The sequence below is a fragment of the Enterococcus sp. AZ101 genome (assembly GCF_050499005.1).
In the GTDB taxonomy this organism is placed as follows: domain Bacteria; phylum Bacillota; class Bacilli; order Lactobacillales; family Enterococcaceae; genus Enterococcus_L; species Enterococcus_L ureilyticus.
This window is the reverse complement of sequence record NZ_JBMHEZ010000002.1, coordinates 1-57,671: the sequence shown is the minus strand read 5'-3', so window position 1 is coordinate 57,671 and position 57,671 is coordinate 1. Positions and strand designations below refer to the sequence as shown.

Annotated in this window: 49 protein-coding genes, 4 tRNA genes, 1 pseudogene, 1 riboswitch and 2 other annotated features; of the genes and pseudogenes, 12 read left to right on the top strand and 42 right to left on the bottom strand. The window is 36.4% G+C overall.

The features are described 5' to 3' along the window. Nucleotide 1 precedes the first annotated feature (1 nt). From amaP to IGJ50_RS09580, 3 genes are all read right to left on the bottom strand, one after another. A complete protein-coding gene (gene amaP / locus IGJ50_RS09590) occupies nucleotides 2-565 on the bottom strand; it encodes an alkaline shock response membrane anchor protein AmaP (protein WP_429950128.1) in 564 nt (187 codons plus the stop codon). A gap of 249 nt (nucleotides 566-814) precedes the next feature. Further along, nucleotides 815-2,461, bottom strand: coding sequence for a peptide ABC transporter substrate-binding protein (locus tag IGJ50_RS09585; RefSeq protein ID WP_429950126.1), 1,647 nt, complete (start codon nucleotides 2,459-2,461; stop codon nucleotides 815-817). Between the two features lie 35 nt (nucleotides 2,462-2,496). Continuing rightward, nucleotides 2,497-3,219 carry a gamma-glutamyl-gamma-aminobutyrate hydrolase family protein gene (locus IGJ50_RS09580; RefSeq protein WP_429950124.1) on the bottom strand — a complete coding sequence of 241 codons (723 nt, stop codon included), beginning with the start codon at nucleotides 3,217-3,219 and terminating at the stop codon, nucleotides 2,497-2,499. 254 nt (nucleotides 3,220-3,473) lie between these two features. Further along, nucleotides 3,474-3,703, top strand: a binding site (T-box leader). Nucleotides 3,704-4,253: 550 nt separating this feature from the next. On the opposite strand from IGJ50_RS09580, the gene IGJ50_RS09575 reads away from it, so the two are divergent. The 3 genes from IGJ50_RS09575 to IGJ50_RS09565 all read left to right on the top strand — a co-directional run bounded on the left by IGJ50_RS09575 (nucleotide 4,254) and on the right by IGJ50_RS09565 (nucleotide 6,493). Continuing rightward, complete coding sequence (locus IGJ50_RS09575; RefSeq protein ID WP_069638880.1) at nucleotides 4,254-4,895, top strand: amino acid ABC transporter permease; 642 nt, start codon at nucleotides 4,254-4,256, stop codon at nucleotides 4,893-4,895. Between the two features lie 130 nt (nucleotides 4,896-5,025). Next, nucleotides 5,026-5,661: an amino acid ABC transporter ATP-binding protein gene (locus tag IGJ50_RS09570; protein ID WP_069638879.1), complete on the top strand. Its 636-nt coding sequence runs from the start codon at nucleotides 5,026-5,028 to the stop codon at nucleotides 5,659-5,661. A gap of 13 nt (nucleotides 5,662-5,674) precedes the next feature. Beyond that, nucleotides 5,675-6,493: an amino acid ABC transporter substrate-binding protein gene (locus tag IGJ50_RS09565; protein ID WP_069638878.1), complete on the top strand. Its 819-nt coding sequence runs from the start codon at nucleotides 5,675-5,677 to the stop codon at nucleotides 6,491-6,493. Between the two features lie 140 nt (nucleotides 6,494-6,633). On the opposite strand, the gene wrbA is transcribed toward IGJ50_RS09565, so the two are convergent. The 10 genes from wrbA to IGJ50_RS09515 all read right to left on the bottom strand — a co-directional run bounded on the left by wrbA (nucleotide 6,634) and on the right by IGJ50_RS09515 (nucleotide 20,482). Further along, a complete protein-coding gene (wrbA, locus tag IGJ50_RS09560; protein WP_069638877.1) occupies nucleotides 6,634-7,239 on the bottom strand; it encodes an NAD(P)H:quinone oxidoreductase type IV in 606 nt (201 codons plus the stop codon). A gap of 175 nt (nucleotides 7,240-7,414) precedes the next feature. Further along, nucleotides 7,415-7,732, bottom strand: coding sequence for a rhodanese-like domain-containing protein (locus tag IGJ50_RS09555; protein ID WP_429950121.1), 318 nt, complete (start codon nucleotides 7,730-7,732; stop codon nucleotides 7,415-7,417). 275 nt (nucleotides 7,733-8,007) lie between these two features. Then, entirely contained in the window at nucleotides 8,008-8,331 is a 324-nt protein-coding gene (locus tag IGJ50_RS09550; protein WP_069638875.1) for a hypothetical protein, read from the bottom strand. A 24-nt stretch (nucleotides 8,332-8,355) separates the two neighbouring features. Further along, nucleotides 8,356-9,012 (bottom strand): hypothetical protein, encoded by a 657-nt coding sequence (locus IGJ50_RS09545; protein WP_429950119.1) that lies wholly within the window; start codon nucleotides 9,010-9,012, stop codon nucleotides 8,356-8,358. A gap of 64 nt (nucleotides 9,013-9,076) precedes the next feature. After that, entirely contained in the window at nucleotides 9,077-9,616 is a 540-nt protein-coding gene (locus IGJ50_RS09540) for a hypothetical protein (protein WP_429950117.1), read from the bottom strand. Nucleotides 9,617-9,626: 10 nt separating this feature from the next. Beyond that, nucleotides 9,627-12,272 (bottom strand): fibronectin type III domain-containing protein, encoded by a 2,646-nt coding sequence (locus tag IGJ50_RS09535; RefSeq protein WP_429950115.1) that lies wholly within the window; start codon nucleotides 12,270-12,272, stop codon nucleotides 9,627-9,629. Between the two features lie 374 nt (nucleotides 12,273-12,646). Then, complete coding sequence (abc-f, locus tag IGJ50_RS09530; RefSeq protein ID WP_429950113.1) at nucleotides 12,647-14,251, bottom strand: ribosomal protection-like ABC-F family protein; 1,605 nt, start codon at nucleotides 14,249-14,251, stop codon at nucleotides 12,647-12,649. A 429-nt stretch (nucleotides 14,252-14,680) separates the two neighbouring features. Next, a complete protein-coding gene (gene fosX, locus IGJ50_RS09525) occupies nucleotides 14,681-15,070 on the bottom strand; it encodes a FosX/FosE/FosI family fosfomycin resistance hydrolase (protein ID WP_069638971.1) in 390 nt (129 codons plus the stop codon). A gap of 162 nt (nucleotides 15,071-15,232) precedes the next feature. Continuing rightward, nucleotides 15,233-17,746 (bottom strand): leucine--tRNA ligase, encoded by a 2,514-nt coding sequence (leuS, locus tag IGJ50_RS09520; protein WP_429950111.1) that lies wholly within the window; start codon nucleotides 17,744-17,746, stop codon nucleotides 15,233-15,235. Nucleotides 17,747-18,067: 321 nt separating this feature from the next. Continuing rightward, nucleotides 18,068-18,344 (bottom strand) — a binding site (T-box leader). A gap of 47 nt (nucleotides 18,345-18,391) precedes the next feature. After that, entirely contained in the window at nucleotides 18,392-20,482 is a 2,091-nt protein-coding gene (locus IGJ50_RS09515; protein ID WP_429950109.1) for a LysM peptidoglycan-binding domain-containing protein, read from the bottom strand. A gap of 296 nt (nucleotides 20,483-20,778) precedes the next feature. Here IGJ50_RS09515 and IGJ50_RS09510 point away from each other — a divergent pair, with 296 nt between their 5' ends. The 5 genes from IGJ50_RS09510 to IGJ50_RS09490 all read left to right on the top strand — a co-directional run bounded on the left by IGJ50_RS09510 (nucleotide 20,779) and on the right by IGJ50_RS09490 (nucleotide 24,807). Beyond that, on the top strand, nucleotides 20,779-21,435 hold the full coding sequence (locus IGJ50_RS09510) for a DUF1700 domain-containing protein (protein WP_429950107.1): 657 nt from the start codon (nucleotides 20,779-20,781) through the stop codon (nucleotides 21,433-21,435). A 1-nt stretch (nucleotide 21,436) separates the two neighbouring features. Beyond that, nucleotides 21,437-22,468 carry a DUF4097 family beta strand repeat-containing protein gene (locus IGJ50_RS09505; protein WP_429950105.1) on the top strand — a complete coding sequence of 344 codons (1,032 nt, stop codon included), beginning with the start codon at nucleotides 21,437-21,439 and terminating at the stop codon, nucleotides 22,466-22,468. A gap of 142 nt (nucleotides 22,469-22,610) precedes the next feature. Continuing rightward, entirely contained in the window at nucleotides 22,611-23,261 is a 651-nt protein-coding gene (locus IGJ50_RS09500; RefSeq protein ID WP_069638866.1) for a phosphatase PAP2 family protein, read from the top strand. Nucleotides 23,262-23,275: 14 nt separating this feature from the next. Beyond that, complete coding sequence (locus IGJ50_RS09495) at nucleotides 23,276-24,244, top strand: TIGR01212 family radical SAM protein (RefSeq protein ID WP_069638865.1); 969 nt, start codon at nucleotides 23,276-23,278, stop codon at nucleotides 24,242-24,244. Then, nucleotides 24,244-24,807, top strand: coding sequence for a class I SAM-dependent methyltransferase (locus IGJ50_RS09490; protein WP_069638864.1), 564 nt, complete (start codon nucleotides 24,244-24,246; stop codon nucleotides 24,805-24,807). Before IGJ50_RS09495 ends, IGJ50_RS09490 begins: the two co-directional genes overlap by 1 nt. Nucleotides 24,808-25,443: 636 nt before the next feature. Here IGJ50_RS09490 and IGJ50_RS09485 read toward each other — a convergent pair. Together IGJ50_RS09485 and IGJ50_RS09480 are read right to left on the bottom strand one after the other, a co-directional pair. Beyond that, nucleotides 25,444-27,213 (bottom strand): ABC transporter ATP-binding protein, encoded by a 1,770-nt coding sequence (locus tag IGJ50_RS09485; protein ID WP_429950102.1) that lies wholly within the window; start codon nucleotides 27,211-27,213, stop codon nucleotides 25,444-25,446. Further along, the gene (locus IGJ50_RS09480) at nucleotides 27,206-28,927 is read right to left on the bottom strand and encodes an ABC transporter ATP-binding protein (RefSeq protein WP_429950100.1); all 1,722 of its coding nucleotides are present in this window, start codon (nucleotides 28,925-28,927) and stop codon (nucleotides 27,206-27,208) included. Before IGJ50_RS09480 ends, IGJ50_RS09485 begins: the two co-directional genes overlap by 8 nt. Before the next feature lie 218 nt (nucleotides 28,928-29,145). Here IGJ50_RS09480 and IGJ50_RS09475 point away from each other — a divergent pair, with 218 nt between their 5' ends. After that, nucleotides 29,146-29,793, top strand: coding sequence for a TetR family transcriptional regulator (locus IGJ50_RS09475; protein ID WP_429950098.1), 648 nt, complete (start codon nucleotides 29,146-29,148; stop codon nucleotides 29,791-29,793). A gap of 176 nt (nucleotides 29,794-29,969) precedes the next feature. Here IGJ50_RS09475 and IGJ50_RS09470 read toward each other — a convergent pair whose 3' ends face one another. From IGJ50_RS09470 to IGJ50_RS09415, 12 genes are all read right to left on the bottom strand, one after another. Then, nucleotides 29,970-30,758: an alpha/beta hydrolase gene (locus IGJ50_RS09470; protein ID WP_429950096.1), complete on the bottom strand. Its 789-nt coding sequence runs from the start codon at nucleotides 30,756-30,758 to the stop codon at nucleotides 29,970-29,972. 251 nt (nucleotides 30,759-31,009) lie between these two features. Continuing rightward, nucleotides 31,010-31,642: a LysE family translocator gene (locus IGJ50_RS09465; protein WP_429950094.1), complete on the bottom strand. Its 633-nt coding sequence runs from the start codon at nucleotides 31,640-31,642 to the stop codon at nucleotides 31,010-31,012. Nucleotides 31,643-31,792: 150 nt separating this feature from the next. After that, complete coding sequence (locus IGJ50_RS09460) at nucleotides 31,793-33,253, bottom strand: MDR family MFS transporter (RefSeq protein WP_429950092.1); 1,461 nt, start codon at nucleotides 33,251-33,253, stop codon at nucleotides 31,793-31,795. A gap of 697 nt (nucleotides 33,254-33,950) precedes the next feature. After that, nucleotides 33,951-35,138: a methionine adenosyltransferase gene (gene metK / locus IGJ50_RS09455; RefSeq protein WP_069638857.1), complete on the bottom strand. Its 1,188-nt coding sequence runs from the start codon at nucleotides 35,136-35,138 to the stop codon at nucleotides 33,951-33,953. After that, a riboswitch (SMK box riboswitch) is annotated at nucleotides 35,136-35,275 on the bottom strand. It overlaps the preceding gene by 3 nt. Nucleotides 35,276-35,425: 150 nt before the next feature. Further along, on the bottom strand, nucleotides 35,426-36,127 hold the full coding sequence (gene lepB, locus IGJ50_RS09450; protein ID WP_429950089.1) for a signal peptidase I: 702 nt from the start codon (nucleotides 36,125-36,127) through the stop codon (nucleotides 35,426-35,428). Between the two features lie 12 nt (nucleotides 36,128-36,139). Then, on the bottom strand, nucleotides 36,140-36,802 hold the full coding sequence (locus IGJ50_RS09445; protein WP_069638856.1) for a hypothetical protein: 663 nt from the start codon (nucleotides 36,800-36,802) through the stop codon (nucleotides 36,140-36,142). Nucleotides 36,803-36,851: 49 nt separating this feature from the next. After that, a complete protein-coding gene (locus tag IGJ50_RS09440) occupies nucleotides 36,852-37,922 on the bottom strand; it encodes a DUF916 and DUF3324 domain-containing protein (protein WP_069638855.1) in 1,071 nt (356 codons plus the stop codon). 116 nt (nucleotides 37,923-38,038) lie between these two features. After that, complete coding sequence (locus IGJ50_RS09435) at nucleotides 38,039-38,824, bottom strand: WxL domain-containing protein (protein ID WP_429950087.1); 786 nt, start codon at nucleotides 38,822-38,824, stop codon at nucleotides 38,039-38,041. A gap of 49 nt (nucleotides 38,825-38,873) precedes the next feature. Further along, nucleotides 38,874-39,683, bottom strand: coding sequence for a WxL domain-containing protein (locus IGJ50_RS09430; protein WP_429950085.1), 810 nt, complete (start codon nucleotides 39,681-39,683; stop codon nucleotides 38,874-38,876). Next, nucleotides 39,680-40,030 carry an LPXTG cell wall anchor domain-containing protein gene (locus IGJ50_RS09425; RefSeq protein WP_069638852.1) on the bottom strand — a complete coding sequence of 117 codons (351 nt, stop codon included), beginning with the start codon at nucleotides 40,028-40,030 and terminating at the stop codon, nucleotides 39,680-39,682. The genes IGJ50_RS09430 and IGJ50_RS09425 overlap by 4 nt, the downstream gene beginning before the upstream one ends. Nucleotides 40,031-40,052: 22 nt before the next feature. Further along, the gene (locus IGJ50_RS09420; RefSeq protein ID WP_429950083.1) at nucleotides 40,053-43,409 is read right to left on the bottom strand and encodes a pectate lyase-like adhesive domain-containing protein; all 3,357 of its coding nucleotides are present in this window, start codon (nucleotides 43,407-43,409) and stop codon (nucleotides 40,053-40,055) included. A 338-nt stretch (nucleotides 43,410-43,747) separates the two neighbouring features. Next, a complete protein-coding gene (locus tag IGJ50_RS09415; protein WP_069638850.1) occupies nucleotides 43,748-44,440 on the bottom strand; it encodes a winged helix-turn-helix domain-containing protein in 693 nt (230 codons plus the stop codon). 338 nt (nucleotides 44,441-44,778) lie between these two features. Between IGJ50_RS09415 and IGJ50_RS09410 the strand changes: the two genes are divergently transcribed. Then, nucleotides 44,779-45,117: a hypothetical protein gene (locus tag IGJ50_RS09410; RefSeq protein WP_207120277.1), complete on the top strand. Its 339-nt coding sequence runs from the start codon at nucleotides 44,779-44,781 to the stop codon at nucleotides 45,115-45,117. A 152-nt stretch (nucleotides 45,118-45,269) separates the two neighbouring features. Here IGJ50_RS09410 and IGJ50_RS09405 read toward each other — a convergent pair whose 3' ends face one another. Further along, nucleotides 45,270-45,701: a hypothetical protein gene (locus tag IGJ50_RS09405; RefSeq protein WP_069638848.1), complete on the bottom strand. Its 432-nt coding sequence runs from the start codon at nucleotides 45,699-45,701 to the stop codon at nucleotides 45,270-45,272. A 449-nt stretch (nucleotides 45,702-46,150) separates the two neighbouring features. Here IGJ50_RS09405 and IGJ50_RS09400 point away from each other — a divergent pair, with 449 nt between their 5' ends. Together IGJ50_RS09400 and IGJ50_RS09395 are read left to right on the top strand one after the other, a co-directional pair. After that, nucleotides 46,151-46,591: a MerR family transcriptional regulator gene (locus tag IGJ50_RS09400; protein WP_069638847.1), complete on the top strand. Its 441-nt coding sequence runs from the start codon at nucleotides 46,151-46,153 to the stop codon at nucleotides 46,589-46,591. 18 nt (nucleotides 46,592-46,609) lie between these two features. Then, complete coding sequence (locus IGJ50_RS09395; RefSeq protein WP_069638846.1) at nucleotides 46,610-47,185, top strand: NAD(P)H-dependent oxidoreductase; 576 nt, start codon at nucleotides 46,610-46,612, stop codon at nucleotides 47,183-47,185. 206 nt (nucleotides 47,186-47,391) lie between these two features. Here IGJ50_RS09395 and IGJ50_RS09390 read toward each other — a convergent pair whose 3' ends face one another. The 14 genes and pseudogenes from IGJ50_RS09390 to IGJ50_RS09325 all read right to left on the bottom strand — a co-directional run bounded on the left by IGJ50_RS09390 (nucleotide 47,392) and on the right by IGJ50_RS09325 (nucleotide 57,655). Beyond that, nucleotides 47,392-47,691 (bottom strand): hypothetical protein, encoded by a 300-nt coding sequence (locus IGJ50_RS09390; protein ID WP_429950079.1) that lies wholly within the window; start codon nucleotides 47,689-47,691, stop codon nucleotides 47,392-47,394. A gap of 23 nt (nucleotides 47,692-47,714) precedes the next feature. Further along, entirely contained in the window at nucleotides 47,715-48,236 is a 522-nt protein-coding gene (locus IGJ50_RS09385) for a GrpB family protein (protein WP_429950077.1), read from the bottom strand. Between the two features lie 81 nt (nucleotides 48,237-48,317). Beyond that, nucleotides 48,318-49,955 (bottom strand): annotated as a pseudogene (locus tag IGJ50_RS09380) (peptide ABC transporter substrate-binding protein). Continuing rightward, nucleotides 49,939-50,295 carry a cupin domain-containing protein gene (locus IGJ50_RS09375; protein ID WP_069638842.1) on the bottom strand — a complete coding sequence of 119 codons (357 nt, stop codon included), beginning with the start codon at nucleotides 50,293-50,295 and terminating at the stop codon, nucleotides 49,939-49,941. Before IGJ50_RS09375 ends, IGJ50_RS09380 begins: the two are co-directional and overlap by 17 nt. 161 nt (nucleotides 50,296-50,456) lie before the next feature. Continuing rightward, nucleotides 50,457-50,939, bottom strand: a complete 483-nt coding sequence (locus IGJ50_RS09370) for a nucleoside deaminase (protein ID WP_207120280.1) — start codon at nucleotides 50,937-50,939, stop codon at nucleotides 50,457-50,459. A gap of 24 nt (nucleotides 50,940-50,963) precedes the next feature. Further along, a complete protein-coding gene (locus IGJ50_RS09365) occupies nucleotides 50,964-51,725 on the bottom strand; it encodes a tyrosine-protein phosphatase (protein WP_429950075.1) in 762 nt (253 codons plus the stop codon). A 127-nt stretch (nucleotides 51,726-51,852) separates the two neighbouring features. Next, the gene (locus IGJ50_RS09360) at nucleotides 51,853-52,665 is read right to left on the bottom strand and encodes a histidine phosphatase family protein (protein WP_207120282.1); all 813 of its coding nucleotides are present in this window, start codon (nucleotides 52,663-52,665) and stop codon (nucleotides 51,853-51,855) included. A 15-nt stretch (nucleotides 52,666-52,680) separates the two neighbouring features. Further along, nucleotides 52,681-54,114 (bottom strand): 6-phospho-beta-glucosidase, encoded by a 1,434-nt coding sequence (locus tag IGJ50_RS09355; protein ID WP_429950073.1) that lies wholly within the window; start codon nucleotides 54,112-54,114, stop codon nucleotides 52,681-52,683. A gap of 79 nt (nucleotides 54,115-54,193) precedes the next feature. Then, complete coding sequence (locus tag IGJ50_RS09350; protein ID WP_069640451.1) at nucleotides 54,194-56,095, bottom strand: beta-glucoside-specific PTS transporter subunit IIABC; 1,902 nt, start codon at nucleotides 56,093-56,095, stop codon at nucleotides 54,194-54,196. A gap of 144 nt (nucleotides 56,096-56,239) precedes the next feature. After that, a complete protein-coding gene (licT, locus tag IGJ50_RS09345; RefSeq protein WP_069640452.1) occupies nucleotides 56,240-57,082 on the bottom strand; it encodes a BglG family transcription antiterminator LicT in 843 nt (280 codons plus the stop codon). Between the two features lie 243 nt (nucleotides 57,083-57,325). Continuing rightward, nucleotides 57,326-57,397, bottom strand: a tRNA-Glu gene (locus IGJ50_RS09340). Between the two features lie 12 nt (nucleotides 57,398-57,409). Beyond that, nucleotides 57,410-57,483: transfer RNA gene (locus IGJ50_RS09335), tRNA-Ile, on the bottom strand. Nucleotides 57,484-57,494: 11 nt separating this feature from the next. Continuing rightward, nucleotides 57,495-57,565, bottom strand: a tRNA-Gly gene (locus IGJ50_RS09330). 17 nt (nucleotides 57,566-57,582) lie between these two features. Then, nucleotides 57,583-57,655, bottom strand: a tRNA-Phe gene (locus IGJ50_RS09325). Nucleotides 57,656-57,671: the final 16 nt, after the last annotated feature.

Below are 57,671 nucleotides of genomic sequence, written 5' to 3'. Positions count from 1 at the left end.
TTCAAACCACACGGGATTCTTTTTTACTAATCGGCAACAACGAAGCTCCTGTTTTTTTCTTTTTGAAAATTACCTTCGTCTTATTCGTTTCGATTCTTGCCATCTGTTGTAAAGCTTGTGGAATTTGTTCTTGGATTTTTTTGCCTTTGCTTAGCAATTCTTTTTGATTCTCATCTGCGACTATTACTTCTACATTCGCCAGTTGCTTTTTCGTTAGCCTAACTTTCACTTGTGCGTTATCGGCATTTACGATCCCATTTAATGCAGACTTAGCAATAGACTCCAACGTATGCAGTGGTAAATTGATTTGCCCCATATCTTTTTTTATGTGCACTTCTTTTTTAGTGATTGGTTTAAAAATCACCATTAAAAACGCTAAGGCTAATACCGCTAAGAGGGTAAAAAGAACAACTTGGTAAAAATAAAAGAGCCACTCTCCTTCAAATAGCAAGTTCTCAAAAAAGGTACTCACAACGCCTAAGTTTTCCACTTGGGAATACAAACCCACGATACCAAAAATACCTGCTATTAGTAATAAAGAAATAAGACCTTTAAGCACTCGCATAGAATTTCCCCTCCAACATTGTTTTTTCTTTTTCAAATAATTTTTCTTATTTCTATATTTTATGTTAAACGCATTATTCAACAATTACAAAAGATACGCATACTTCTTATCACTATTCTCATTTGATTGAAACTGTTTTTCCTGACTAAAGATTGCTATATCAGTATTTCTCGCAAATATTTTCACAATAAAAAAAGTTGAATACCAAGATGAGAAAATTGGCATTCAACTGATTCGTATTCTTTTAAGTTATTCTACATAGGCCAAACGATATGAAACTGTTCGTCCAAATGGAAAGACTTGTAGTTCTTTTAATCGATCCGCTTTAAGGTAACCAATCGCACCTTGATATAGAGGCAATACAGCGGCGTCTTTTTCAATCAATGTTTCTTCTAATTCTTTCAACTTATCCCAACGTTTTTCTGGATCGTTGGCTAAAGTAATTCTGGCATCATTCAATCCTTTATCATATTCGGGATTGTCGTAACCCGATGTATTCAAACCGCTCTTAGAATCATAGAATTCTAAGAAGTTGATCGGATCCGCATAATCTGGTGTCCATGTACCGAAAACTAGATCAAAATTACTAGCTGTTTGTAAGTCCAAACGATTTTGTAATGGAACTGATTTCAATGTAATTTTTAATCCAGGTAGATTTTGTTGTAATTGCCCTTGGACATACTCAATTGTCTTCTTTGCAAGCGCGGAATCAGCTGAAAGTAATTCTAATTCGATTTCTTCTTTCCCTAATTCTTTCTTAGCGGTTTCCCAGCTTTTTTGAGCAGATTTTAAATCAAACGGAAGAAAATCACCATTTTCTTTACGAAAATCTTCGCCGGTTTCAGGATTTTTTGCAAAATCCTTTGGTACAAAACCATTGATTGCCGTCGAACCATCTCCTAGAATATCTTTAGCGAAAGTCTCTTTATCGATTGCTTGCAGAATCGCTTTGCGAACATTTATATTGCCTGTTACTTCTCGTTTATGATTTGGACTTAAATAACCAACCATTGCTTTAGGCACAAAATTAGCTTGTGGTGAGTCTTTGTATTGTAGGGCATAGGTATCCGCTAATACAGTATAATCCAAATCTCCTGCATCAAAAAGATTCGTCCCTGTCCCAATTTCTTTCACCACTTGAACATCGATCGTCTCTAATTTAACATTTTCCTGATCCCAGTAATCCTTATTTTTCTCTAATTTCCAGTTTTCTGTATTACCGTCCCAACCTGAAATCACAAATGGGCCATTTCCAACAAAGTTGTCTGCTGACGTGCCATAAGCTTCGCCTTTTTCTTTGACAAATTTTTCATTTTTAGGCATAAATGGTGTGCCCACCAATACTTGTGCTAAATAGGGAATTGGGTATTCAAGTGTCATTTCTAAGGTTTGATCATCCAGTGCTTTGACCCCAAGTTCATCTAATTGGGCTTGTCCCTCACGAATTTTTCGACCATTTTTGAAAATATCCATTTGGTTACTGCTGCTTGAACCAAAGCTTGGATCTACAACATTTTTAAAGGACGCCACAAAATCCCCTGCTACAACTGGATCACCGTTGCTCCATTTTGTTTCTTTTAATTTAAACGTATAAACAAGTCCATCATCACTAACAGTTGGCTCGCTAGCGGCCACTGCCAGTTCTGGATCATGATTTTTATCCATCCGATAAAGTCCTTCTAAAACTTGACCTATCATATCAGAACTGTAGACATCCGTATAATGCGCACTATCTAATGTTGATAATTCTCCACCAGAGGCCACTTTGATTACTTGTGTCTGAGTTGTTTTACCACCATCCGGTTTTTCGCCAGATGAACTTGTCCCTTTACCTCCACCGCAAGCAGTCAACAATAAACTCGCTGCTAATACAAAAACACCAAACTTTTTCTTCATTATCAAAATCCTCCTCTTTTTAAAAACTAGATACTTTATAATTTTTTAACCACATAGTGAAAAACAGCCATTTCTTTTTCTAAATGATCATAAGCAAAATCAGGATGCCACTGTACACCTAAAAAGACTATACTTGGATCGTTACTTTCCACACCTTCAATGATCCCATCTTCACTAAACGCTGTAACCTTTAGTTTTTCTGCTAATTCTTTTACCGCTTGAAAATGGAATGAGTTAACAGCCGTTTTTTTTCCATAAATTTCACGTAAAATACTCTTGTCTTCTGTGTGAATCTGATGTGTTGGAATTTCTCTAGATACCGGTACTTGCATATGAGCAATGTTCATATCACTAAAATGACTGATATTCTGATATAAACTACCGCCAAGCGCTACATTAACCAGTTGGAGACCACGACAAACGGCAAAAATCGGTTTCTTTTGTGCAATAGCTTCTTTAATCAAAGCTAACTCAAAGCGATCTCTGTCTTCAGATAATGACGCTTCTTCAACTTGGATTGGTTCGCCATATAATCCTGGTGAAACATTTTGTCCCCCAGCCAAAATCAACTTATCGATCTGTTTGATATAATCCTTAGCTAAGTCAGGAGAACCCACTGGCAGAACCAGCGGTAAACCTCCAGCATTTTGAACTGCTTTAATATAACCACAAGGAGTGTAACTAATTGGTAAATGATACAACCGCGCTCCTGCATCTTCAATTTCATTCGCTGCAATTCCAATAATTGGCCGCCTCAATCGACACCACTCCTTTTTACTTTCCGATAATAATTGTACATAGTTTATCAGATATATATATGAAAGGATAGTACAAATAGAAAAGGTGCGATAGTTTTTGGCTATCACAATTTACTTACTTTTTAATAGGAAATAACTATTTCTATTTTACCTCAATTTTCCTTAATCGGTTACTTTTATGCTTAAATTAAGCTATTTTCTGAATTTTCTAAACAAAGAGTTGTTGACAAGTGGAAAAACTGATGGTAAAGTAATAAAAAACAAAGAACAGAAGAGTACCTTTATTTTTTATTGAAGAGAGTCTTTGCTTGGTGGAAAAAGACAAAAAGATAAAGCGAAACACATCTGGGAGTTAACTTTTTGAACAACTAAGTAGGAAAGTTCGGGAATGCCCGTTACAGCATTGGAAGTCTATGACTTCATGAGGTTATCGTTGTGAGGCGATAATAAAAAAAGGTGGAACCACGAATTTTGCGTCCTTTGGCTTTATTGCCAAAGGATTTTTTTTTACAATTCATCACGTCACTTCGTTTCGATCTCATCAAGTTCTAAGAGCTAAAGCTCTAAGAATTAGAGGACTGCGTCTGGCTTTGTCAGAGTAAATGATGAATAGTACTTGGTGACCAACAAGGGAGCAGTTTCCTTACTAGTAAATCTCCAAACAGCTTACATCTGACATAAATAAATTGTAAAAAAATATCCATCAACCATTCTAACAAAACCAACACACACAAACAGAACAAGTAATCACTGATCATTTCCTGACAGAGACTTTTTTATTTTGCTGAGAGAAAAAGCTGGAAACCTTTGATGAACACATCTGTTTTAGTCAACTTCTGAATCAAGTAGGAATTTGCGGTCTTCTCCGTTATCAGAAAAAATCTTTAGTTAAACTAAAGATTTTATGAGGTTAGTACTGTGAGGTAGTAACAAATTGAGGTGGAACCACGATTATTTCGTCCTCTTGGCTGATTTTGCCAGGAGGGCTTTTTGTTTACTCTTAAAAAAAAAATTAAAAAACGGGAGGAAAAATTATGAACTACATTTTAGAAATCATGCCGGCTTTATTAGACGGTGCACTTATGACATTAAAAGTATTTATTTTTACACTACTGGGGTCGATTCCACTTGGGATCTTAGTTGCGTTTGGCTTACAGACAAATTTTAAACCCTTGAATTTTCTAATCAATATTTACATTTGGCTAATGCGGGGAACACCATTATTATTGCAACTTATCTTTGTTTTTTATGGTCTCCCATTGATTGGGATTGTCTTTGAACGATATGATGCTGCGTTGTTCGCTTTTATTTTAAATTATGCAGCTTATTTTGCAGAAATTTTTCGTGGTGGGATTCAATCGATTCCTGAAGGACAATATGAGGCTGCTAAGGTACTGCGTTTAACTAGCTTTCAAACAGTCACAAGAATTATCTTACCTCAAGTCATCAAAGTCGTATTGCCTTCCATCGGCAATGAAGTAATCAATTTAGTAAAAGATACCTCATTGATTTATGTCCTTGGTTTAGGAGACTTACTACGCGCTGGAAAAATTGCGATGAGCCGTGATGTAAGCCTGTTGCCTTTAGTTTTAGTGGGGATTATTTATTTGTTACTAACTGCAATCTTAACACTTGCATCGAAAAAACTTGAAAAACATTATCAGTATTATAAATAAGTAATCCCATTCGGGTTATCATTTCAGGAAAAAATAGAAATAGCATCTGACAAAAGATCAATTCATTTACTCTATTTTTTTGACAGGCCTGAACAAATATTTTCAGTATTTACTATTAGGAGGTAATAACATGCTACTTATTAAAAACTTAACCAAAAGTTTCGATGGTCGTCGAATCATTGACCAATTAAATTTAGAAATCAAAGATGGTGAAATTCTAACGATCGTTGGTCCTTCCGGAGGTGGAAAAACAACTCTACTACGTTGTTTAGCTGGTTTGGAGACAATTGATTCGGGTGAACTGACGATGGACGGTGTGCCTTTTAATCCTGTGGAAATGGATAATGCAGATCAAGTCGTCGGTATTGTCTTCCAAGATTTCCAATTATTCCCTCATCTTTCAGTTTTAGACAATATAACTTTAGCACCGATCCTTTCTTTGAAACAATCAAAAGAGGCTAGTGAATCTGAAGCAATCGATTTACTGACAAAATTTGGTCTCAGCGGAAAAGAACGCTTATATCCTTATCAATTATCTGGCGGTCAAAAACAACGAGTGGCTCTCGCACGTGCCCTAGCAATGAAGCCTAAAGTGTTAGGTTATGACGAACCAACGAGTGCGCTTGATCCTGAACTTCGCCAACAAGTTGAAGAAGTCATCTTAACCCTCAAGGCACAAGGGATGACCCAAATCGTTGTAACTCATGATATGAATTTTGCTGAAAATATTGCTGATAACTTATTGACAGTCACACCTGTTCAATAGAAAGGACATTTATATGAAGAAAAAAAGCTATTTATTCTTTCTCATGACAATTTTATTTGCTGTCTTATCTGTAGCTGGTTGTGGTAGAAAAAAAACAGATACAGATCAATGGACGCGCATCAATGATGAAAAAAGAGTGATTGTCGGATTGGATGATTCTTTTGTGCCAATGGGTTTTCAAAACAAATCTGGCGAAATCATCGGCTTTGATATTGATCTAGCCCGTGCAGTTTTTGATTTATATGATATCACCGTTGATTTTCAGCCGATTGATTGGTCAATGAAAGAAAACGAATTACAGAATCAAACGATTGATTTGATTTGGAATGGTTACTCTAAAAGTGCTGAACGAGAAGAAAAAGTCCTTTTTAGTGATGAATACATGAAAAATGAACAAGTTGTTGTCGCTTTAAAGAAGAACAATATCAATCATTTTTCTGATATGAAAGGCAAAATTTTAGGTGCTCAAAATGGCTCTTCTGGTATCAATAGCTTTGAAGAGCAGCCGACTATTCTAAAAAATCTAGTTAAAGATCAGACCGCGATTTTGTACGATGGCTTCAACGAAGCTTTCATGGACTTAAAATCTGGACGAATCGATGGGTTATTGATCGATCGGGTTTATGCAAACTATTATCTTTCTCATGAAGATAATTTAGCCGACTATTCTATTGTCAGTGGTGATTTTGAAAGTGAGGCATTTGCTGTCGGTTTGAGAAAATCTGACAAAAAATTAGCTGAGAAAATCAATGCCGGTTTTGAAAAGCTTCGAGAATCGGGAGAATTAGCTAGAATCTCAACGAAATGGTTTGGCGAAGATGTTACAAAATAGACTACTTTAAACAAACACCCCTCAAGAGAGCTCGGCTCCCTTGAGGGGTGTTTGTTCTTGTGTTCATCACGTCATTTTTCTAATCAAAACACATACTTATAAAAACATCAAACACTAGGATAGTTATTAATCGCTGCTTCCTACCCTAAAAATTTAGTTGTCACATCCACCAAACGTTTTGTTTGATCTTGAATCGCTGCTTTCACTTCATCTGCTTTCAACATATTTCCTTCGCCATCAATTGAAGCACTCGTTCCATAAGGATTACCGCCTGCTGCAAAAGTTGATGGATTAACGTATCCTGCTGGCACGATAATTGCGCCCCAATGTTGCATAACAGTATAGATTCCTTGAATTACTTGTTCTTGTCCACCATTTGGATTTTGTGCAGAAGAGAAAGCTGTTACAAATTTATTTGCTAATTTACCTTGCGCCCAAAGTCCACCTTGTAAATCAAAAAATTGTTTTAATTGGCTAGCCATTACACCAAAACGAGATGGTGAAGAGAAGATATAAGCATCTGCCCATAGTAAATCATCACTTGTCACTTCTGGGATATCGGTACTAGCGTCTACATTTTTACGCCATAATGGATTTGAGTCAATCGCTACATCTGGTGCCAATTCGTGGACTTTTCTCAAACGAACTTCAGCCCCATTTGCTTCTGCTGCTTCTTTTGCCCATTTTACCATTTGTGTTCCTGTTCCTGTTGAGCTGTAATAGGCGATCAATAATTTTGTTGTCATGATATTTTCCTCCAATAACTGTTGTTTTCTTGTCTACATTTATATACTAACAAAAAGTAAGTGAACTTACAAGTGTTTTTACTTACTAAAAATAAGTTTATTCAAAAATTCTCATTTTAAGCTTATTTTCTATAAAAAAAGGCCGTAATAAGTATCATACTTATCACGACTTTTCTTATCTATAGCTCTTTTCTTGCCCTTCTCCGTCCCAAACTGACATTCCTTCTGAAACAGAAACAACATTATAACCATAATTTTCGAGAAAAGAACAGGCATGCTCTGAGCGAATACCATGTTGACAAATAACATAATGCGGCTGCTCTCGATCAATTTCTGACATTGCTTCTGGTAAAGTAGATAATGGATAGTTCTTCGCTGTAAGAATGTGCCCTTTAGCAAATTCCTCTACTTCGCGAACATCGATGATCGAAACTGGCTCCTTGACCGTTAACTCGATTAGTTCCTTTAATTCCTTGATCGATACTCTTTTCATCTAGTTGTTATGCCTCCTGCAGGTTTTCATATCATTCGATTAACTTATCACCGAATTCGTCTCATTAGCAGTATACCACTGTTTGTTCATACAACAACCCTTGACTTGACATTTCTATGAGTTCGATTAAAAATATAAGATATTTGCTGCAATTTTTTTATACCACCAAAATGTCTGTTTTCCAGAATGATCGAATACTTCGTTTCCTTCATTCTTCATCACTCTCTTTTATAAAGAAAATAGAAACAAAACGTTGATCGTCTTGTTTCCGTTTTTCACGAATATTTATTTCTATGTGCTTTCCATCTGAGGAGCAGTATATAAATCAACAGCAACAATATCCCTATTGGGGTAAGTGTGTCAATAATACTACCATTATTTGGAAATTTTCTTAATGTTATGTGGGATTGCTTAGGTTTTGCTAAGTTGGTATTCGGTTTTCCGGTTGGTTCTTTTGGTGCCTGTTCATTTACTGTCTTGCCGCCGATTTGTCCATTAATCTCTACCTCAGCAGTGTCCGCGTATGCAGCTTTTTGATAAAAGCCAATACAGCCGAGTAAAAGAATAAATGTGATGATGTGACAATTAAATTGTTTCATTGCTTATCACAGCCTTTTGTGAAATTATGGCGTTACACCAATTGTTGTACCATCTTTTTGAATCGATGTGAATTTTAATGTTAGCGTATAGTTTTCTGCTGTAGCTTTTTCATTGGCATCGGCTGGTAAGTTGGCAACCGTCGTACCTGTATAATAAAACGTTGCAGCATTAGCATACGCTGAAGCAGCATCTGTATCAATATTTAAACGACCATCTTTATTTGCCAATGTCATCCAAGTAGATGTACTTGTTAAATCAACTAACGCATTGCCATTGACTAATTTAGTCGCTGCTGGTGTGGTAGCGAGACCATTTCCTTTGGCATTGATTGTCAAGGTATCAACATATGTTGGTGTACCGTCCATTTTATTCAAAGTCACAGCTACACCACGACCTGAATTGTTCACAATACTGTAATCAGCTGATTCAATATTTTTATGGGCACTTGCTGTTGTTGTATGGAATGCCGTTGCAGTATCCACAGTAACATTGATCCACTCATCAGACCCTTCTGGAATTGTTGCATCTGGATCTGTATTATCTAATTTACCGATTGTTCCGTTGATGATCACATCTGCAGAATTTTCTCCATCGACTGTTTGAGCTGAAGCAAATTGTGTTAGTCCTGATACACTTAGGCCTAACATCATTGTAGTAAGTAAAATATTTGTTTTTTTCATATCGTTTCTCCTTCTTATGTGTAAGATGATTTATTTTTAACAGAAAATCTGTCAAATAACTATGTTAGTTGTTGATCTGAATCGTAATTCCTGCCTGAACTTGCCCACGTTTTTTATTTGTTTTCGCATCGTAAATATCAAATGTGGCAGTTGCAGGATGCTTTCCTTTAGGAAGTTGTTGCTCTAGCTTTGCTCCATTTATTTCATAACCTGGCTGAATTGCACCAGAGGAATAAACTTGTTCATTGTTGCTGTCTAAACGAATCACTACATTGATAGGATAGCCATTTTCGACTGGATTTTGAATATAAAGACTCCCTTCACTATCACTAGTCTCAAATACGGCTTCCGATTTGATAACCATATTAAATTTGCTTGCATCAACTGCTTTTTGTTCAGCTGCTTTGAGCTCTTTGTCACTCATTTTTTTAGCGTCTTTTGTCTCGGGCAGATAGTCCCCAGAAACAACCTGAACAGGTTCGGTTTTAGTCGAATAATAATAGTATATACCACCTGCCGCTATTGCAAATAAGAGCAGCAATAGTAGAAGTAATAGTCGTTTCTTTTTCTTTTTTTCTTCATTTGTTTGCGTTGATTTGTTCATAGATTCCCTCTCATTCTTCATTCTTTTCAACTTTGAACGTCATTTTATAAGTAGGAAATAGTACTGATCCAGTTGGATTGAAATATTTTCCTGCTAGCGTAAGATTCTTTTGCTCATTCGTATTTAAAATCCCTAGAGACAATGGAACACTTGATAGTCCATTCGTCAGAAATAAAGGATTCGACTGATCATGATCAACAAGTAGCTGCAAGGCTAATGCATCTTGTCCTTGATTCCCTGAAAGATGATTCAGCAGTAGTAATTGATTAGCATCTGCATTTTCTTTCGTTAGATTTGTTAACGATATTTTTGTTGCTACATTCCCATTATTAATAATTGGATAATCAGCTGAGGTTAGCTGTCCTTCTTTGGCCGTTCCAATGTCTTGGTTCTTCGTTTGAAAGGCCATCTCAATAGGAACTTGCACATTGATGATCTCAGTCACTGTTTGAAATTCTGTCAAAGGTGACATGGCCAAAATAACTTCTTCTCCATAAACTCCTGCAACTTTCACCCGAACGTAATAAGTCGCTTCCCCATCAAGTCCTTTTAGTTTTGTACTAAAATTTTGATTCTTGTCTCCTGAAAGATCTGCAACTTGAGCATCAGTCTCATTTGCTGGAAAGGTCTTATTTTTACTGTATTCTACTGTAACTTGATTATACTTACTGCCAAAATAAGCTTGTTGATCAGGTATTGCGGCAGCTTCTCCATTTGAATAATCTGTCCATTTTCCTGTATCACTTGCTAGTTCACCGCTGATGATTGCTGTAGTAGTAGTGACATTAGCTGTTATGTTACTTAATTGAGGTTTGGTAGCAAATAATTCAGCCTCAGAAAATTCACTTTCTCCTGCTTGATTGGTAACGACCATTTGAGCCCAATAAAGTGTATTAGGATTTAAGCCATCAACAATGACACTGTAGTAGGACTTAAGTGCTGTATTTATTTGACCATCAAACGAGTCCAATGTAACAATCTGTCTTGCATTTCTTAGATCATTTGCATCTTCTTCATCAGAAAATATAAAGAACTTCACCTCTGTCGCCGGGCTCCCATTATTCACTGAATTTCCCGATAACGAAACAGATGTGTCTTCTGGATCATGTGTAAATAATCCTAATTGATCTGGAACATCGATAAACTCACTAAAGACCATTTTCTGTGAATTTTTTAACGCAAGTAATTCAGGAGCAGTAAACGGATCACTTGAGCTTGATGCATTCGCAAAGTTCGCCCCTTGAACAGTTAGATCTGATGCTTCTTTCATTATTTCTTGCGTAGGTGTACTACTTGTTTTATTTGAAAACGTCTCTATCTTTTGTAAATAATTACTTGCAAAAGATAGATTAACGCCGTTAGAGACACCATTTAGCCCTAGTGTTCCTGGACTTGTTCCTGCAAATGAAACTCTTTTTGATTTGTTCATATTGATTACAAATTGACTAGATGACGCAGTCGAGAAAATCGTTCCACTAGCAACATCGACTGAAACATCTGCAGCAGCTCCAATCGTCATACCACCTTTTGCCGTATAAAGATTAATTGGTTCTGGTAGCTTAAAATCAACTTGAGACTGTTCTTGAAAATCAAATGTGACTGGTTGTGTTTGAGCTGATGCGAAAAATTGATTTCTTGAGCCACCAGTTGCAAGCGTGACTTTATCCAAATTGAATACAGCATTTTTCTCAACAATGTAACTTGGTGCTAATGTTCCATAGGTCATATTGCTATTTGTCTGTATATCAAGTCTTGCATTTTCCCTTACCGCAATTTGAGATTTTCCTGCATAAGGATTGGCTAGATAAGTACTCGTTGACCAGATAAAAGCTAGGGTTTGATTAGAAGAATGTTTAATAGATGTATAACCATTTTGAATTTCTACGGAATTGACTTCTGCCCACTCTTGAGAATAGCCACCTGTTCCTCTTTGATCAATTGTATTTTGACCTCTCATAATCACCGAGCCGTTTACGTTATGTATCATTTGTCCATTATTTGAATAATAATCGACACCGTCAAAAATAAAGGTCATATTTATTGCGGAACCGCCTGATAAGAAACCATAGTATCCAACAGCTCCAGTGCCATCACTATTTCCAAATTGTGTATTTCGAATCTCTACTACTGCATCTTTCTGATTGATATACAACCCTCTATCAGAATAGCCTTCTTTATCGTATGTAATAATGTGGTTCGCACCATCGATGATCATATTGGTTCTGAGCTGATAGGCTCCTTTTCCAAGATCAATATCATTTGTTAAACGCAAATTTAACTTTTGGCTATCTTTTAAGTATTCCGTCAAAGTAGCTGCTGAGTCAACTAACCAAAAACCATCATCTGCTTGTGTCGGTGTCGCTCTCAATATGTTTTTATTATTTATTTCATCTCCATTATCATCAGAAGAATATTTTATATCATTACTATCTGTTATTTTTTCATCTTCCTCTATTTCTTCTTCAGACGTTTCTTGCGTTACGGATGAATCAGTAGTTGATGCTTCTGTCGAATCCAAAACACCCTCTTCAGACGTTTCAGTTGTCGTTTGCATTTCTTCGTCTAATTGTTCTATTTCTATAGCATAGGACCAATCAATCGGAAAAAGCATTAAAATAATCATACTGATAAAAATTAAACGAAAATTTTTTTTCATGACCGTCCTCCCTTACTTTTTAATAGAACTTAAATAATAATCTTTATTACTTATATTATTGTATTGTAATTCTAGTGTAATTTCAATTTAATAACACATGTTTTTTCATTTCTTTTATTTAATATTTGTTTTTTAGTAACATTTTATTTACTTTGTATATATTTAACAGCTTTTTTCTATATTTTTTTAACGTTCACAAATATTAAGTTTTTTTAAAGTTCTTCAAATTTTATATTTTTTTCTACGTTTTTATGGCTTTTACCTATTTAATAATCGTCATCATTCTTTCTAATTTGTCCATTAGAAAGTAAAAAAAGATAGAAAAATAGCGCTAAAACAACACGTGTTTTCTATTTTTCTACCTATATAAATATTTAATTAGACATCAGTATTTCCAAATAAGGTCCTGTCTTTTTCTTGATTTTTTGATGTTCAACAATTAAAAATGTGTCAAACATTTTTTGTAAAAAGAATCGATCATGAGATACGACAAGCATCGTCCCTTTAAACTCTTCTAATATTTCCTCTATCTCTTCTCTTGTTTCGATATCCAAGTGATTGGTTGGTTCATCTAGTAGTAAAAAGTTCACTTCATTTTGCATCAGTTTTGCTAATTCTAAGCGAATTTTTTCGCCACCACTTAAAAAACGCACTTGCTTCATCACATCATCACTAAAGAACGAATACTTCGCTAATATGCGACGACTTTCTTGTTCAGCAAGTGAGCAAGCTTGACTAAATGATTGTAAAACTGTTTGCTTAGGGTTTCCATACTCAATCACTTGAGGAAGATAGCCCACTTGAATATTCGTACCTTGCTTGATTTGTCCACCATCTAATGGCTCCACTTCTAAAGCAAGTTTTAGTAAGGTACTTTTACCAGCACCATTTTCGCCTATGACTGCTGAATGATCTTGCCAAAATAACGAGAACTCTACCTTATCAAACACGATTCGATCTGCATAAGCTTTACTCACTTCCTTGAATTGAAGTACCTCTTTACCTGAACGATGTGTTTCTTTAAATTTCTTCCCTAATTTTTTTCTCCCTTCTTCTCTGGGTTTCGGGACTTTTCGAATCTTTTCTAACCGTTTTTCAAGTTGTTTTGCTTTTTTGAAGAATTTTTCATTATCCCCTTCATGTCCCCACTGTCGAAAACGACGAATCGCTAATTTAATTTTTTGAATTTCCTTTTGTTGTTCCGCAAAATCTTTTCTTAATTTTTCTAATTGCTCTTCTTTTTGTCTTTTATAGGCTGAATAATTCCCTTTATATTCTTGTAAGCGTCCATCTTCTAGTTCTACAATTTTGTCGATTGTATGATCTAAAAATAAACGGTCATGAGAAACAATTAAATAAGCTGTTTTTTCATGTCTTAAGTAGCCTTCAAGCCAAGTGATTCGTTTAGTATCTAAATGATTCGTTGGCTCATCTAATAAGATTAGATCATTTTCTTGGAGTAAAATTCTCGCTAAAGCGACAATCGTTTGCTCTCCACCGCTTAATTCGGATAGTTTTTTTGTTAACAAGTAATTGATCATCAAACCATTACTGATCATCTCTAATTTATTTTCCATTTCATAACCGCCAGCTTGCTGGAACTCTTCTTGCTTTTGTCCATAGTGAGCTAATGTTTTTTCTAAATTGCATTCTGATGCAGTCATTTGTTCTTCCAAACGTGTCAATTGTTTCTGAATGGCATTCAAAATTGTGAACGTTTCTAAAAGATAGTCTCTTACTCGTTGCTCACTGGCTTCTGGCATTTGTTCTAGATATCCAATACGTCCATTCTTTTTGCAACTGATAGTTCCCGATTCTACCCCTTCAAGCCCAGTAATTATTTTTAAAATCGTTGATTTTCCTGAGCCATTGGTTCCGATCAGTCCAATTTTTTCACCTTTGTTGATTTGTAAATTTAATTCTTCAAATAGCGGTATTGTTCCATAATTCTTAGTTATTTTTTGTAATTGTACTAACATCTCTTCCTCTTTCTGCCATTCAGACAGATCAACAGTAATAAAAAGTACCATTTATTTTAGCGTACACAAAAAAGCTGAACAACGTTCTTCGTTCAACCTTCATTATTTACTCTGGCTAAGCTATCCATATTCTTGTTGTCTCCTACAAGTGAAATATTTTAGCGTTTTTCTTGTTATTTTATGACTAGATATTTTAAGCAAATAAGTCTGAATGGTCTGTTTTATTTAATTTCCCAACCCTTTTTGGACACAGTTGTCCCTTGAGTTAAAAAATTGGAAATAATCACATGACAAAAAGCTAAATACGCTATTATAAATGAAAAGCTTACTGTTATTTTTGGCATGCTGACCATTGTACTTATTCACCACCTTCGTCATTTCTTGCTTACCATTGTATCATGATGTTTTCATTTGTGCAAAATGAGTTTTTTATCCTAGTTGCTGGTAACATTCTAAGCGTTCCTCTAGTGTTCCTGTATGCAATTCAAATAAATGATTGTCAAAGTCGTAAAAATAAAGAGATCTTGCTTCACCAACAACTCGTGAGCGTCCAGGTTTGATTTCTAATTTTATGGCCTTTATTCTTTCTAAATACCTGTCATATTCACTTTCTTCAATCTTAAAAGCAATATGATTGTAGGTTTTTGTAGGTAAAGATTCTCCTTGCATGATTGCAATCCAAAGCTCGTTATTAATCAAGAAAAATTTTTCTTGCGCCACTGAGAATGTATCCATTCCACTATTATAGACTTCCTTTGCATCAAATATTGTTTCAAAAAATAAACTAGCTTTTATCAAATCATGAACAATAAATGTCATATGACTAATCACGATCTTTCCTCCTATCTAGATGCGTATAGTAAACGAGCGCGAGACAAAACTAAAAGTCAGTTTTGTTTCGCGCTCAAAATTTGAATAGACGACAAGATAAAAGCAGCTTCTTCGGAAATAAATGCTTTTGTCTCAGTCTGTTTTACTTTTCTAGTTTGCGACAATATTCACCAATTTATCAGGTACAACAATTACTTTACGAACTGTTTTCCCTTCAACAAAACTTTGAATTTCTTCTGTCGCTAATGCTTGTGCTTCTAATTCATCTTTACTTAAACCTCGTGCTACATTTAATTTCGCCCGAACTTTCCCATTCACTTGGAAAACCACTTCGACTTCATCTTCTACTAATGCGGCTTCATCATAGGTCGGCCAAGGTGCGTTTGTTAAACTTTCCTCATTGCCAAGGATTGCCCATAGCTCTTCCCCAATATGTGGTGCGATCGGTGCTAGTAGTTGAACAAAGCCTTCAATATATTCATATGGTAAAACATCAACTTTATTTGCCTCATTAACAAAGACCATCAATTGTGAAATTGCGGTATTAAAGTGGAGATTCTCCATGTCTTCTGTCACTTTTTTCACAGTTTGATGATAAACCTTTGTTAGACAACCGTCATTTATCGTCGTGATTCGATCACGCATCTTGTTATTTTCATCAACGATCAAGCGCCAAACACGATCCAAGAATTTACGACTGCCTTCAAGTCCATTTTCACTCCACGCAATAGAGGCATCTAACGGTCCCATGAACATTTCATACATTCTAAGAGTATCTGCACCAAATTTTTCAACAACATCATCAGGATTTACGACATTTTTCAATGATTTACTCATTTTAGCTGGTGCTTCTTCCAGCTCTTCACCCGTTTCGATATTTACCCAAACACCATCTCGTTTTTCGACCATATTCGTAGGAACTAATGCTCCACGGCCATCTCGGAAGCTTTGACCTAGGATCATTCCTTGATTATATAGTTTTTGGTAAGGTTCTTTTGTAGGAACTACGCCGATATCATATAAAAATTTATGCCAAAAGCGTGCATATAGTAGATGCAATACTGCATGCTCTGCTCCACCGATATAAATATCCACAGGCAACCAGCGTTCTAATTTTTCATAGTTAGCAAGTTCATTTTTATTATGAGGATCAATATAGCGTAAATGGTACCATGAGCTTCCTGCCCATTGTGGCATGGTGTTGGTTTCACGTTTCCCTTTTTTACCAGTTTCAGGGTCGATCACATTGATCCATTCCGTAATATTCGCAAGTGGAGATTCACCAGTTCCACTTGGTTTGATATCATCTGTTTTAGGTAATTTCAATGGTAGTTCAGATTCTGGCACGGTTGTTGTCGTACCGTCTTCCCAATGAATCACAGGAATCGGCTCTCCCCAATAACGTTGACGAGAAAACAGCCAATCACGTAGGCGGTATGTGACTTCTTTTTTGCCACAGCCATTAGCTTCTAACCACTGATACATTTTTTCATTTGCTTCCTCTTTTGTTAGACCATCTAAGAAACCAGAATTGATATGAAGACCATCCCCAGTGTATGCTTCTTTGGTGATATCCCCACCTTCAATGACTTGGATCATTTCGATGTCAAACTTACTAGCAAAGGCATGGTCTCTTTCATCATGTGCTGGTACAGCCATAACAGCACCTGTTCCATAGCTTCCTAGAACGTAATCTGCAATCCAGATTGGGATTTCTTTGCCATTCACTGGATTGATTGCATAGGCACCTGTAAAAGCTCCAGTTTTTGTTTTAGATAAATCTGTACGATCTAAATCAGATTTTTTACTTACTTCTTCTTGATAAGCCGTAACTGCAGCTTTTTGCTCTGACGTTGTGATTTCATCAACAATTTTTAACTCGGGTGCAACAACTAAGTAACTAGCACCAAATAGGGTATCGGCACGAGTTGTAAAGACTGTTATCGTGTCATTGCTTCCTTTAATCTTAAAATCAACATTTGCTCCTTCAGAACGGCCAATCCAATTGCGTTGCATATCCTTAATACTTTCAGGCCAGTCCACTAAATCTAAATCATCTAGTAAGCGATCTGCATATGCAGTAATTTTAAGCATCCACTGACGCATTGGTTTTCTGACAACATCGTAACCACCGCGTTCACTTTTACCATCAATCACTTCTTCATTAGAAATCACTGTTCCTAGTTCTGGTACCCAGTTAACAGCTACTTCCGCTTCATAAGCTAAACCATGTTCATATAATTTCGTGAAAATCCATTGTGTCCATTTGTAATATTCTGGATCTGTTGTGTTAATTTCGCGATTCCAATCATAACTAAATCCTAGAGAGTTGATTTGGCGTTTAAAGGTTTCAATATTTTTTTTCGTAAACTCTGCTGGATCATTTCCTGTATCTAAGGCATATTGCTCTGCAGGTAATCCAAAGGCATCCCAGCCCATTGGGTGTAAAACACTATAGCCTTGGCTTCGTTTCATTCTAGATAAGATATCTGTTGCTGTATACCCTTCTGGATGCCCAACATGTAGCCCTTGTCCTGATGGGTATGGAAACATGTCTAAAGCATAAAATTTTTCTTTATTTGGATCATCATGAGTCGTGAAACTGTTATGTTTCGCCCAATATTTTTGCCATTTTTTCTCGATTTTCTTGTGATCGTAACTCACTTTTTTGTCCTCCTATTTCGGTAACTATTTATTGATGATTTCTGCCTATTTCTTAGGTTAATCTTTTCACTTTGTTAACGTGTTGGCTTGGTGATGATTTACTAGTTTGGTCGCCAAGTATTGCGCTTCATCAGCTCTGGCAAAGCTGACCAGATTTTTCTGCTTTTTTTATTCGTTCTTTTATGCTTTATTGCAGTATTGACTTGGTGGTGATTTACTAGTTTGGTAACTTCGCTCCCCTTGGTCGCCAAGTATTGCGCTTCATCAGCTCTGCAAGCAATCGCTGTGATTTGCAACAAAAACGCCCTACAGGAAAAATTCCTATAGGACGTGTGACTGACAACGTGGTACCACCTAATTTCACTTGTATAAAACAAGCCTCAACGTTTTAACGACCGTCGCCGATTTTACTTAATGAAGATTGAAGGATTGTTGGCATTTTTTTGATTTCCTAAATCAGAAAACGAAAACTCTACATTCCATCGCTTGTTCAGTAAAATAACTCAAAGGCGAGTTCGAAAGCTTCTGTGCGTATTTTCACCAGCCATACGCTCTCTAAAACATGGTTCTTTCTACTATTCCTTTTCACTGTTTATCTATCATGTGCTATCATACTACCAAACTTCTTAACGGATTTCAATCGTTTTATTTAACTTTCAATCTTTGACCAATATAAATTGTATCACCAGATAATCCGTTTAATTGTTTGATTTTTTGAATACTTGTTCCATATGTTTGAGACAGTCCCCATAAAGTATCACCATTTTTTACAGTGTGAGATCCGGCTGTTTGGTTGCTTCCTTGAGTATTGGATGAATTGGTTGAACCTGTTTGACCTTTTTTCACGATCAATTTTTGTCCTGGATAAATGATATCTCCATTTATATTATTCCATTGACGTAAATTGGCAATACTTGTCCCGTTTGCATTAGCGATCGCCCATAAAGAGTCCCCAGACTTCACCGTATAATGACCAGTAGCGGCTCCTGCATTGCTTGATCCACCAGTGTTACCAGTTGAACCACTATTGCCATTACTGGTACTGCCGCCGCCAGCATTAGAACCACCTTTTTTCACGATCAACTTTTGACCTGGATAAATGATATCTCCATTTATATTATTCCATTGACGTAGATTGGCGATACTTACGCCGTTTGCACTAGCAATTGCCCATAAGCTATCACCTGATTTTACAGTATAATATGCATTTGAAGAGCTTGTATTCCCTGAGCCGCCAGTACTACCTGTCGATCCGCCTGTCGTTCCTCCAGTACTACCACCATTACTACCAGAGCTTTTTTTCACGATCAATTTTTGTCCTGGGTGGATGATATCTCCGCTCAAGTTATTCCATTGACGCAAGTTCGCAATGCTTATCCCGTTTGCATTAGCAATCGCCCACAAAGAATCACCTGATTTTACTGTGTAATATGAATTAGTCCCTGTATTACTGGAACCTTCGGTATTGCCTGTTGAACCGCCAGTGTTACCACCAGTACTGCCGCCACCTGTGTTGCTAGAACCTTTTTTCACGATTAATTTTTGACCGACATAAATGACATCGCTGGATAAGTTATTCCAACTTTTAATAGTAGCGATCGATGTGCCATATTTCGCCGATAAGGCCCATAGGCTATCTCCAGCTTTTACTGTGTGCGTCACATTTTGACCGCTAGTATCGCCGCCAGTGTTGTTTGACCCACCGGTATTACCACCAGTATTACTCTCACCTGTGTTGCCACCGGTATCACCACCAGTATTCCCGCCACCTGATGAAGGCGTGTCATATTGAGTTAAGTTATAGGTTGTAATAATCGTATTAAGCTTTGTATTGTAACTTGGATCTGTTGCATAACGTCCAGTTAACCAAGCAGTGGCATCTCTGTAAGAATTCGTATTACTTTTCCAAGCTCCTGAATAATAATAAACACCAGACTGAAATGATGTATTTCTCAACACATAGGCATTGTCACTAAATGATTCTGAATAGGACGGATATTTTCTAAACGCAGCATCTACTTGAATCCACTGACCATTAATAACTTCCCACGTTTTCATTGTAACAGATTGCCCTTGATAACTTCCTTTGATTCCAAACAAGTTATGATTTGGTGCAGCAGATAACGTACTTCTACCCCAATCACTTTCAAGAATCGCTTGAGCCATCATCACTGACGCATATAAATCATTTGCGGCTGCAACAGAACGAGCGTGTCCTGCTATATCAGCAATAAAGGTACTTGGGCTGATACTTCTAGATTGTGCAGCAAACGCTGAACGCATCGTAAGTTCTGGTGCCTCAGTATCTTTTGTTTCAGTTATAGATGAATCCGTTGTTTCATTAGAGTCTGTTGTAACGTCAGTTGTCTCAGTACTGTCAGTTGTTTCTGATGTATTCAATTCTAATGATTCTTGTGTTTCAGATGTTTCTTCACTCGAAGCTTCTTCAGGTGCTGTGGTCTGATTTTCTTGCATCATCGAATCGTTCGTGTCAGTTACCGTTCTTTGTCCTTGAACGTCTTCTGTATGTGTATTTATCTCTGAGTAACTTACGTGCGCGCTTGAATTTTGATCTTCTGTGGCTTCTGCTATTTTTGGTGCAGCGATCGGTGCAGCAATTGAGGAAACTACAATCGCAGAGCTAAGCACAGTCGTTCCTTTTTTGAACTGATCGTAAGCTAGCTTGTTCTGTTCAGCTTTCCTCCGTTCTTTTCTAGATGTTTTATACTTCTCCATGCTATATCCTCCGAATTTTCTAAAAAAAGTATTCCTTGATTTATAGTATACCCTTTTTTCAAACAAAATAGAAATATTTTTTATTTTTTTCTTTGTCATTATACAAATAAAAGTGTAATTTTTTTCTTTCTTGTTTGCTATTTTTTCTTATTATTTTTTTAATTAGAACTCGGTCTCAAGTCTGATGTCTCTCTTTACCTTAGGCTGATTTTTTAACGAAGTACTTGTTATTGCTCTTAAAAAAAATTATAGTGAAGAAGAAGTAATCCGATCGTAAAATGAAATGGGGGAAAAAAATGAATAAAGAGCATTTTTTAATTGAGTTGAAAATCTACTTAAAACCTCTGACTAACCAACAGCAAGTTTTTATCTTAAACAAATATGAAACGATTTTTGAAGAACGATTAGCTGATGGTCAAACAGAAGAGGAAATAGCAAAAAGTCTTGGAAAACCAAGAGGGATTGCAGAAGAAATTTTACAAGAGTTTGATATTACTGTCCCTGAAAAAAGACTCGAACGAGATGGCTGGCAAGAGATTCAGCCAATTGTCAATGATAAGTACTATTATGAAGACATACCTGAGCATCCTTATGATGACTCCTACCATTCTTATGAACGTCCTCATCGTAGTGGTTTTATGCGTTTTTGTCAGGTTGCAGGCGTCCTTGCATTTAATTTTATGTTTATGTTTTGGATGATTTTTACTATTGTTATGGTTTTTTTCGCCTGTTGGCTCGTTGCTGTTGTGTTCTTATTTTCACCAATTTTAGGAGGAATCTCGCTCGTTGCTGGATTTAATGATGGTACAATGTTCCAGTTATTCCTTAGCCTATTCCTTTCTGGTGCTGGTATTATCGGACTAGTGATTTTAGCACCACTAACAAAATTCTTTGGAAAATGTTTAAAACGTTACCTACAATGGAATATTCGCGTTTTAAGAGGAGAGATTTAATATGAAAAAGACGACTGCTTTTTTTCTGACCATTGGCGTTTTAGCTATGATCATCGGTGGGATTGGCAGTGCTGTTTACTACAGACGTGCTGAACATTCGATGACTGATACGAAAAGACAAAGTTATGAGATAAAAAACAAACAAAATACCAAAGAGATTCACCTTGATCTTTCTGGGAATGCAAATTTTTATATTCTAACTGAGAATTCAAATAAGGTGGTAATGAATTCTAGAAGTTCACTTCCGATTTCTTTGAACAGCTCTTTAGATGTTGAGGAAAAAAATGACCAGTTAACGATTTCCGCAAAAAGTGATAAGAAAAGACAGGAACTTGACGGAATGAAGTTAGATATTTTTAATAGAGGTTCAGCTGTTAGTTTAACGATACCAGATTCTGTTGAGCGTTTAATCATTGACGGTACTGCCCAAGGCTCGATCCATATTTCAGAAGTTACCGCAAAAAATTTAGCGATCACAATGGGGAACGCTGATATCGACCTTACTAGTATCGATACAGAAAAATTAGCGGTAGAGACAGCGAATGGCTATCTTAATGTTTATAATGACGTTCGAACTGGCGAAGCGATGTTTCAGACGAAAAACGGTGATATTCAGCTAAATGATTTCGCAGCCTCTAATTGGTCTGCTACTAGTACTTCTGGAGATATTTATGTAAATACAGCTAAAGGCATCGCTAAACTAGACACAACAAATGGCGATATCGAAGCAACTGATCTTAAAGGAGAAGCTGAAGTGACTAGTGTCAATGGTAGTTTTTCCCTGTATGGAACAGAAATTCCAAAGAAATTACGCGTTGAAACACAACAAGGAGACATTCAATTACATACAGAAGAAATTCTGTATGATGTCACGATCAAAACAAAAACCAAATTAGGAGACAGTACGATTTTCGGAAAAGAACGGACTTCTTTTAAACGTGGAAAAGGAACAAAATCATTTGAACTTCGAACAGACTCTGGAGACATTTCAGTTGAAGGTCCCTCCGATTATGAAGATGGCGAGGATGAATAATTTTCTATTCCTCTAATTTTTTAAGCCTATAGGAGAACTTTTTAAAGTTTTCCTATAGGCTTATTTTTTTTCGAGAATCTCAGCTGTCTTCTTAATTATTTGATGTTATAATAAACTTTATCTAATTTGGAAAGGAATTTTCATGAAAAATAAATTATACTATCAATTTGCTGGCAGCTGCTTTTTAGTTGTTTTTATGTTTTTAGGTTATGTAGTGCGCTTTTATCCTAGTTGGTTGAACGGTTTCGATCAAGCAATTACAACACTAGTACGGACACCTTATCCTTCTGCAAATCAATTTTTTATTTGGTATACAAGATTTGCTGATCCTTTAACGGTAGGCATTCTTTCTCTAGCCATTGCGTTTATACTATTTAGAGGGAAATATTATGCTGAGATGCTTTGGTTGTTGATTAATACTGGCCTAATCGCCGGTGTCGCAAACCCATTGATCAAATTATTATTCATGCGACCACGTCCAACTTTAAACCATTTAGTTACAGAGCATAGCTACAGTTTTCCAAGTGGTCATTCCACCGGAAGTGTTCTGCTGTACGGTACGATTATTTTATTATTACCGCAATTTATCAAACAAAAAAAGCTTTGTCTCTTGTTACAGATTCTCTTAGGTTTAGGGATCTTCCTGATCGGTATCAGCCGAATCTATGCAGGTGTTCACTTCCCTAGCGACGTTTTAGGTGGCTTTTGTTTTGGGCTTGCGTGGTTGTTGATGACGTATCCGATTTATTTAGAAAAACGTTTTGTTTGGCGCTTTAAAAGTAAACAACAATAGAAAGAAGAAAAATTATGGTTGAATTTATCTATACAGAAGATCCAAACAAACGCTATCATACATGGAATTACGCCTTACGTAAGCAGTTTGGTGGGAAGATTTTCAAAGTACCTTTAGATGGTGGATTTGACTGTCCTAATCGTGACGGAACGGTGGCTAAAGGAGGGTGTACATTTTGTAGCGTTTCTGGCTCAGGCGATATGATCGTAGCACCTTCTGAGCCTTTACCCATCCAATTTCAAAAAGAAGTACACATGATGCACAAAAAATGGCCTCAAGTGAACCAGTATATTGTCTATTTTCAAAATTTCACGAATACACATGCACCAGTAGAAGTGATTCGGCATCGTTTTGAACAAGTGGTGAACGAACGAGGTGTTGTAGGTATTTCAGTTGGAACACGTCCCGATTGTCTTCCAGATGATGTGGTTGAGTATTTGGCCGAATTGAATCAGCGTTATTATCTGTGGGTAGAGTTAGGCTTACAGACAACTTATGAACATACAAGTAATACAATCAATCGGGCACATGATTATCAGACATACTTAAATGGTGTCGCGAAATTGCGAAAGCATAATATTCGAGTCTGTACTCATCTGATCAATGGTTTACCAGGTGAAAGTTTGGAGATGATGCGGGAAAATGTTCGGCGGACGATCCTTGATTCCGATATCCAAGGGATTAAACTACACCTACTACATTTAATGACCAATACTCGCATGTTGCGGGATTATCATGAAGGTCGCTTGCAATTGATGACTCGGAACGATTATGTCAATGTGATTTGCGACCAATTGGAAATGATTCCCCCAGAGATCGTGATCCATCGTTTAACTGGAGATGCACCGACAGATGCTTTAGTAGGGCCAATGTGGAGCCTTAAGAAGTGGGAAGTCTTAAATGCTATTGACAATGAGATGAAACGTCGAAATAGCGTGCAGGGAATCTATAATGTTCGAAACAGTCAGGAGGTTCACACTTAATGCTACAAACCGCGCTACATTTTAGTCACACTCTTTTAAGAGACGTTATTCATGAAGGGGATTGTGTGGTAGATGCCACGATGGGCAACGGTCATGATACAGCGTTCTTAGCAGAGTTAGTTGGACCTAGGGGATTAGTTTATGCCTTTGATGTACAAGAACAAGCTTTAGCCAATACGGAAAAAAAACTGATTGAGTTAGGATACCAAGCACGAGTAACTTTATTCCAACAGGGGCATGAAATGATCGATACACAGCTTTCAACAGAAACTTCTTTAAGAGCCGCGATCTTTAATCTCGGTTATCTTCCTAAAGGAGATAAACAGATTATCACAAAACCAGATACTACGGAACAAGCTTTAGACGCTTTACTTCCTAGATTACTAGCTAAGGGACGAATTATTTTAGTTGTTTATTATGGTCATTTTGGTGGTCAAGCGGAACTGAAACTTGTACAAGAGTATTGTCAACAGTTACCGCAAGAAATGTATAATGTCTTGACTTATCAGTTTATTAATCAGAAGAACAACCCACCTATTTTATTTTGTATTGAGAAGAAGTAGGGAGTCAACGGCTGTATTTTTTACCTATATACTAAATGAAAAGAGCAATCCTTAAAAATACAGGGTTGTTCTTTTGTTTTATTCAAACATAAAATAGGTGTAGGTTGATCGATCGTTTAGCTTTTGAAGTAATAAACGCTTATTAAATGAACGGGCTAATGATGCGCAGTTTGGTACTCCAAGCATGGTGAAATACCAGAGACATTACTTGAATCACTATTAATAGCCATTTTGTGCCTCCTTCATTATCAGATTGTCTTATTTGGTTCATCATATACTAGATAAACAACAACTATGAGAAAACAATTCCATGATGAGAATAGAGGGCAATCAGATTAATTCGCTAACGCACCTCATCTAATTCCCCGTCTTTTGACCCTTAGCCAATTTTTATGGATGAACAAAAAGAGCCGATATAACTCTACGAGTTATATCTCAGACTCAAAGAATCCGTATAAACGGTGGGAGCAGAAGCAATCACTACGCTTCGCTTCGATCACATCAAATTCTAAGTGCTAAAGCACTAAGATTTGAAGGCTTCGGAAATAAGCCGAAATTCACAAAAATTTGAAGAGCAATTTTCGTGAATTCCTTCTTATTTCTCGGGATTAAACACTCCTGTCCCAACCTCTACTATTATTCAAATACAAACTGATTATGATAAAGTTCTGCATAAAACCCATCTTGTTTCAAGAGTTCATGATGGTTTCCTTCTTCGATTACTTCACCATTTCTTAAGACTACGATCCGGTCTGCATTTAGAATTGTTTTTAAGCGGTGAGCGATCACAAAGCTTGTTCTGCCTTTGATTGCTTCATCCATTGCTTTTTGAATTTTCGCTTCTGTTACAGTATCTACATTACTTGTTGCTTCATCTAGGATCAACAATGATGGATTTGTGATGATTGTACGGGCAATACTGATTAATTGTTTTTGCCCTGTACTGAAAATGTTGTTTTCTTCAGTAATTTCTGTATCATACCCATTTTCTTGTTCTAAGATAAACTCGTGAATATTGGCTTGTTTTGCGGCTTCAATAATTTCTTTTTCTGTCGCTTCTGGTTTACCAAACGCTATGTTTGCTCGAATCGTACCAGAAAATAACACAGAATCCTGCAACACAATTCCCACATGAGAACGTAGACTGCTTAATTCAATTTCACGGATATCTGTTCCATCAAATGTCACAGAGCCATTATTTACATCATAAAAACGATTCAATAAATTCATAATTGTCGTTTTCCCTGAGCCTGTCGGACCAACTAAAGCGACCATTTCGCCTTTTTTTACATCGATCGAAACATCTTTTAAGATTGGTACTTCAGAATCATAGCCAAAGTCAACATGCTGCAGTGTCACTGACTCTTTGATCCCATCGATTTCTTTTCCATCATTTGGATTGATTTCGTCTGGTTCATCAAACATTTCATTCAGACGACGAGCGCCAGTGATCGCAAGTTGGATCATGCTGTAACCAGATGAAATTTGCATCAATGGTTGGTAATATTGTTGTGAATACTGAACAAAGGTAACAACTAAGCCTAACGCAACACTCTTCTCTAGATCGCCATTCAATGCTAGCCAACCGCCAAAGAAAATCACGATTGCTGTATTCACAAGAGACATTCCTTGCATCATTGGAAATAACAGACCTGAATACACTTGTCCTTTGAACGTTGCTTTACGCACCGTTTCATTCTGTTCAAGAAAACCGTCAATTGTTTCTTCTTGCAGGCCATTGGTGATGATCATGCGTTGACCGCTGATTTTTTCATCCATATAGCCATTCAGCTTTCCAACTTCATCTTGCTGGATGTCGACGTATTTACGTGCTTTACTAATAACAACGATTGCAATCACTAACGCAACAGGTGTTGAAGCAATTGTTGCCCAAGCTAATTGAACATTTTGTTGGAACATCATGATCAAGATGCCCACAAATAATGCAGCATTCGTCAACACTTGAAGCAATGCTTGATTCAGGCTATTTTGAATATTATCCAAGTCACTTGTAAAACGACTTAAAATCTCACCATCTTGATGAGAATCAAAGAAACGAATCATCAATTTTTCTAGCTTATTGAATAAACCAATACGCATTCGATTCGTCGACTTCCCAACAACTTGTGTAAATAAAATACTATAGATAAAGTTCGCTGCACTTGTTAGTACGTAAAAGATCAATAGTTTCCAGACAATATCAATAAACTTACTTTTATCATCCGTTCCTTTCATCAATGCATTAACATAATTAGCCAGCTCTTGAATAGCTTCTCCCACAAACTGTGGTGCTTTTACTTGGAGATAAGTTGCAATAATTATCGTCACAAAAATAAAGAAGAAGGAAAGTTTATAGCGTTTTAAATAATGAAAAAAGAATTTACTCGCTCTTATTAAATCAGTCATTATTTTCATCCTTTCCCTTTTGTGTTTCGTAGATTTCTTGGTAGATTGGGTTCGTTTTGGCTAATTCATCATGTGTGCCCTCACCTACTAATTGTCCCTTATCCAAAACTAAAATACGGTCTGCGTGAACGACTGAAGAAATCTTCTGAGCAATCACGATCGTTGTTGTATCTTTCAGATCATTATCCAACGCTTCTCTAACTAAACGCTCTGAACGAGCATCTAACGCACTTGTACTATCATCTAAAATCAAGATTTTAGGATCACCGATCACGCCTCTAGAAATAGATAAACGTTGTTTTTGTCCACCAGAAAAGTTGTTGCTTCGCTCCGCTACTGGCGCTTCATATTGTAAGGCTAATTTTTCGATAAATTCTTTGGCCTGCGCAATTTCAGTTGCCCGACTCATATCCGATTCACTAGCATCTTTTTTCCCTTGACGCAAATTTTGCGAAATCGTTCCGGAAAAAAGAATCGCTTTTTGTAGAACAAATGAAACCGTTTTACGTAAACTATGCTCATTGACCTCTTTTAAATCAACACCGCCGACCTTCACAGTTCCTTGTGATGGATCAAATAATCGAGGAATCAATTGTGCCAAGGTTGATTTACCTGCCCCAGTTGCCCCTACGATCCCGATCATTTCACCAGGCTTGATTGAAAACGAGAGGTCTTTCAGTGTATCGGTATCATCTCCTGGATAACGGAAACTAACGTGATCAAACACCACACTACCATCCAAGTCTTGTTCAGGAACCTCTTTGTAGCTAAGTGCTGGAACAGTGTCCATGACTTCTTTGATACGCTTGATCGAAACTGCCGCACGTGAAGTCATCATCATCATCATTCCGCCGATAATGATCGCCATCATAATTTGCATCAAATAACTCATAAATGATGCGATACTACCGACTAAACTTGGATCATCTTTCACTAAGTTTCCCACAAGAAAAATTGAGCCTACGACTGCTAAATTTGCAGCTAGCATAAACGATGGAATCATCACTGAAAACAAAGTCCCTACAATTAGGTTATGTTTTGTCAGTTCATCACTGACCTTGCTGAAACGGTTCAACTCATTTCTTTCCTGCACGAATGATTTTACTACACGAATTCCTAGAAGGTTTTCTTTGGCTAAGCCATTCACTTTATCAATCAAGGTTTGGATGATCATAAAGTGTTTGCCCATCTGTGAAAAGGATAAAACTGTAATAATAAACACTGCAACCACTAATAATACGATCACCCACCATAATTGAGGTAAGGTCATCATCGCTAAAATGAAACTACCGATAAAAAGAATCGGAATCCTAAACAACGACTGTAGTGCGATCATGATAACATTTTGAATTTGGGTTACATCATTGGTCAAACGGACAACCAAATTCCCAGCTGAAAATTCTTCAATATTTCCAAATGAAAAGGTTTGGATCTTACGAAAGGTTGCCTCACGAATGTCTGCACTCACACCTTGTGCTACTTTGGCAGAATAAATTGTATTAAAAACCCCTGCAATCAATCCAAGTCCGGCAATCCCAATCAAATACAAGCCTAGTTCTTTCATTTGACTCTTATCATCTTTAATAATTGCTTCTAATACTTTTTGTAATAATTTAGGTTGCCATAATGCCGACATGACCATGATAACAACCGTAAACAATGCTATGGTGACTTCCAGCTTGTACTTTTTGACATGCTTCATAATAATACTCATATAATCCCAACTTCCTTTGTAAAACTAGCCTAATTTGATTCATTGTGCAACTTTCAACGATCAATTAATGTTATGATGTGATAGAAGCAAGACACGATTGCCTTCAATAAAATTCACAAACTTAACGCTGTAAAATAAGGCTGCATAACAATTTACCATTTTTAGAACTGAAATTCAAGCAGTTCGCTTCTATTTTTGAAATAAAAGGATGAGAAAATTTGGAACCAAAATTATCAAAAGAAACGATCGTTCAAGCCGCATTTGAACTATTAAAAGAAACGCCTGAACTTGAAAAATTATCTATGCGTAAAGTGGCGAAAAAACTCGGTGTTCAGGCACCTGCTATTTACTGGCATATAGAAAATAAACAAGCTTTACTTCAACGTATGGCAGAAGAAATAGAGAATCATTTTATTTCACCTATACCTAAAGACAATTGGAAAGAAACGATTTATGCTTATATGGAAAATTATTATGAGCTCTATCAGCAATATCCTTGCGCTATTGAAATCGAAATTCAAACGATCCCTTCCTACTCCTCTCGTTTGAAAAATCTTGATGCAATTCTTGGCATCCTCAATGAGGCAGGTTTTTCCATTGAGCTAAGTTATATGACCATCACCTCTTTACAGCATTTATTGTTTGGTATGTTGATGGACTCTAATGAAGAAAAAAAGCTCTATAATAAAGTGATGGCTGGGGATGACTATTTGAAAACACAAATCATTCTAATGAAACAATCCGTTCAAGAGCATGAATTGGACAATATCAGCAAGAGTATTCAGTATCGGCAAAAAGAAAAGCAAAAAGATTTTTTCATGAAAACATTGCGTGTCTTTTTAAATGGGTTAGATTCTCTTATTTAAAAATGGATAGAGAAAGAGAGCGGAACAAAACTAAAAATCCGTTTTGTTTCGCTCTCTATATCCGAATAAACGGCGAGTAAAAAGTAGACTACACTATACTTCGATCACATCAACTTCTAAGAGTTGAAGGCCTTCGGAAATATACAGAACACTTTTGTCTCGGCTTATTTTTTGACTTATTTTTCTAGCGGTAACCATTCTAAAACTCGTTGAATCCACATATCCCAAAAGTCCCAGCTATGACTACCTGGACCTGTTTCAAATGTATAATCAATCTTCTGAGCAGACAATGCTTTTGCCATAGTTTTATTTCCCTGTAAGAGAAAATCCTCTTCTCCACAGCACAGAAAAATAGCTGGAGCTTTTTTACCTTCTGCTACTAACTGCTCTAGTAAATACATCGGATCGTTGTTTGAGCCTTGAATATGCTCAAGCGGACCAAAAATACCTTCCCAAAAATTTTTTCCCCTAATCGCCAAAAGATCATCCACTCTTTCGGCCAAATTCACAGAACCAGATAAAGAAGCTACGGCTCCAAATTTCTCTGGTTTAGCCAGCCCAAGTTTCAAGGCACCATAACCACCCATTGAGAGTCCCACAGCGAATGTTTTCTCTCTTTTAGTTGTTAATTGTGGGAATAATTCATGGCAAATAATAGGTAATTCTTCAGAAATAAATGTCCAGTAGTTCATTCCATAACGGGTATCTGTATACCACCCTAGATCTGTAGACGGCATAATCACAGCCAGCCCTAAGTTTGTTACATATCGTTCTATTGATGTACGGCGTTCCCAAACGCTATGGTTGCCGCCCATGCCATGAAGTAGATACATTACTGGGACGTCAGTAAGATTTCCTTTGGTTGTTGTACCAATCTTTTTTTCTGTTTTTTGCGGTAAAATTACATTCAGTGACACTTCCATTTCTAAAACATTTGAATAAATATTTGCTTGCAAAAAAGCCATCTAAGCATCCCTCTTTTTCTATTTTTTATTATTGTAGCATTAAATTCATTGTTTTTTGACTAAATGTACAAATAAAAAACTCGTTCTTCATAAAAGAACGAGCGGAGGAGGAGTTGAAAATGAAAAATGTTTTTGCCTAAGTTTTTTTCTCTTGGTATGTTTCTATAATACAAAATGAATATGAACTTTTCATGTCAAAAAAATGCATTATTTACGTCGTTTTTATAAAGAAAACTACACGTTTTATTCTTCTAGCTAGTTTTAGCTGTTGCTCTAAGTAAATTTAACCCCAGTCCAATATAAATACAGCCTGCAATTTTATTGGTCATTTTTTTAGTCCGCTCATTCTTCTTAAATAGACCGACAAAAAAAGAAGAACCATAGGCAATCCCTAAACTCCAAATTGTGCTCGTACAAACAAAGGTAATTCCTAATATAAAAAATGGCAATGAACCAGCTTGAGACTGTGTATCAACATATTGTGGAAGCAATGATAAGAAAAATAAGGCGACTTTCGGATTTAAAAGATTCGTAAGTAAGCCTTGCTTATATATTTGCCAATCATTAACGGTCAATTCAGTTCTCTCAGTTGTTAACGCCTCTTTTCTTAGAAAAGTCGTAATCCCTAAATAAATCAAATACGTCGCCCCTAACCATTTAATGCTATTAAAAACCAAGGTTGATGTAGCTAAAATGGCTGACAAGCCTAAGGCAGCTAAAAAAGTATGCGCTAAAATACCTGATGAAATCCCCAAAACGGAAATAATGCCTTGTCTTTTACTCCCTAATGTTGATTTGCTCAATATGAAAATCGTATCTGATCCAGGGATCAAATTTAAGACAATCGCAGAAACAATAAACGTGCCATAATTAATAATTCCCATTTCCGTCGCACTCCTTTTTCTTCAGTATAGCAAACTATTACTCTTAGAAAAAGAGTGTGAAATAAAACGAGCATCGCTTTATTTCACACTCCAAATTTGAAAATCGTTTTTCTGCCAAAAACCCTTGCCTAAAAATAGACATCTAAGGCATTAAGAAATTTTCTTTTTCACAACACCATTTAAGATAATCGCCGCAAGAATCAGACCGATTCCGACTAAATAAACATTATGCAGTCCTGAATACAGCATCCCGCGTAACGGCGTTAATAGATCTTGTGGAATCGTATTTGCTGTATGTGGATTAACTAGCTGATTCATCACATCAGGATCAACCTGTAGTGAACTTTTCGCTAATTCTGACGTTGTGACAGCATTGATGATCACACCAAATATAGAAACCATCAACGTCTGTCCAATCGTTCTGGCTAATGTGTTGAACGATGTTGCTACACCCATTTCCGATGGATCTACACTACTTTGTGCCGTAACCGTAGTAGTTGTGATCGTGATCCCAAAGCCGACACCTAAAACAGAAGAAATGGCAAAGAACCAAACAAAGGAAATTGAGGCTGGAACTAAGACTAAGAAAATACCACCCAACAAAGTAATACTCAAGCCGATCGTCAACACTTTTTTAGTCGAATGTTTCTCCATCAAGTTACTTGCGATAAAAGAACCAACCATCCATAAAATCGACATCGGCGCTAAGACAAGTCCACCGATTCCGGCGCTTTTTCCTAGGACCCCTTGCATCCACATTGGAATATAAACTTCTACGCCCATCAAAAAGCCACTGATCAAAGCAGCTACGATATTGACAATCACAAAAGTAGAATTTTTAAATAGCATTAAATCAATTACTGGATCTTTTGCTCTTTTTTCCACAAAAATAAAGCCAATAAAAAATAAAACAGATGCCCCTAAGCACAAGAATACTTTTAAGCTAAAGCCGCCATCACCAATTAATTGGAATCCTAATAATAGTGTTAATAAGACCAGCATCAGCTGAATACTGCCTAAAATATCCATTGGCACCTTAGTTTGTTCTCTTTTCGGCTCCACTAAAAAGTAAGCAATCAACCCCATCAAAACAAGCCCGATCGGTACATTGATGAAGAATATCCAATGCCAGCCAACTGTATCTACAATAAAGCCACCCGCAAGTGGGCCAAAAATACTAGCAATCCCCCAAGCAGCACTGTTCAATCCTAACATTTTTGCACGTTTATCAATTGAATAAATATCTGCTAAAATCGTTAACGCAACGGGCATGATGGCTCCTGCACCAATCCCTTGAATCGCCCGAGCAATAATCAATGTGATCATATTTTGAGCCAATCCACACAGAGAAGAACCAATAATAAAAATAATAATTCCGATCATAAAAATTGGTTTACGTCCGATTTTATCGGCTAATTTTCCGTAAATCGGTGTTAGCATGGCATTTGTTAATAAATAAATAGAAAATACCCAGTTCATGATTTCCATTCCATGTAGTGATCCTACAATCGTGGGCATGGCTGTTGAAACGATTGTTCCTTCGATTGCTGTCATAAACGTTGCAACGAAAACACTGATTGTTACAAGTTTGACGTTTGTTTTTCTTTCCATGTATCTCCGTCCTTTTGATAGTTTAGTTAAGTAAAGTTACGCATAAATTCATTTACAGAGTTTTGTTGGTAGTGTTGTGAGACTTTACATTGAATAGTAGAAATTTTAAGTTTATTGTAATTTATTTCATGATAAATTTTGTAAATGGCTGCTCTTTGTTTTTCATGATTGCAACGTTTGGTGATTCACTAGTTAGATTACTTTGGTCGCCAAGTACTGCTCATCATCTGCTCTGCTGCTTGGATAGTACTCTACAGTGTACTTGATGTTTTTGGCGGTCTACTTTGGTTTGATGATGCTTGGTGTTTCTTTTTTATAGGTTACTTCGCTCTCTTCGTTCGCCAAGTACTGCTCATCATCTGCTCTGCTGCTTGGATAGTACTCTACAATGTACTTGATGTTTTTGGCGGTCTACTTTGGTTTGATGATACTTGGTGTTTCTTTTTTATAGGTTACTTCGCTCTCTTCGTTCGCCAAGTACTGCTCATCATCTGCTCTGCTGCTTGGATAGTACTCTACAATGTACTTGATGTTTTTGGCGGTCTACTTTGGTTTGATGATACTTGGTGTTTCTTTTTTATAGGTTACTTCGCTCTCTTCGTTCGCCAAGTACTGCTCATCATCTGCTCTGCGCAGCAGTCGCAGTGATTCGCAGCAAAACGGCGCCACTAATATTTCATTAGTAGCGCCGCCTCGTTTACTCCATCAAGCTTTTCTTGATTGCTTCGACTTTATCTGTCTGCTCCCAAGGTAGTTCAATGTCTGTACGACCAAAATGACCATATGCTGCCGTCTGTTTGTAAATTGGACGACATAAGTCAAGCATTTCTATAATTCCTGCTGGACGTAGGTCAAAGTTTTCTCTAACCGCTGCAATCAATTTACTTTCAGATACTTCACTTGTTCCAAAAGTATTGATGGAAATTGAGACAGGTTGTGCTACGCCAATTGCATAAGCTAATTGGACTTCGACTTTTTCAGCTAAGCCCGCTGCAACGATGTTTTTTGCAATGTATCGTGCCGCATAACTTGCAGAGCGATCGACTTTTGTCGCATCTTTTCCAGAAAAGGCACCGCCACCATGACGGGCATAGCCACCATAAGTATCTACGATGATTTTACGCCCAGTTAAACCGGCATCTCCTTGCGGTCCGCCAATGACAAAACGGCCTGTTGGATTTATAAAATATTTTGTTTCTTCATCTAGTAATTCGGCTGGGATCACTTCATCAATGACGAGGGCTTTCACGTCTTTTTGAATTTGTTCCAGCGTTGCTTCTTCATCATGTTGTGTGCTGATCACGACTGTGTCGACACGTTGCGGTTTGCCATTTTCATCATATTCTACAGTCACTTGTGATTTTGCATCCGGACGTAGATAAGGAAGTTTTTCCTCTTTACGAAGTTGTGTCAAACGGCGAACAAGTTTATGACTTAAAGAAATCGGTAACGGCATTAGTTCTGGTGTTTCATCAACTGCAAACCCAAACATCAAGCCTTGGTCTCCAGCACCAATGTCATCTTTAGTGTCTTTTTCACCACGTGTTTCTAGTGCATCATCCACACCTTGTGCAATATCTGGTGATTGCTCATCGATTGCAACAAGAACTGCGACCGTATCCCCATCAAACCCATATTTAGCTCGTGTATAGCCAATATCTTTCAATGTTTGTCGCACAACTTTTTGGATATCGACATAAGCTGTAGTAGAAATCTCTCCAAAAACTAAAACCAAACCTGTTGTTACACTTGTTTCACAGGCCACACGGGCCAACGGATCCTGTTCTAAAATCGCATCCAGAATTGCGTCACTCACTTGATCGGCAACTTTGTCCGGATGTCCTTCAGAAACAGATTCTGATGTAAATAAATGTCTCTCTGTCATAATGTATTCCCCCTATTTATATTCGGTTACAAGGCATCTTTGTCAAAATGTAGCACCACTCGGTCATATCCAAAATGAATAGTTCATCGAAAAGCCTACTATTTTACAACAAATCCTTTCGGGAACTTGTAACGCTTACTAGTATAACAGATTTCCAAGGAAAAAACTTACTTTTTATACTTTCTAAGCAAAACATTTTTGTTTTATTATTGGATAGATAAGCAATTGATTTATAAAATAAAAACACCTACGAATCCATAAAATCGTGGTGTTTTTTCAATATTTCATTAAAATTTCTGTAACTTATGTAACGGTAATACTCTCATTTCCACAGTCCCAATGATGTCTTTTTCATCCACTAGCTGATAATAACGACTATCCGTTGCATAGGGTCGATTATCGCCTAAAACTAAATACTTTCCTTTAGGTATCGTAGGCTTTCCTGTCAAATTCTTTAATGTAAAATCTTCGGTAAACATCATACCATCTTTTTCAAATTGATTTTTGTAGTCAGCAATAAAACGCTCGTCTTTTTCCACTTCGTTAATATACAACTGTCCATTTTTATAATATACATTTTCTCCAGGACGACCGATAATCCTTCGAATTGATTTATCTTTAGAGTTAGGAACTCGCATATAGACAAGATCAAAACGCTTGATATCCGTGAGTTTATTGATAACAACTACATCTTTATCTTCCAAAGTGTCACTCATAGAATAACCTTCAACTTTTGTAAGAGAAAAGGTAAATAGAGATAATAGATAGACCACGCCAGTTGTCAGAAGTATAGTTAACCCTATTTCAAAAAAAAGAAGCTTCATTTTTCTGCTCTTTTTCTTATTTAATTTCTTCTTACGCTTTTTAGTCGGTTTCTTTGAATTGGTGGGAACTTTTCTTTTGACTGCTTTTTTAACATTCGATGTTGTTTGGGTAATCTGTTTTTTGGGCTTTCGTTTCGTTCTATTTTTATGAGTTGCTTTTTTCATCAAATCACCAGGTTATTTTTTATTTACCAACGCTTTTTCATTGATTTTAAAGTAGCTGACAACTGCTTCTTGATTTTTCTTAACTGCTGCAACGTCTGCTTCGAACTCATTTAAGAGCGTCTCATCCTTGAAAAAACCATCTGTTTGAGAGGATAAGTTTATTCCTAATTCTTTCATTGACTTATAGTACTTATTCAACGCTTTTTGCCCTTGTTCGGTATTTCTGATCGTTGCTTTATAAATACCATAACTCGAAAGCTGCCCTGCTAATAATTTAATATTTTTTCCTGCTTTAACATCATTATCTGTCGTTTTTGCTGCTTGTAGCTCTTTTTCGATATTGTCTACTAGGTAATAGCCTTGAATGACAGCTTTAGAATCTTTTTGGCTTAAATGCATGGATTGATAATACAATGAATAACCTGCGCTTAACGTTGACAGTAAAAATAGAATACTAAGTACGATTCCAAACGTTCGCTGCTTTTTGCTTTTTTTCGTTAGTTCTCTGATTTTCCGTCTTTTTTGTTTCTTTTTTTTCTTTTTGACTTTTGTTCTTTTTACTTTGTTTAAAGCTTTTTTAGTTTGAATCATCAGATAAAAGGAGGTCCCTGCAAATAATAATCCTACACTGGCTATGGACAAAGAAACAATAAAAAACCAATCTAATATAGTCATTTGTTTACCTCCTTCATTTAAAAATGTCGCTAGTTTTTTAAACTAGTTATTACTTTTTGGATTTCTTTTTTCTAGCCTTTTTTTTCTTAGTTTGCTTCTTTTTATTCACTGCTCTGATTACGAAGAAGATGATGATTGCTAAGACTAGTACCCCACCAACAATTCCTGCAATCAACTGCCAGTTGAACGTTTGAACGTCTTCTAACCCGGCATCTTGATTATTGAATTTATCTGCTTCTTCATCTGTTACCTTAAATTTTTCGTCCCATTCCCACTTCTTATCACCAGACGTCACTAAAATTTTAGCACGATAGTCGCCAGGAACCATACGGTCACCTTCCATGCTTACAGGGAAATTGATCAATGAGTTAGGCGCCATTCTCATACCCGAACGCTTTGTTTCATATAAAACTTCATCGCTGCCGTCCTTCATGATTTGAACTTGTGTTGTCATATTTTCTAAATAAGCAGGTTGTACATTAGAAAAATTCACAAAAAATGTATTTCGAAAATTATTCAATTCTGCATAAACTTTATTTAGTTCTAAGTTTGGTTGAATTTCTTTGTCTGTTTCAGAAAGCAACATCCCAATGACATAAGCATATTTATTGATAACGCCCGTTTTCTTCGGTTTTGCCGCTTCTTCTTTTTCAATTTTTTGCAGTTGGATTCCGCCTGAAATCACTCCATCAAATGAAGCTTCTGGCATCGTAATTTCTATGTCGACATCCTTTTCGCCATTGGCTGGCAATTTAACTGTTTCAGGAGCTTTAACGATACTTTCAAAATCGTATTTTAATGAATTGTCTTTTTTAATCGTTGTCGGACCATATTCAATAACTCCGTTGGCGTTTGTCTTAGCACCGTTTAATTTCACTGAAATTTCTGCTTCTTCTGAAGCCAAGTTTTTCAGTTTGATTTTTACAGTTTGTTTTTGCCCAGGTGTCATCCTTAAATCAAAGTAGCCAGTGTCTTGACTCTTCTGATTGTCAGGTTTAATTGTTTCATATGTAAAACCAGTTGCGTTACCACCGCTGTTTTCTTCTGCATATGTCTTGATTGGCATAAGCATTGTTATCATAAATGTCACTACTAAAAATAATAGATGCTTTTTTTTCATCGCTATCCCTCTCTTTAAAAAGGCTGAGACAGAAATAATTATTTCTGTCTCGCCATTTATTTGAACATAACTACTTAAAGTATGCGATATAATTTAACCTACTTATTCAGTTTAAATTATAATACTTCAGCGATTGTCCAAGTGATTTCAGCTGTGTATTCATCAGCTAGTAAAACGTTTGTGTTTGGTACAGTTAATTTAACAGATTCAGCAGTTGTATCTGCTTTTCCGTCGCCATATTGACCAAATTCAATTGTGTAAGTTCCGATTCCTTTAGACGCTTCTTTGTTATCTAACACTACTACTGAATCACCAGCACCTGTTCCAGCTGCATTTGCTGCTAATTGGAATCCGGCAACAGTTGTTGCTGGCCATTGTGCTGCTGGGTCAGCAGATGTGATTGCTGCATTTGAGTAATCGATCGTAGCTGATTTCAAGAACGTTCCAGCATTAGCATTGGCTTCAAATTGTTTAGATAATTGTGCGCTTACTTTGTATTTATGATTTGCAACACCACGTACGTCTGTAAATTGTACGAAGTTCCCACGAGTAACCTGTGGGGCATCCTCACCAGTGCCAGTTGTTACTGGAATTGCTGCAGCAAAGTATTCTGGATTTGAAGCGAAAGCTTTCACTTTATCTTCACCGAAGTTTAATTCAGTTACAGCGTCGATACTGAATGAACCACGATCTGGGTTAACGATGATTGGTTCTTTAGGATCTACAATTGGTTTTTCTGGATCTTCTGGATCAACAACATCTTTAGGATCGTTGTCTTCAGTAAATTTGATTTTACCGTTTGATGGTAATGATTTTGCTTCAGCGTTAGCTGCAGCTGGTGCCGCTAAGCTTACTCCTACTAAAGTTAATAATGCTACTGAACATAATGTTTTTGTTTTCATGTGTGTTTCCTCCTAGTTTGTGTGTGTTAGTGTGTGTTGTTGTTTCTATTTATGGCAACTCGGCTAATATCCAAGTTAACACCGTAGTATAAGGTACCGGATCAACGATCGTTGTGCCCGGAATCGATAGTGAAACAGCTTTATTCAAGTAGACAGGTTTATTATCAAATACTGGATCTAAAACTGCTTGACCAGTATGATCTAGTCTAGGTTCCAGTGTGTTTTTTTGGTTATCCTGATTTTCTTCAGATGCACCAAAGGAAATCGTCCAGGTCCCTGCACCTTGCCCAGTATTTGCTTGTGCTAAGTTATACGAAGCACCGACATTGTCTATATTAATGATCTCTTTTGAGAGTTGGGGCGCGCCGCTAGCATCTCGAGTAGAACTTACCCAGGATTTATCTAGTGATAACATTGCCCCGTTGATTTCGCTGTGTTCTGTATCTTTGTTGGTAAATTGCATTTCCTGACGCAATTGTAACGTCCAACCAGTCGGCTTTTGTCTCAAGTCAGTGACTTGAACAAAGTTTCCTCTAGGCTTGGTTGCACCAAAGAAATTTTGTGCATTTCCGTAGTACGTCTCATCTTTATCGGAAATTTTATTCTGGTAAAAATCTAGTTTTGGAACAAAGTCGATTCTCAAATCCCCTTTAAGTTGGGGTGTTTCTCCTGGGTCGACAATTTCACCCGGTTTTTCTGGATCAACGATGTCTTGCGGATATTCACCTGAAAATTCGATTTTGCCAGGTCCGCTCATTGCGTCTGTTTCTGCGAATGCAGTATCACTGATAAGCACTAATAAAGAAATCACAGCAATTGGCATAACGAGAAATTTAATTGTTTTTTTCAATCTTCTCATGTGTTATCCCGCCCTTCTTTCTCCTTTTTGCGTTTCCAGAAAAACAGAAGTAATCCGATAATAACCAAGGCTGCTCCGGTAAATACAAGACTTGTTTTTACCATTTCACCAGTGCTCGGATAACGTCCAACAGGTTTAGCAACTTGGGCTGAGCTTGTTAACGTGCTACTTGATGGTTGTGTGCTTGTTGGCGGCTCCGTTGAAGAACTATCTTCATAAAAACGAATCACACCATCTGTTTGCACTTCTCCTCCATTGTTATTAGCCGCAGCAGTCAAAGGATAACTGATTACTAACGTTAATAGCAAAGTAAAGGAGAAGACTAAAATATTGATTTTTTTTCTCATAGATTAAGAATCTCCTTTACTGTTATGGAGCATCGCCCAATTCCCAAAGAATTTCTCCTTGATAAGAACCAAGTGCTTTCACATCTTGGGCAGAAACCTCAAATTTGAATCCGTCACCAGACTCAGACCATGTATCACTAATGTTATAGGTCGCGCCTTCGATTGATCCGCCAGTAACAGCATCCTGCACCATGATATCTTGTGCACCGCCATTTAACGTGATTTCACGATTTTTGTAAACGTACTTCACCGCTCCATCTAGTGTATAGACAGGAGCATCTGGCGTTGTGCTTGTCATTGGAGTCGTCATTTTAGCTGTTAATGACCAGCCTTTTTTATTCGCTCGGCTATCTTTAACAATAAGATCAGCACCATGATGTTCAGCAGTATTTAGGCGGGTTTTCTTTCCTTGATATTTCACACTACCAAAATCAATTTCCGTTGGCGCAGACGCTAGTTCTAAGACACCAAAAACTGTGCCGCCAGGATTATCTACAGCAAGTGATTTCGCTGAATAGGTTTCATGTTTAGCGTTTGGATCATTTGGACCTTCGACAAAGGGAGTTTCTCTTGGAGAATCACCGATTGCTTCAGCTTCATTCGTAATGATCGTTCCGACAGCTTTGGCAGCAACTGTTGCTTTAAATGTCACCTTAGCTGTTGCTCCTGTTGCTAAATCTCCAACATTGACTGTTAATACACGGGAATCAGAATCATACGTATAATTAGCTGGACTTACAGCTGTAACATCATTAATTTTGATATCTGCTGTTGCTGGATCAAAGTCTAAGCCAGCAGGAAGTGTATCCGTAATCACAACTTTTGCCCAATTTGTAGTAAATGTTGCTGCTTTATTATTCTTAGCAGTTAACGTGTACGTCAACACGTCCCCAACTTGGGTTGTTTGTCCGCCAGAAGAAACAACTGTTTTTTCCATAAGTGGTTTATCTGGTAATGCATCTTCGACTGTATACTTTGTTGCCGCTTTAAACGTGGCATCGCGGTATTTCATTTCAGTAGCCGGATTGATATTTCCATTATCACTGTTGGTCGATGGTGCTGCTGGATCTAAAACTTCTGTGATCTTGCCAGCATTGTCTTCTAGGAAGATTTGGACAGTCTCACCAGTATTTAAGTAACGAGGTAAGTTATAGGCCCACGTACCATCTTCATTCACTGTTCCGACTGCTGATTGACGTGTACCGTTGATATCAACATAGATTTTAGCTTTTGGTTCAGCATCTTTACCGATTAGTTGTTTCATCCCATTTGTCACTTTATCCCCTGTAACAACTGCTGGTTCAGGTGGCGTGACATCAATTACTGTTGTAGGTGTCTTTTCCCCTGTTCTATAAGGGGTCAGGACATTATTAACAAAGGATGCACGATATGGTGTTCCAAACATATTTTGCTCGGCAAGTTGAAATCCTGGTATCGTATGATCTGCCTTTTTCCAATGTACATAGTTATCATCGGTACTAGTTCCAGTAAAAGTGTTGCCTAAAGTATCTATATAGTCGACATAGGCTTTACGAATACTATCTGCATAAACTGGCTTTGTTTTTGCATTACCATCCTCATCAAACGGGTCACTACCACCAACTGCTGTATATCCTATTAAAATACGTGATTGTTGGTCGAAATCCGCATCAGTTACGGGTGTCCAAGTTAGTTCAGGTATACTATTCATTCCTGAGATACGTTTATAATTTGGACGAAGATATTGACTTTGAAGATCCGGATCGGAGCTTGTCACTCCTCCATTTGCAGATGAATTTGTTACAGTGAAGTCTGTCACATTCGAATAATCATAGGTTGGCGCACCATCAATGTCTACTTGATTATTCCAAATAGATATATCAGAATTTTTTATAGTGAAACTGTTGGTTCCTCTATTCGACGTTGTATCTCCCAAAAAGGCATTGGTTGTCGTTGTACTATTAAACGAATTACGAATGTCAAATGACTCTGGACTATCAAATATGAACTGATTGCCTCCATTTGTTGAGTTATATGCAAGAACTCCACCATTATTATTCCCAACAATGAACACATTTGATTTAGGCTTAAATTCATATTTAGTGTTTTTAGGGTTTGCTTGTGAACCAGCATTTGTAGCATTTACTGCACCAGATTGAACAGTAGCTCGACTGCCAGCACGAGAAAGTAAATTGACTGTTGAACCTTCTTCCGCTATAAAGCTTGCATCGTCCACATTAAAATAGGCAGCTGATCCTGGCATGTTCGCATTATAAGTTGCATTTTTCCCGACTCTTAGCTCATCGAAAAAATTATACACTGCAGGATAATTGGTGCCATTAGCAGTATAATTTAAATACACAAAACTGCCTTCTCCAATATCAAATTTCCTGGTCCCTGTTGAATCAGTGTCCCCATTTTTACCAGTATTATCCATGAACCAAACAACTGAATAATCATACTCAGCGTTTGTGCCTTTATAAAAGGTACTAGGCTCAAATGTCATTCCACCGGTATAGAAATTTTCAGCACCTGTTACGATGACATTGTATCCATACATGCTAATCTCAGCACGAGGAGCACTGATTAAGCGGCCACCCACACGTTGGTTATCACTTTTTTTACTAGTGTCATACGGAGTGTAAACATTCCCAATTCTGTAACGCCATAATCTTCTATTTGAGCCGGTTGAACCGCCAGTTCCCCATTGTCCTTTACCATTAACAAATGACCACGCAGTTCCAAGATTCCCCTCTAGCGCTCCATACCCAGTATTATTCGCAATTTGAATATCATGCATGTGGAATACTGGCACGTCAGAAAAGGCTTTGCCAAAACTTGCCAAAGAATTTAGATCATCAACATTGATGGAACCATTTCGCATCTCAAGGAGGTGCCCTTGACCATCTATTTCAATTGATTCTGCTCTAGAGATAGCAATAGCAGAGCCATAATAAATATCTGCATCAAGGATGATCTTTGAGACTTGATTATTCTCAAAAGCTGCTCTAAACTCAGCCCAAGTTCCTACATGGACCGCATTGGTATCAGGTCGGAAATTGTATTGAGTATTCCATGCTTGATTTTGCTGAGCATTCAAATCAGCATATTGCGTTTGATACTGCTCATTTGTCATGCTTCCAGTGATTTTATTCTCAATTTTGGTCTGAGCTGGTTGATAATTAGTTCCATCCATGTAAGCTTCCATTTGAGGAACAGTGATCGTTTCTTGATTATGCAAATCTTCTTCGGTTTTTAATAGAGTGGAAGAATCCACGTTTCCTATCAAAGGTTCCTCAGCTGCTTCAATTTTGTTAGAGTTATTAAATAAAATAACCGCTAAAATACTGAACAGAAAAATAACTAGTCCAATAAAATAAGACTTTTTTCCGATTTTCATATCTTCTCAACTCCTCCCTTAACAATTTTTTACACATCTGTCTTAAAAAGATGCACAATCTATTTCTATTTTCCTTGCCAATTGTTTCGTTTTTTGATACATTCACAATGCAGGGGGAAATTAGTGCTGAATTTTTGTTTACAAATCCTTTGAGAATGGCAGTTCTCTAAGCGGATGTTGGCAAACATGCACTGATTTTCTCTATTTTGTTTATGCTCAACAATCGGCTTGAAAAAGAGAAAACATTTTTACTTGTTTTTTTGTCACCGTCATTGTCTTTCGTCTCCTAATAGATCAACCGCCATGACTATTTGTTTTATTATAATTAACGTGATTGCTTATAGCGTCAGCTTATATCCTTTTGAACGAACTGTTTTGATATAATTAGGATGTGCTGCATCTTTTTCAATTTTTTGTCTTAGATGGAAAATCAGATTTGAGACTCGATATTGTTTGTCGTTTCCGTCATTTTCCCAAACGTTTTTATAGATTTCTTCATAGGAAACAGCTACACCTTTTTGTGTTTGTAAAAATTCGATTGTTTTAAATTCCAATTTAGTCAAACTAATCTCTTCGCCATTCATTAAGACGCTAAAATTACATGGGCGTAATTGAAGTTCTGTATTCCCTTCTGATTTACTTATCTGCTCCGAATCATTTAGAGACATCCTACTATATCGATTAAAGGTATTTATCATCAGTAATTTCGATTCTTCTGTGTCGGTCTCAGGATCGATGATTCCATCCGCACCTAGTTGCAAGTACACAATATGATTCATTTTATTCTCTCGCTTTGAAATCACCCAAATAAAAATATCAGTCTTTTTCTTTAATGATAAAATTAACTCGCAAATCAACCCAATATTTTGTATATGGTATTCATTAATCACTATGCCATTATAATTTTCGTTTGTTTCAATAACTTCATTTTTATTAATCGGATGTACATGTAATTGAGCACTATTTAGTGAGTCTATGTATTTTTGCTCATTTGTATCATCATCAAGCAAAACAAATCCTATATTATACATGTGGTGTCCCCTTTATATTTTAGTTAATCAAACAGCTCATCCCTAAAAAAGCTGTTTTTCATCTCCTATACATCTCTATTAAGATATAATATAGATATTTATTTAATATATATATCAAACTAAAATAAGTTTAATTCATTTCATTTACTAAGTCTACATAATTCCAATGTTTTATTTATCACGTTTTTAATAAATAATACAAATATTTGAGAATTATGTGAATTTCATATCGTTTTTTATTAAGTAATCTAGTATTTGCATTAGATGTCAATTGAAGGGAAAAATATTTTATAACACTTTTTTAATGTATGATACACTAATAAAAAAGGAGAATTGCTATGGACAGAAGTACACAAATTAATAGCTTGTTTGTTCTATTTAATGAAGAAAAGAAATTTATTAAAGATGGTTATTATCGATTACGCAAGCTAAATGAAAACGAGATAGAATTAGCTTATCTCATTGCTGGTTCTTGTGGTGAAACGATTGTTCATCCTCAGATTACCGTCTTTTTAGAAGACTATCAGGTAGTTGCAACAAAATTAATCGATATGCACACTTGTCCACCTTTATTCTTAAATAGAAATACTGATAATGCTCAAACCTTAGATAAAGCATTGGACGCTTTGATTGATAAATTTGTTTGTGCAATTAAAAAAAATACCAAGGCAACATGAATCATTGCCTTGGTATTTTGAGAATTTTGAATAAATAAAATGAAAATTACAATATGAATAAAATCGAATAGAGTTGTTACTTATTTCAACTAATGTTTTTAACATACATTATTGACTCATCGTATCTTTGTTACATCTTGCTGATAGCGTATTTACATTTTATGAACACTATGTGCACTTTGAATTCCACCACAAGCTTCTTTACACGCTTGATTGATCAATCTAAACGAGCTTTCTGTACTATGTAAGCCACGCTTATATTTGATTTCATCAATTACTTCACATTTATCATTTAATGCTTCTAGCCAAAAGTAGATACCTTCTTTATAGGTATCTAAGCCTTCCAATAAAATTTTGGTTGCTTCTTTTTCACCATAAAAACCTAAATTTTTTCTAAAGTTAGCTTCTTCCACAAGGAACCGATTAACATTGCTCCGGCAAAATACATACGTATCTTTTCCTCTTCTGTTAATGGCTTGATTACAGCTGTTCTCTTGTACTTCCTTAGAAATGGCATTAAAAATCTCATTGTAGACTTCAACTCGTTGCATTACTGACAAAATCATATCTGTATAACTAAACATAATGCTCTCTCCTCCCATAACTAAGCAGCTAAAACCGCTGACTTACTTCCATTATAGTATCTCTCAATCTTTTATATCAAGTAATATGCTAATAAAATCGAATTTTTTTGTCATTTTTTTCATTCGTATGTCTATTTTTTTTCTACTTTAAAATAAAAAAAGTCCCCACTCCCTAGTGTTCACAGGGAATTAGAGCTATTTTTTCTCGTTATAATTATCATAAAATTTTTGTACCAAAAATATTTAATTAACTTTACAAAAATAAATAAAACGTAATTCTATTTTTATGGAATAGAAATAGTTAGGTTAGCTTTAATTCTATTATACACATTATTAAGTACCTCTAACACAATAATGCTCAACATAACTAGAGCAGAGACTTGAAAAAATATTTTAGCTGTTGACATTGGAGCATGCTCCAATGTTAATATGATTTTGGAGGGATCAAGATGACAAAAAAATGGACTATTAAAGAAATTGCTCAAAAAACGCATTTGAGTGAAGATACAATTCGTTATTATGAAAAAGAACAACTAATCGATCCTCAAAGAGGTGTAAATAACTATCGACTATATGACCAAAAAGACTTGGCACGATTAAAATACATCTCTGTCATGAAATATGCTCATTTTTCTTTAAAAGAGATGAAAGAATTACTGAATTTATTTGATCATCCTGTTTCACTAGATTGTAATAATCGTAGTCGAGAATTCTTAGCAAATAAAGTTCGTACTCTAGAAACAACGATTCAACATTATCAAATGATTATTCATTCAATACAATCTCTCCCCATTCCAGAAACGTATGAAGAATGCAAAACGAACTATGATCAAATGAAAAGAGAAATAGCAGAATTTGCAGATACGATTTTCTTTGATTTACACAACTAAACTATGGAGGTAATACTAATGAATATATTGATTATCTATGCTTACCCTAATACCACTGGCTACACTCATGCTATTTTAAATACGATTCAACAAGGAATTGAGCAACAAAATACCGTTAAAACGATTGATCTTTATAAGGAAAATTTTGATCCTGTATTAGTTTTTAATAAGTCAAAAAGAAGAAGAGACATGCAATTTGATAAAGAAACAGCCGTATATCGGGAACAGATTTCCTGGGCAGATCATATTGTCTTTATTTTTCCAATTTGGTGGGGCGGTATGCCCGCTATTTTAAAAGGTTTTATTGATAAAGTCTTTAGTAAAGGGTTTGCTTATAGTTACAAAGGTCTTTTCCCAATTGGTCTCTTAACTGGCAAATCTGCTTGGATCATAACAACTGAAGATGCGCCTAAAGTGTATAAAACGCTATTCCAACAAGATTATGGTACCGTACTAAAAAAACAAGTCCTACGTATGTCCGGCATCAAAAAGGTCAAGCATTTTTCATTCTCTTCTTTAAAAAATTCAAATGAAAAACAACGTCAAGTTTTTTTAAACAAGCTGTTCACACGAAGTTCCAAACTAACCGCTTAATTTTTATACTATACACCGCAAACTAAGGTCCTCTAATAGCTCTTACAGCTATCAGAGGACCTTACTTGACTTTTAAATACAGTTCTTCTGTAGATGTAGAATTGGATAAGGTCTGCCTGCATTGTCTATCTCACTTCTAGCGTATTCTTCAAATCCCATTTTTTGATAAAATATTCTCGCAGACTGATTTTGTTCATTAACATCTATTAATCGAAGCTGATTTTTTTAATTAATGTTGCTACGATTTTTTTGCCGTAGCCTTTTCCAATATCGTTTGGCTCTAAAAATAGCATTTCTAGTTTCTCTCCATCCATACCAGAAAAACCGATTATTCTTTGCTCTATTAGCCAAATATTCATCTCTAGATGAGGAAAATAAGTTGGTAACTCCGCTTTTATCGTTTGAAAATCGTTTACTTGTAAAAAATCATGCGTTTTCTTAACAGCTCTTTCCCAAACTTCTACAAGCTTCTGATAATCATTTTCTGTTACTCGCCGATTATTCATATAATTATTTGGACTCCTTATGTTTACTTCATTTTACCATACCAACTTTTTGCTTTTTGATCAATTTTTTTGATAAAAGCATCTTTCCCAGCAACATATGATTCAATATCATAAGGAAATTTTTGAGCTAGTTCTAGCTTCAATTGGCTATATGCCAAAACTTCCTCTGAATGACTATTCATAAAATCTCTAAACAGTAAATGTCGCTGAATTTCTGGATGCTCTTCTTGAAAAACGTGGAGATGGTGACTTCTATTATCTCCGCCTTTGCTAAAAAAACGCCGACCAAGAATACCATTTTCCCCTAGACATTCATAATCAATTTTTATCATCTCTTGATTATAGCTGTCAATCACTTGAATATCTTTTACCACCATTAGCATATCGATCACAGGTTTTGCCTTACTATTTTTGATAGCTGTACTACCAATGTGATGAATTGCTAGTATTTGTTTGTTGAATACCTTTTCTAGTCGGTCTTGTTCTTGTTCAAATTGTTCTGACCATCTTTTTTGTGGGGCTATGACTTCTATCTTTCTTGTCATCTATCACACACTCATTTCTTTTCTTTCAATTCATTGATTTGACTAAAAAAAGCCTTTCTTAAAAGACTTTTTTTAGTACTTTTATTCTACTGCTTTATAGACATTTTTCAAGGTTAATGGGGCTGCAAAAGTATGATAACTCAGCCCTTTGACTTGTGGATTTTGCAAAACGGATTGTTGATTTTGACTGATAATAATCATTCCAGCGGTTGTCTCAATTCCTTCTTTTTCAGCGGCAATCAACGTTTCCCAACGGTTCTCTAAATCAGTCGCATATTTTTGTGATGCATCATCTAATAAGGCATCATATTTAGGATTAGAGTAATTACGATCATTTCCTGTACGTAACATGTTCAGGGTAGAAATTGGATCTTGATAATCAGGAGTCCAATAGATCAGGAACATATCGTAATCACTTTCTCGGCTAAGATTCAATGCCGTTTCAGTCGGTAATGCTGAAACATTGATCGTTAAACCAGAGAATAGTTTTTCGAGACTCCCTTGAAGGCTCTCTCCCATTTTTTTATAAGAACCATCATCTGTGACCATCAAATCTAATGTAATCTTGTCCCCTAATTCTTTTTTAGCAAGCGCCCAATATTTTAAGGCTTCTTCTTGATTATACTTCATCAAATCGCCAGCTTCTTCTCTGAAATCGACACCTGTTTTAGGATTGCTGACAAAGCCTTCTGTAATTGCTCCATATAACGGCTTAGAGCCATCCGCAATAATATTATTTACTAAGTTTTCTTTATCGATTCCAAGGGCTAAGGCTTTTCTTAGATTTTCATTTTTTAACGGTGTATCTTTGTCTTTACGCTTTTGATTTAAGCGAATATAGTTCATCGTAGCGGCCGGATATGAATGATAGTCTGGATTACTTTGATTTTGCTTTGCTAGTTCACCTGTAACGGTTGCGACGTCCAATTGACCATCTTCAAAAAGATTCAGTGCAGTCGATGCCTCTTTGACGACTTCATAATGGATTTTGTCAGACTTTACATTTGATTGATCCTAGTATTTTTCATTTTTATTGAGATCCCAGCTTAAATCGGTTTGTTTCCAATTTGCTACAGTAAATGGTCCATTGTAAACAACATTTTCGCTTGTCGTTCCATAGTCAGTACCCATTTTTTCGACAAATTTTTGATTTTGCGGGAAAAACGTTGGAAAAGCCAAAACTGAGGTGAAATATGGTTTTGCTTCTTTCAATTTGACTTCCAACGTATGCTCATCTAATGCTTTGACACCAAGTTCATCGACTGTTTTTTTCCCTTCGGAAATATCTTCAGCATTTAAAATAGTATCTACGACCAAGAAGCTATACACAAATCCATTGCTAGGATCGATCATTTTTTTCCAAGCATATTCAAAATCCTTTGCAGTAACAGGATCATCATTGCTCCATTTAGCCTCTTCTCTTAGCTTGATTGTGTATGTTTTACCATCTTCAGAGATTTCTGGCATTTCTTTTGCTGCAGCCGGAATCAATTGGTCCTTGTCGTCTAGTGCATATAGACCTTCAAAAGCTGCGGTTTGGACGATTGCATCTGGAAAATCTAACATAACCGACGTGTCTAAAGTCGTTAATTCTGAAGGTGACATTAAATTTAACGGTTTTGTGGCTTCTGCAACTTCTTTTTGTTTTCCACCAGAACATCCCGAAATAATGGTCATCAGTGCGGTTAATCCAATGATCGATTTAATTGTTTTTTTCATACATTTCTCCCTTATATTTAGTTTCTATTCGCTCAACTAACATCCAAACAACAACTGCTGCCTCATCTCCATTGTTATAGTTGATGTGTCCTTCACCTGCTTCGATCAATTGCGCATCGCCAGGTGTGCCAATCAAATCTTGGCCGTCTTCTAAAATCGTATGTGCTTTACCAGAGACAACGTAAGAATATTCATCTTGGTCATGTCTAGCAAATCCTTCTAAAGGACGTTTTTCTCCTGGTTGTAAGACAATAACGCCCATCTGAACATTTTTATTTGGTTGATTCTCTGCATCGAAAAAAATCGTCATTTCTTGCGGTAGTGATGGCTTAATAATCATTTTATACTATACTCCTTCTTATTTTTTTATAAGTGATTTTATCTATTATTGCCTTAACATGCTAATAAGTCAATAACCTTTCGGAAAATTCTGACATTTTATGTTTAAGGAAATAAAAAAGTAGAAATGATTCAACAAAATGAATGATTTCTACTTTTTAGTTAGTTCCAATAACCGTGATGAACAGCTGCTGCTGCTTGCTCGACTTCTGGAAATGGACCGATGATTTGAATATTCTTTTGTCCATGGCTTAGGATTTCCTTCGAAGGTAAATCGAATGTTGGGTTTTGATCATTATCTCCAGTTAATTCTAGTAATCGCTTTTCAGTCATTGCGTAAACGATCGTTCCTATATTTCCCCAGTAGATTGTTCCCGTACACATTGCACATGGTTCAGCTGTAGTATATAGTATACACTCCCACAAGAATTCTTTGCTATATTTTTGTGAAGCTTTTGCTGCCAAAGTAGTTTCCGCATGGCCTGTACAGATATTTTCAGTAATTTCGACATTTTCCTGCTCTAAAAGAATATTTCCTGCTTTATCAGCTAGCAAAGCCCCAAACGGAGTGTTGCCATGCTCACGGGCCTTTCTAGAAATTTCGATACACCGATTCAGCCGTTCAATATGTTGCTTCTTATTCATAATCAACCTCTACTTCTATCGCATTTATTTTAAAGTAAAACGATGGTTCAACGTTTCTTTTGTTGTTTTATCGATCCCAATTGCTTGTTTTAAATAAGTCGTGATATCACCGTATTGTTTTTCAACAGTCTTATAAAAATTATCTAAATAACGACTATCAACATTTAGAGCAACATGTAATGCTTCTAAGTTAGACTCTTCTAGCTGTGCTGTTTTAGCTTGCTCTAAAATCATGGCATTTTCTTTTTTTCTTAAATTATTTGTTACTAAATAATCTGTGTAAATCGCTTCTTTTGGTACATCTAATGTTTCTAAAATCAACAATGCTGCAATTCCAGTACGGTCTTTCCCAGCAAAACAGTGAAATAAAATACTTTCTTTTTGCGGCAAAGCTAAAATTTCTTCAAAAAATTTATTGTAGCCTTTTTGAGCAGTCGTATTCAACGCAATATCTGCGTATAATTTTTCCATGTAAGAGGCAGACTTTTCTGGAGAACCAATTTTAACGAAATCACTGATAGAAGCTCCTTCATCTTGAATATCTTCTAAAATATCAATATGGATATATTCTGTTTTTGGGACAGATATATCTGGTCTTTCTTCTACTTCTGCTTCACTTCTTAAATCAATGATTTTGCCTAAATGATAGGTTGTTTCTAAACGTTTTTGGTCATCATTGGTTAAATTAGACAACTCTCCAGAGCGTAGAAACACCCCTTTTTTGATTTGTTTTCCTTCTTTATTTTTTATACCACCGATGTCACGAAAATTTGTAATAGTTACCATATTTTTTAGCCCTTTTCCTTCTTTTTGTTCTTATTATACACAAAATTCGATCAAAAATGTTTCTTTGATCGAATTTTGTATAAATCAAACCTGAATTAAGTGTAAAAAATCATTTCATTCCAAGCATTTATTTTTGTCCAGCTTCCACATAACTTAAATCATTGACTTTATCTAATGTGTATTTGCCATCTTTATACTTTACAGTACAAACACTTGCGTTTTTTAATCCACCCTCTGGAATTTTATAGTCATCAAACAGAGTAGCCAATAATGCAGAGATACTTAATCCATGTGATGCGATCAGAACATTCCCAGACCCTTCATTTTTCATTTCTTTTTCAACGATGTCCTCTAACCCTGCTTGAAGTCGAGTAGTAATTGTCTTATAGTCTTCTGCTGGCCAGTTGACTTTAGCTTCTTCGACATTTTTAGCATCTAATTTGGCGACACTATTGGCAAACGATTCGGGCGTCATATTCTTTAAAAATTCTTCTAATGTGACTCCTTGATCATCGGCAATATCTTGCCACATTGTGTGGTTTAAGTCACCTTCATAAGTTCCAAAATTAAATTCTCTTAGACGTTCATCTGTAATCACTTTTAAATCAGATGATTTTTTGTTTTCTTTTACGATCAAATTAGCTGTCTGAATTGCTCGACCGCTATCACTACTGTAAGCATTTTGGAAATCAATATCTTTTAAGCCAACCCCTGCAGCTGTTACGACATCTTCACCTGCTTTAGTTAAAACTGCATCTGACCAACCTTGAACCCGATCAGTCGTATTTAGCATGGTTTTACCATGACGGACAATATACAGAGTCAATTCTTCTGGTCTTTTTTTAGCGGTTGATGATTCTTCTTTCTTTTCGTTGCCACAACCGGCAACGACTAACAACCCTAACATTAAAATTCCAAACAATTTTAGTGCTTTTTTCATTTGATTGCCTCCTCATTATGCGTTTGTCAAATCTTCCCCATTTGTCGCAATGACTTTTTTATACCAGTCAAATGATTTTTTCTTCGAACGTTTCAAGGTGCCATTTCCTTCGTTATCGCGATCGACATAAATGAATCCATAGCGTTTTTTCATTTCGCCAGTTCCAGCTGAAACAAGATCGATACAGCCCCATGTCGTATAGCCTAAAAGATCTACGCCATCAAGTTCTACTGCATCTTTCATCGCTTGGATGTGTGCCGCTAGATATTCGATTCGGTAATCATCGATCACATTGCCGTTTTCATCTGGTTCATCCACTGCACCTAAGCCGTTTTCAACGATAAATAATGGTTTTTGGTAACGATCATATAAGTCATTCATTGTCACACGCAATCCTAGTGGATCGATTTGCCAACCCCATTCACTTGCTTCTAAATATGGATTTTTCACTGAGGCAAAGATATTTCCAGCTGTTTTTTCATTGATCGCTGGATCCGTTGATTGAACACGTGATGAGTAATAAGAAAATGAAATAAAGTCTACTGTGTGTGCTTTCAGTAATTCTAAATCGCCTTCTTCAATTGGTAATTTGATGCCTTCACGTTCTAATTCTTTCAACGCATATGCTGGATATTCTCCGCGAGATTGAACGTCGATAAAGAAGAAATTCTCACGATCAGCTTTTTTCGCTGCCCAAACATCTTCTGGTTTACACGTATAAGCATAGTTTGTGCCAGCCGCTAACATACAGCCAACTTGGTTTTCTGGGTCAACTTCGTGAGCGATTTTTGTGGCAATCGCACTTGCTAATAGTTCGTGGTGTGCGGCTTGATATTTGACTTGTTCTTTGTTTTCGCCTTCTTCAAAATAAAGACCTGCGCCCATAAATGGTGCATGTAAAATCATATTGATTTCGTTGAAGGTTAACCAATATTTCACTAAGCCTTTATAACGATTGAAAATTGCGTGACAAAGATTTTCATAAAAACCAACCATTTCACGACTGCGCCACGCGCCATATTTTTCAACTAAATACATTGGACAATCAAAATGCGTGATCGTTACAAGAGGCTCAATATTGTGCTTGCGGCATTCTTTGAACAAATCTTCATAGAACTTCAACCCTTCTTCATTGGGCTCTGTCTCGTCTCCTAGAGGGAAAATACGGCTCCAGGCAATTGATAAACGGTAAGTTTTAAACCCCATTTCGCCAAATAGTGCGATATCTTCTTTATAACGGTGGTACATGTCAATCGCAGTTTGTGCAGGGTAAAAATGGTCCTCCTCAAAAGCGAACATCTTTTTCTCGCCTGTGATCACTGGAAAACGGTCTGGTCCAACTGGTGCTAAATCCACGTTCGCTAACCCTCGGCCGCCTTCGTTATAGCCGCCTTCACATTGATTGGCTGCAGTTGCGCCACCCCATAAAAAATCTTTTCTAAATGCCATGTCAAAATTCCTTTCTATATAAGGCTTACGATAGCATCCGTTTGAGTCTACCGTAAGCACTATTCTCTTCTATTTATTTTTAAGTTAAACCAGTAATTAGTGTATCATCGGACGTTACTTCACGATCTTGCGTTTCTACAATATCTAGATAATCACCCGTATTTGTAACGATAATCGGTGTTTCAACACTATAACCTGCTTCTTTAATTGCTTCAATATCAAAGGTAACTAATAATTGTCCTTTTTTCACTTTGTCGCCTTGCGCTACTTTTGCTTCAAAACCATTTCCTTCTAGTTGAACGGTATCCATACCGATATGGATCAATAACTCCATTCCTTGATCAGAAATTAACCCTATCGCATGTAAGGTTGGGAACAAGGTCATAACAGTTCCGTCAAATGGTGCTCTTACAACTCCTTCAGTTGGTTCAATCAAAACACCTTTACCTAAAGCACCTTGTGCAAATGCTTGGTCACTAGCTTGGGTCAAAGGTAAAACACGACCTTTAACTGGACTTAATACTGCTTCTTTAATTGCTTTTTGAGCATTTTTATTTTCAGTTATTTCTTCCATAACTGTATCATCCTTCCAGAAGAAGAACGTTAAAGCAAAACCGATTGCCATTGCGATTAAAATGGCTACAAAAGAATGAATCATTCCACTCGCATCATCACCATTGATAAAGTTTAAAACACCAAAGATTCCTAAACCACCCATTGTATAAGAAGTAACACCATTAAACATTAAATACAAACCACCAACTGCCGCTCCAATCATTGAATAAATAAACGGAGTCTTTTTAGGTAATGTAATTCCATAAATTGCCGGTTCCGTTACTCCAAAGATACCTGAAATAATTGCTGGCGGGCATAAAGCTTTCACTTTTGTATCTTTTAGCTTGAAGAACATTGCCATAACTACTGCAGTTTGTGCAAAACTTGCTGCAAATGATCCTACTAATACTTGACTTGCACCTTCTTGAGTAATCTGCATAATTGCAAGCGGCACAACACTCCAGTGTAATCCAAAAATAACCAATACTTGCCAGAAGAAGCCAAGAATAACGCCATATAAAGCTGGTGAGAAGCCCATCAATGCTTGGAAGCCAGCACTTAGTAAATCTGTCAACATACTAATGATTGGACCGATTACTAAGAAACCAACTGGTAGTGCAATTAACAATACAAAAAATGGTACCAAGAATGTTTGGACAACTTCAGGAATCAGTTTCTTGAAGAGTTTTTGAATCTGAGCTGCAAATGCCACAATGAATATGATTGGTACGACACTACTAGTATAACCAGCACCAACCCAAGGAATGCCTAAAAATGTATTATAAGCTGGTAATCCTAATAAACTGTATGGTGCTGCTGCTCCTGCTCCAGCAGTTTCTTCAAATACAGCTTGTAATGCGCTGCCTTGTACTGTTGGGTAACAAAGTGCTGCCCCGATGACAATACCCACCATTGGGTTCAAATTGAATTTTCTAGCAGCTGTATAACCTAGAATAACTGGCATAAAATAGAATATCGCATCTCCGATACCGTTTAGCATCGTGTATGTTCCAGAAGTATCTGAATATAATTTCAAGAAAACAAGTAATGCATTTAATCCTTTTACCATCCCAGCTGCAGCTAGTGCTCCTAGAAAGGGTTGAAAACAACCGCTCAAGATATCAATCAAACGATTGAATAGATTTCCACCAGAAGATTCTTGTTCTGCATCAGCGGAAATTCCTGCAATACTTACAACATCTTCATAAACTGCGGGTACATGATTCCCAATTACAACTTGGTATTGGCCACCACTTTTCATAACAGTCACAACGCCATCCATATTTTTTAAAATTTCATCATTTGCTTTTGATTCATCTTTCAACTTAAATCGCAAGCGAGTAATACAGTGAGTCAAACTATTAATATTTTCTTTTCCGCCTACATTATCAACAATTTTCTGCGCTAAATCACGATATTTTCCCATTTTTTTGTTCCTCCAAAGTTTAGTTTGTTAGTTAACACATTTGAAGGTTTAGCCAACTTAATGTCACTATCCAAAGGGTTTTTCTTTATAGCTATGCTATCCACCTTTCTTTTTATAAAAAATCTATGCTAAGATTTAATAATCTTACTGACTATTTGTTTGTACCACTCGTGCAATGTGAATAATTAAATACATTTTTTCTTCTTTTGAAATTGTATAATGATAACTTTCGGTTAAAAAATCAGCAATCTTATTCACACAATTATAGGCATTACGATATTTTTTTTTGATTACTTCATATAATTCTCCGTCATCTTCATCCTGGAATTCTTTATGATTTAATAAACGATAAGCAAAAAATTTTAAATGAGTACTAAAGCGATAAAAATAAACAGAGTCTTTATTATAAGTAATTTTAAAATGATACTTAACAATATTCGTAATTTCCTGCATGATTTTTGTTAACTCGTAGACATTCCCAACTTCTTCATCCATTTCCGCATTCACTATATGCAGTGCTATAAATCCTGCTTCATCTTCTGGAAGTTGAACATCGAATTTTTGTTTAACCATTTCTAATGCTTTATTTCCAATGTCATATTCATCTGAAAAAAAACGTTTAATATCCCATAATAGGAAGTTTTTCACTTCAATCCCTTGACGTATTCGCTCTAAAGCAGTATGAAGATGATCGGTTAAAGAAATAAAGATTGTATCATTTAATTTTCTGCCGAGCTTTGTTTTAGCATACTTAATAATCTCATCTGACAATTGCATCACTTCTAAAGGCAAATCACCAAGTAATTCTTGAAACTTCAAAGAAGTATCCTTGTTTGCTAAACGAAATACTTGATCTATTTGACCTTCTGCAACAAAGTCTCCAATTTTTCTTTTAAAAGCAATACCACGCCCCATCACTATTTGTTCCTGCTCATTTACATCCAACGTAATCACAACATTATTATTCAAAATTTTTTGAATAATCATTTTTTCACTCCTTTATTCAGACTTACTCCTTCAATTGTAAAAAAAGAAAAACCCAACCTTTCCAAAAAAGAAGAATCTCCTCTTCATTGGAAAAATTAGGTTTAGCTTGTATTTAAACAATCACTATCCATTTATTCAGTTGTTGAGTACAAGCATAGAATACCTTATTATAAGTGGGATGTCAACGTTTTCATAATTATTTTATAAAAAAACATTCAGCATAAAGCTAAATGTTTTTTAACATGACCCGTACGGGAATCGAACCCGTGATACCGCCGTGAAAGGGCGGTGTCTTAACCGCTTGACCAACGGGCCATTTAAAAATTATGGGCCTAAATGGACTCGAACCATCGACCTCACGCTTATCAGGCGTGCGCTCTAACCAGCTGAGCTATAGGCCCTTAAAGAAAAAAGCGGGTGACGAGAATCGAACTCGCGACGGCAGCTTGGAAGGCTGTGGTTTTACCACTAAACTACACCCGCATGCTTCTTCTTTGAAATGGCGCAGGACAGAATCGAACTGCCGACACACGGAGCTTCAATCCGTTGCTCTACCAACTGAGCTACTGCGCCAAGAAACTAAAGTGAT

Excerpts from the sequence above, each read along its gene's own strand:
- amaP (WP_429950128.1), bottom strand. The coding sequence starts at position 565 with ATGCGAGTGCTTAAAGGTCTTATTTCTTTATTACTAATAGCAGGTATT.
- IGJ50_RS09585 (WP_429950126.1), bottom strand. The coding sequence starts at position 2,461 with ATGAAGAAAAAGTTTGGTGTTTTTGTATTAGCAGCGAGTTTATTGTTG.
- IGJ50_RS09575 (WP_069638880.1), top strand. The coding sequence starts at position 4,254 with ATGAACTACATTTTAGAAATCATGCCGGCTTTATTAGACGGTGCACTT.
- IGJ50_RS09570 (WP_069638879.1), top strand. The coding sequence starts at position 5,026 with ATGCTACTTATTAAAAACTTAACCAAAAGTTTCGATGGTCGTCGAATC.
- IGJ50_RS09565 (WP_069638878.1), top strand. The coding sequence starts at position 5,675 with ATGAAGAAAAAAAGCTATTTATTCTTTCTCATGACAATTTTATTTGCT.
- wrbA (WP_069638877.1), bottom strand. The coding sequence starts at position 7,239 with ATGACAACAAAATTATTGATCGCCTATTACAGCTCAACAGGAACAGGA.
- IGJ50_RS09555 (WP_429950121.1), bottom strand. The coding sequence starts at position 7,732 with ATGAAAAGAGTATCGATCAAGGAATTAAAGGAACTAATCGAGTTAACG.
- IGJ50_RS09550 (WP_069638875.1), bottom strand. The coding sequence starts at position 8,331 with ATGAAACAATTTAATTGTCACATCATCACATTTATTCTTTTACTCGGC.
- IGJ50_RS09545 (WP_429950119.1), bottom strand. The coding sequence starts at position 9,012 with ATGAAAAAAACAAATATTTTACTTACTACAATGATGTTAGGCCTAAGT.
- IGJ50_RS09540 (WP_429950117.1), bottom strand. The coding sequence starts at position 9,616 with ATGAACAAATCAACGCAAACAAATGAAGAAAAAAAGAAAAAGAAACGA.
- IGJ50_RS09535 (WP_429950115.1), bottom strand. The coding sequence starts at position 12,272 with ATGAAAAAAAATTTTCGTTTAATTTTTATCAGTATGATTATTTTAATG.
- abc-f (WP_429950113.1), bottom strand. The coding sequence starts at position 14,251 with ATGTTAGTACAATTACAAAAAATAACTAAGAATTATGGAACAATACCG.
- fosX (WP_069638971.1), bottom strand. The coding sequence starts at position 15,070 with ATGACATTTATTGTTCATGATTTGATAAAAGCTAGTTTATTTTTTGAA.
- IGJ50_RS09515 (WP_429950109.1), bottom strand. The coding sequence starts at position 20,482 with ATGGAGAAGTATAAAACATCTAGAAAAGAACGGAGGAAAGCTGAACAG.
- IGJ50_RS09510 (WP_429950107.1), top strand. The coding sequence starts at position 20,779 with ATGAATAAAGAGCATTTTTTAATTGAGTTGAAAATCTACTTAAAACCT.
- IGJ50_RS09505 (WP_429950105.1), top strand. The coding sequence starts at position 21,437 with ATGAAAAAGACGACTGCTTTTTTTCTGACCATTGGCGTTTTAGCTATG.
- IGJ50_RS09500 (WP_069638866.1), top strand. The coding sequence starts at position 22,611 with ATGAAAAATAAATTATACTATCAATTTGCTGGCAGCTGCTTTTTAGTT.
- IGJ50_RS09495 (WP_069638865.1), top strand. The coding sequence starts at position 23,276 with ATGGTTGAATTTATCTATACAGAAGATCCAAACAAACGCTATCATACA.
- IGJ50_RS09490 (WP_069638864.1), top strand. The coding sequence starts at position 24,244 with ATGCTACAAACCGCGCTACATTTTAGTCACACTCTTTTAAGAGACGTT.
- IGJ50_RS09485 (WP_429950102.1), bottom strand. The coding sequence starts at position 27,213 with ATGACTGATTTAATAAGAGCGAGTAAATTCTTTTTTCATTATTTAAAA.
- IGJ50_RS09480 (WP_429950100.1), bottom strand. The coding sequence starts at position 28,927 with ATGAGTATTATTATGAAGCATGTCAAAAAGTACAAGCTGGAAGTCACC.
- IGJ50_RS09470 (WP_429950096.1), bottom strand. The coding sequence starts at position 30,758 with ATGGCTTTTTTGCAAGCAAATATTTATTCAAATGTTTTAGAAATGGAA.
- IGJ50_RS09465 (WP_429950094.1), bottom strand. The coding sequence starts at position 31,642 with ATGGGAATTATTAATTATGGCACGTTTATTGTTTCTGCGATTGTCTTA.
- IGJ50_RS09460 (WP_429950092.1), bottom strand. The coding sequence starts at position 33,253 with ATGGAAAGAAAAACAAACGTCAAACTTGTAACAATCAGTGTTTTCGTT.
- metK (WP_069638857.1), bottom strand. The coding sequence starts at position 35,138 with ATGACAGAGAGACATTTATTTACATCAGAATCTGTTTCTGAAGGACAT.
- lepB (WP_429950089.1), bottom strand. The coding sequence starts at position 36,127 with ATGAAAAAAGCAACTCATAAAAATAGAACGAAACGAAAGCCCAAAAAA.
- IGJ50_RS09445 (WP_069638856.1), bottom strand. The coding sequence starts at position 36,802 with ATGACTATATTAGATTGGTTTTTTATTGTTTCTTTGTCCATAGCCAGT.
- IGJ50_RS09440 (WP_069638855.1), bottom strand. The coding sequence starts at position 37,922 with ATGAAAAAAAAGCATCTATTATTTTTAGTAGTGACATTTATGATAACA.
- IGJ50_RS09435 (WP_429950087.1), bottom strand. The coding sequence starts at position 38,824 with ATGAAAACAAAAACATTATGTTCAGTAGCATTATTAACTTTAGTAGGA.
- IGJ50_RS09430 (WP_429950085.1), bottom strand. The coding sequence starts at position 39,683 with ATGAGAAGATTGAAAAAAACAATTAAATTTCTCGTTATGCCAATTGCT.
- IGJ50_RS09425 (WP_069638852.1), bottom strand. The coding sequence starts at position 40,030 with ATGAGAAAAAAAATCAATATTTTAGTCTTCTCCTTTACTTTGCTATTA.
- IGJ50_RS09420 (WP_429950083.1), bottom strand. The coding sequence starts at position 43,409 with ATGAAAATCGGAAAAAAGTCTTATTTTATTGGACTAGTTATTTTTCTG.
- IGJ50_RS09415 (WP_069638850.1), bottom strand. The coding sequence starts at position 44,440 with ATGTATAATATAGGATTTGTTTTGCTTGATGATGATACAAATGAGCAA.
- IGJ50_RS09410 (WP_207120277.1), top strand. The coding sequence starts at position 44,779 with ATGGACAGAAGTACACAAATTAATAGCTTGTTTGTTCTATTTAATGAA.
- IGJ50_RS09405 (WP_069638848.1), bottom strand. The coding sequence starts at position 45,701 with ATGTTTAGTTATACAGATATGATTTTGTCAGTAATGCAACGAGTTGAA.
- IGJ50_RS09400 (WP_069638847.1), top strand. The coding sequence starts at position 46,151 with ATGACAAAAAAATGGACTATTAAAGAAATTGCTCAAAAAACGCATTTG.
- IGJ50_RS09395 (WP_069638846.1), top strand. The coding sequence starts at position 46,610 with ATGAATATATTGATTATCTATGCTTACCCTAATACCACTGGCTACACT.
- IGJ50_RS09390 (WP_429950079.1), bottom strand. The coding sequence starts at position 47,691 with ATGAATAATCGGCGAGTAACAGAAAATGATTATCAGAAGCTTGTAGAA.
- IGJ50_RS09385 (WP_429950077.1), bottom strand. The coding sequence starts at position 48,236 with ATGACAAGAAAGATAGAAGTCATAGCCCCACAAAAAAGATGGTCAGAA.
- IGJ50_RS09375 (WP_069638842.1), bottom strand. The coding sequence starts at position 50,295 with ATGATTATTAAGCCATCACTACCGCAAGAAATGACGATTTTTTTCGAT.
- IGJ50_RS09370 (WP_207120280.1), bottom strand. The coding sequence starts at position 50,939 with ATGAATAAGAAGCAACATATTGAACGGCTGAATCGGTGTATCGAAATT.
- IGJ50_RS09365 (WP_429950075.1), bottom strand. The coding sequence starts at position 51,725 with ATGGTAACTATTACAAATTTTCGTGACATCGGTGGTATAAAAAATAAA.
- IGJ50_RS09360 (WP_207120282.1), bottom strand. The coding sequence starts at position 52,665 with ATGAAAAAAGCACTAAAATTGTTTGGAATTTTAATGTTAGGGTTGTTA.
- IGJ50_RS09355 (WP_429950073.1), bottom strand. The coding sequence starts at position 54,114 with ATGGCATTTAGAAAAGATTTTTTATGGGGTGGCGCAACTGCAGCCAAT.
- IGJ50_RS09350 (WP_069640451.1), bottom strand. The coding sequence starts at position 56,095 with ATGGGAAAATATCGTGATTTAGCGCAGAAAATTGTTGATAATGTAGGC.
- licT (WP_069640452.1), bottom strand. The coding sequence starts at position 57,082 with ATGATTATTCAAAAAATTTTGAATAATAATGTTGTGATTACGTTGGAT.